Raw genomic sequence first — 57,671 nt, forward strand, 5'->3', positions numbered from 1 at the left:
CCTAACTGCTTAACAAAACTGTCTTGGTAAGCGGGGCGCATCATATCAAATGAAGCGCCGCTGTAAAGACTTGAAATGAAAAAAATAATTTGTTCGATGTTTTTTTGTTCGTGCCGCTGATTATATGGGCAAAAAATACCGGTTTATTGTGTACTTATAAAATAACGGTACGATTACCATAGACAAAAACACGTTGTGCCAAAACACGATAGAGAGCACGGCTGAGCACATTTTTCTCTACATCACGGCCCGCTCGCATCATATCTTCTGCGGTATAAGAATGATCGACATTAATCACATCCTGCATAATGATTGGGCCTTCATCCAAACTATCATTGACGTAGTGAGCGGTAGCTCCAATGATTTTAACCCCACGTTCATAAGCCTGGTGATAAGGTCTGGCACCAATAAATGCGGGCAAGAATGAATGGTGGATATTAATAATCTGATAGGGGAAACGTTGCACAAAGGCCGGTGTCAGAACGCGCATATATTTTGCCAACACCACATAATCTGGTTGGTATTGCTCAATTTGTTCAACTAAACGTTGATCATGTTGTTCGCGGGTCAGACCTTCATGACTAATTAGATGGAATGGGATATCAAAGCGCTCAACCAAATTCTGTAGCGCATCGTGATTACCAATAACCGCCGCAATTTCGACATCCAAGCCGCCATATGCGCTTTTCATTAATAAATCACCCAGACAATGGGCTTCTTTAGTTACCATAATAACAATACGACGACGCCCCGCGGTATGTAATTCCCGATGGGTTCCTTCAGGTAACGCATCGTCCAAATCCGCTAACAGGGTGGTATCGTTAAAAATCCCTTCCAGTTCTGTACGCATAAAAAAGCGGCCAGTCAGATGGTCAACAAATTCGTTATTTTGCACAATATTCAATTGGTGCTTGTAACAAATATTGGTGATTTTAGCGATTAAGCCTTTGGCATCAGGGCAAATAGTCCGTAGAACTTTTTTTTGTACATTCTGGTGTGGCATAAGATGGAAAATCCTGTCTTAACATGACTCGATGTTATGTAAATGTCTGATGCTAGGGTCAGTAATAGAACGATTTTACTGTTAATGTCCGCAGCATTTCTTATATTTTTTCCCCGAACCACAAGGGCATATTTCATTTCTACCGATGGTTGGCCGGACTCCATCAATATAGTACCAGTGTTCATTTAGACGAAGGAAGCGTGAACGTTCATGCATTGCGCTTATTTGAGCATTATTGGTATCAGCAAAACGGGCAATGAACTCAACAAAGGCTTCATTATTATGGGCACCCGTAGTCTCGGCAATAACGGTTAATCCCAACCAGTTGGTATGAGTAAAACTCTGAACTATCCCCTCACGCCATTCCTGTGCATTACAGTCGGGATGCCAAGTTTTAATGAGATAATCAGCATCTTTTTTTACGTAGGCGCTATAGCGAGAACGCATCAATATTGCTGGTTTAGACGCAATTTTAGCACCCAAGATGTAAGGTTCACAGCATGCCGGGTATTCAAGTAGGCTGCCGCATGGACACTGTTCTGACAAAATTTCTCCGAAACTACAAATAATGCCGTGAATTCTGCGCATGGACGTTAGCGGTAGATCAAGGCGGGTAAAATAGAATTGTAACGGCTAGGGTTACTATCTTACCTAATGATGTGCTGAGGTTCAAAGTTGATCATCTCGCAAAAGATTAATGGCAGTAAAAAGATTTGTGATGTTCGTCACAAAAAAACTTGACCACCGTTTCATTCTAGCGTAACTTTGCAACTGTGATGTGTGTCACATAAAAATAAAGATATTTACAGGAGCAACCCATGAAACTGATCAATAAAGTTATCGCAATGTTCGAAAAAATGAGTGTCTCATTTGGCACCATCAACGGCTAATTGTTTTACCGTTAACCCTAAAGCTTTCATAATATTCTGGTCTAAATTGTATTTATAGGTAATGGCACTGCGCGCTAAAGAAGACGACAGTAAGGCAAATGCATAATATACTATTCGTGATAGATCGAATTTGTTATTATAAGAAGACATTTTGTCTTTAAATTTTACTTAATCCAGAATATTTACTTTGAGTAGCCGCCCATTAAGGTGGCTATTTTGCATTTAATCTGCAGTGGAAATATTGAAATTGAGCAGCAGTGATAATAAATCAATTGCCTATTTATTATATATATTGTCACTGAATCTGGGCTAGGGCTTTAACAATTTCATCATATAGACACTCAGTGGGTCATATTGATAATGGCCATATTCAGATATGAAATCAAAACCCAACCGCTGATACAGCTTTATTGCTTCAGGTTGGTAAATTCCCGTTTCAAGATAAATATGCTTTAAATTTAAAGCTTTGGCTTTTTCTAATAGCGCCATCATCAGTAATGTTGCAATCCCTCGTCCGCGGTAATCTGCACAGACAAAGACGCGTTTGACTTCTGGAAAGGGGGTTTCAGGTAGCGCCAGAATCGCGCATCCGACAATATTGCTCTCCAGTTTCGCAATATAAATATATGTTGTTATTTGTTTCAATTTATCAATAGATTCTGCATGATTGCTCTGTGTTGGGTACAGTGCTGCTTGGTACGCATCTAATTGAGTAATTAATGTAATAAGTTCAGGAAGAAACCGATCCGTTTGGCATATTTCAATATTCATTGTATATCCTTCTCTGCTCAAGCTATATCTTAGTCATGAATTGTAAAATCTTTGTATCAATTTGCCAGAAGAGCAAATATTCACTATAGTTATAAAAGTAAACCTGCGAAGTAAAAGGATAAATATAGGTTTTACTCCTGAGTTGCAGGACAATGGGTACCAGTTAAATTAAATATCAATACGTTGCCTATGTAACATGGCCCTTGTTCAATAAGTTATAAAAAGTGCCAAATCAGTTGAAAATGGATGAAATACAATGAGACAGGTCAAAGTTGGATTGGCACTGGGGGCTGGTGCGGCGAAGGGATGGGCCCATATTGGTGTTATTAATGCATTAAAAAATATGGGTGTGAAGATTGATGTGGTTGCGGGATGTTCGGTGGGTTCATTGGTCGGTGCAGCTTACGCCAGTGATCACTTAGAGGCAATGGAGCGCTGGGTTCGATCATTTACCTACTGGGATGTGATTCGGTTGATGGATTTTTCCTGGCGTCGTGGTGGATTACTCCGTGGGGAACGGGTATTTACTGCGGTGAATAACCTTATAGAAGTGAAAGATATCGCAGAATGTACGCTACCTTTCGGCTCAGTCGTGACAAACTTAACCACTGGACGCGAGTTATGGCTAACAGAGGGGGATATAAAGCAGGCTATTAGGGCATCATGCAGCATGCCTGGGTTATTTTCGCCGGTGTGGTTTGGTGGTTCTTGGCTGGTTGATGGTGCTGTTGTTAATCCGGTTCCCGTCTCTCTGGCCAGGGCTATGGGGGCTGATATTGTTATTGCTGTTGATTTGCAACATGACGCACATCTGATTCGGCAAGATATGTTGTCCGCGCAAATGCCTGTTGCAGACACTACCACTGAACTTCCTGATAGTTGGTCTCACCGCTTAAAGGCACGAATAGCAAATATGTCGACCAATCCTGCCAAAAAAGTCCCCAGCGCAATGGAAATAATGTCTACGTCAATACAAGTCTTAGAGAACCGCTTAAAACGTAATCGGATGGCGGGTGATCCTCCTGATGTGCTGATTCAACCTTATTGTCCGCAAATATCCATGTTGGATTTTCATCGCGCAGATGAGGCCATTGCTGCCGGGCTGTTGGCCGTAGAGAAAAATACCGAACAATTACGCCATCTGTTAAAGCCTTGATAAGGTGTATACAGGTGTATCTAAAATAGCGAATGACAATTTCTGACAAGCAGAAATAATCATTTTGGGCCACTATTATCGTTAAGGTGAGCAAGAGAAGCAGTACATGGAAAAACCACTAGCAGGTAAAAGTATTTTAGTTATTGAGGACGAAACTGTTTTTCGCTCAGTAATCACGGGATTCTTAGAATCGCTCGGCGCTGCGGTTTACCAGGCCGGTAATGGGCTGGAGGCGTTAGCCCAGCTGAAAATTCAGACTCCGGATCTGATTCTTTGCGATCTTGCCATGCCGAAAATGGGCGGAATTGAGTTCGTTGAGCATTTACTCATTCAAGGGGTGAAAATCCCAGTTTTAGTGATATCTGGCACAGACAAAATGGCTGATATTGCGAAAGTTTTGCGTCTGGGGGTTAAGGACGTATTGCTAAAACCGATTGTGGATTTAAATCGCTTACGTGAAGCGGTGCTTGCTTGTCTCTATCCTGTGCTATTTACCTCTCATGCTATTGAAGAGACAGAGCTTATACAGGATTGGGATGCTCTACGTAAAAATCCTTATGAGGCAGCCAAATTGCTAAAACAGCTGCAACCGCCCGCACAACAAACCATTGCTCACTGTCGAGTCAATTACCGGCAATTAACCATGGTTGAGAAGCCGGGACTGGTGCTTGATATTGCCGCATTATCAGATAAAGATTTGGCATTTTACTGTTTAGATGTGACGCGAGCTGGGGATAATGGTGTTTTAGCGGCCTTACTATTGCGCGTGTTATTTAACGGGATTCTACAAGAGCATTTAGCTCATCAGAAACACCGCTTGCCGCAAATGTCATCTTTGCTCGAACAGGTAAATAAGCTATTGAGGCGAACTCACCTTGATGGCCAGTTTCCGTTACTGGTTGGTTACTATCACGTGGAGTATCAGAATTTAATTTTGGTTTCTGCTGGTTTGCATGCGAACGTAAATGCCGGTAAGAACCAAATTCAGCTCAGTAATGGTGTACCTTTAGGAACATTAAAAACAACGCATTTAAATCAAATTAGCCAACGCTGCGAAGCATGGCAGTGCCAGGTATGGGGGGGAGGGAGCCGTTTACGTTTGATGCTTTCAGCTGATGAGTAGCTCAATACAAAGTCAATCAGAGCATAAATAGTGCAAATCATTAATTTCTACTCTCTATTATTTACTGCCTCTTTCACTTCAACATAAATTTCTTGTTAACGAGCTTGCCATATAGAACTGATTCTTATCACCTTAAGTGTACGAGAAGCTAATATATAGCCTCGGTTGATATACTTTTCGTTATATCTGAAAATCATAGGGTTATCATTTGCCGTCAGTGAGATAAAGCTAATCAGTATTAGCTAATGTTAACCCTTGATAATGGGCCTGTGCCCTTTATCGGGCTTAGCCGGGGATATGAGTGAATGAAGGCAACAAGTACTCAGTATGGGTTATGAGGTGTTATATAAGCTGAATTTAATTCGTACCGCCGAGAGCGATAGCTATCATCTCCCATTGATGCTGATAGTCGAGCAAATCAATAATTATCAGAGGCATAAATTGGTCTAATTTATTCAAGATCATTTTTCTAATAACTTGCGGAAAATGTTTATTCTGAAGAGGCAGTTAAATCTAATTTAGATGGCAGAGAAGAGGTCGTCCGTCGGATCCTGGTGAGGTTACTGTGAAGAACAGGATCCAATACATACTTATTTTCAGAGGGAATGGATGAGACTTGATGAATGCATGGGGTAGGAATGCTCTAAGATTAACGGGACGAAAAACATCAGTATTACTTGGTTCTGATGTCTTAGTTATTTACGATGAATCGCAGACTGTAGAGCTTCTGATTTTGACAGCAACATGTCTTGGCTAAAACTCGATTATTTTTGATGGGGGTAATGTTTACTATCACGAAGGTCTAAATAGCGAGGATACAATTATTACAAAACAGGCGGTGGTGTTCGATGAGTCAGATGTGATAAGTGATGAAAATGGTTTTATCTGCCGATTGCAGCAGTAAATTAGTTTCTACTTAGTGCCCAACTCTCACCAGGAAAGGATTTCGCACCTGAAGTTTATTGTCAAAATTTCACTTATATCACAAAAAAATGTGTTGATTCCACCACGGGAATTATACCGATTATTGTGCTGTTATAAATAAGCAGAGTATTCTTATATATTTACAATCAGTGCTATTACAGAGAGTTATTTATAGAAAATGATATGTTCAAGTTGACTCGTGTTCATCAACTGTTGGTCGTTGATTGAGCATGGTAATTCTTCGTGATGTGCCACAAATTCTAACGATGATTAGCTATCTGGAGAGACATAAAAAAATACCCCCCATATAATAGGAGGGTATTCTTATCAAAATAGTAAATTAACTATTTTGATTACAGCAGGAAATCATCCAGTGATTTACCTTGCTCTTCAATGGCTTTCTTAATCACTGCTGGAGTACGGCCTTGGCCTGTCCAGGTTTTCACATCGCCATTTTCGTCTGTGTACTGATATTTAGCAGGGCGCGCAGCACGTTTTGATTTACCAGTAGCAGCTTTAGCAGCCGCCATAGTATTCAACAGTTCATTTGGGTCAATACCGTCGGCAATAAGCATTTCACGGTATTGCTGTAATTTACGTGTGCGTTCTTCAATTTCTGCTTGTGCTTGGGAGTCTTCTTCGCGGCGTTCGTTAACGACCACTTCAAGTTTCTCAAGCATCTCTTCTAATGTTTCAAGAGTGCATTCACGCGCTTGTGCACGCAGAGTACGGATGTTGTTCAGAATTTTTAACGCTTCGCTCATTGTCCTGGTCTCAAATTATAATTAGTGGGGGGGCGTCTGGATAATAATAGAGTGCTATTTTAATTTCTGCAATAGCCAATTTGATTAGTATACTCGAATTTACGTATTTTATTCGCTAAAAATTGCTGCTTGATACTAATAAGCGATGAGCAGTTGTTATTATCTGAGCTGTTTTTAACAAGGATGTTCATTTTGCTCCCTAATGCATCCTGTACGCAGGCATGATTTTCTGGCTAAGTTATAAGTTTGCTTTATATCAATAAAGCAAAAATAGGTTACTTATGCTGTAGTGATGTGCAATAACTGATCGCATAACACATTACATATTGATATAGCAGTAACGAAATATTGAGTAAGAAAAAAGCATACCACTTCAGATTTGGCAGTTTATGGCAATATTTGTTATCACTATTTTACCAATTAATCGTGATAACACATTAGTAGTATCATTAATGAACCAATAGTGCGGTGCTCATATCGAACACAATTGCTTTTTCATCTCCTTGGCTTGGTTAATGTACAAAAAAAACACCGTCTTTGTACCAATATTGTGAAATTGGTCATGTAATGTCCCTTATAATAGCGAAATGTTTGACATGAAAATTCTATCAATTTCATTAGCTATATCATTACTTAATATAAAAAACAGTAATATAGCGGAAAGGCTCGGCTCCCCGTAAAGCGTTAGTTTATGATAAACTGTGGATTCATTGTCACTATGACCATTTATTATACCATTGGAGTTACCGGCCCATGGCTCAACTTTATTTTTATTACTCAGCTATGAATGCGGGTAAGTCTACAGCGCTGTTGCAGTCATCTTATAACTACCAAGAGCGTGGCATGCGCACTTTGGTGTTTACCGCCGAGATTGATAATCGCTTTGCCGTCGGAACTGTCAGTTCACGGATAGGACTGTCTTCAGAAGCTCTTCTATACAATAGTGGCACATCATTATTCTCTATTATCAGCACAGAGCATCAGGAAAAACCCGTCCATTGTATTTTACTTGATGAATGCCAATTTTTGACCAAAGAACAAGTGCTGGAATTGTGCCAGGTGGTCGATGAATTGCATATTCCTGTTCTCTGTTATGGCTTGCGTACTGATTTTCTTGGTGAGTTATTTCCCGGCAGTAAATATTTATTATCCTGGGCTGACAAGTTGGTCGAACTAAAAACGATTTGCCATTGCGGCCGCAAAGCAAATATGGTGCTGCGTTTAGATGCGCAGGGCCTTGCCATGCACGATGGTGAACAGGTGGTGATTGGCGGCAATGAAAGCTATGTCTCTGTTTGTCGACGTCACTATAAAGAAGCTATTAAAGCAGCTTGTCTTCAGCGGCAGCCATAAGCCCCACTATTTTCGGTTAACTACCTCACGAGCTTTATTATTGCAGTCGTGAGGTAGCTAGCGCCTTATTGTATTGACTCAATATTGTCACCTACCACGTCATTTGTTTCGTTCCTCGGTAATATCCGCTTTCCTTGACGCCATATTCCAAATTAAACACACCAGCGCCTTATCAGACTGCAGATAAAGTTGATTAGAGGGACAATGGGCCGAAATAGGGTTGTAACCACGTAAGCGGCTGGAGCGGTTATAGGTGCCGTAACCTCAGTTGAGTCGAAACTGAAAATATCGGTTTATCTTCAATCTCACAAATACTTTGTCTAGTTTATTGTCGGCCACGGCTGTGTTGTTCTTATTTATTCCAGTACAAAAGCGATTGAAGCCCGTTTATGTGCATGCCTCGATCCGCCAAATTTTAGCTGATGGCGTCATGTACGGAGTGTGGCACGTTTATTTAGCTAAAGGAGTGCAGTTGCAAGGGGGATAATTACCGCGCTATCTGAAGGGGCAGGGGAGGGATGACGGCGGCGATGCACAAATAACGGCGTTCAATGCAGCAATCGGATAAAAGAAACCCCCGAACAGCGGTTGCCATTCGGGGGTGATATACAGAATCAGCGAGAAATTACTTTTTAGCTTTTTTCTCAGCTTTAGCTGCTGGCGCTGCTACTGCTACAGTCGCTTCTTGTTCCAGTTCTTCACTAAATTCACGGCCGTAGTAAGTATCCATCAGGATCTGTTTCAGCTCAGAGATCAGTGGGTAACGTGGGTTAGCACCGGTACACTGGTCATCAAATGCATCTTCAGACAGTTTGTCTACTTTCGCCAAGAAATCAGCTTCTTGAACGCCAGCTTCGCGGATAGACGCCGGGATGCCCAATTCAGCTTTGATTTCATCTAACCAAGTCAGCAGTTTTTGGATTTTCTGTGCTGTACGGTCGCCCGGAGCACTCAGACCCAGATGATCTGCAACTTCAGCATAACGACGACGCGCTTGTGGGCGGTCATACTGGCTGAAAGCAGTTTGCTTAGTTGGGTTGTCATTCGCGTTATAACGAATAACGTTTGAAATCAACATGGCGTTTGCCAGGCCGTGTGGGATGTGGAACTCAGAACCCAGTTTGTGGGCCATTGAGTGGCAGACACCCAAGAAGGCGTTAGCAAAAGCAATACCCGCGATAGTTGCTGCGTTGTGAACACGCTCACGTGCCACTGGGTTTTTAGCCCCTTCATTGTAGCTGGCTGGCAGGAATTCTTTCAGCAGTTTCAGCGCTTGCAACGCCTGGCCGTCAGAGTATTCATTCGCCAATACAGAAACATAGGCTTCCAGAGCATGGGTAACTGCGTCCAAACCACCGAAGGCACACAGAGACTTAGGCATATTCATAACCAGGTTGGCATCAACGATTGCCATATCTGGAGTCAATGCATAGTCAGCCAATGGATATTTTTGACCTGTCGCATCGTCGGTCACTACCGCAAATGGTGTAACTTCTGAACCTGTACCTGAAGTGGTTGTTACGGCGATCATTTTCGCTTTCACACCCATTTTCGGGAACTTGTAAATACGTTTACGGATATCCATAAAGCGCAATGCGAGTTCTTCGAAGTGGGTTTCAGGGTGTTCGTACATTACCCACATGATTTTGGCCGCATCCATCGGTGAACCACCACCCAGCGCGATAATCACGTCTGGTTTGAAGGAGTTCATCTGCTCTGCACCTTTACGCACGATACTCAAAGTTGGATCTGCTTCTACTTCGAAGAAGACTTCGGTCTCGATACCGTGAGATTTCAGTACGCTAGTGATTTGATCTGCATAGCCATTGTTGAACAGGTAGCGGTCAGTCACGATGAAGGCACGTTTTGCACCGTCAGTTGCCACTTCTTCCAACGCGATAGGCAGGGAGCCACGGCGGAAGTAAATAGATTTCGGGAGTTTATGCCACAACATGTTTTCTGCTCGCTTAGCCACAGTTTTCTTGTTGATCAAGTGTTTCGGACCGACGTTTTCAGAGATGGAGTTACCACCCCAAGAACCACAACCCAGCGTCAGTGAAGGCGCTACTTTGAAGTTATACAGGTCACCGATACCACCATGAGAGGCAGGGGTGTTGATCAGGATTCGGGCGGTTTTCATTTTATCGCCGAAATACTTAACGCGTGCAGGTTGGTTATCCTGGTCTGTATACAGGCAAGATGTATGGCCAATACCGCCCATTTCTACCAGTTTTTCTGCTTTCTCAACTGCGTCTTCGAAGCTCTTCGCACGATACATTGCTAAAGTAGGAGACAGTTTTTCATGAGCAAATGGCTCTGAATCATCAACAACTTTAACTTCGCCGATAAGGATCTTGGTATTAGCAGGCACTTTGATGCCGGCCATTTCAGCAATTTTCGTTGCTGGCTGACCAACGATTGCCGCATTCAGGCCACCGTTTTTCAGGATAATGTCTTGAACTGCTTTCAGTTCTTTACCTTGCAGCAGGTAACCGCCGTGACTAGCAAAACGCTCGCGCACTGCATCGTACACAGAATCGACCACAATGATGGACTGTTCTGATGCACAAATTACACCGTTATCAAAGGTTTTAGACATCAAGATAGAGGCAACAACACGTTTGATATCAGCAGTTTCATCAACGACAACTGGGGTGTTCCCCGCGCCAACGCCGATAGCCGGTTTACCTGAGCTGTAAGCCGCTTTAACCATGCCTGGGCCGCCGGTTGCCAGGATCAAGTTAATGTCTGGGTGGTGCATCAGTTGGTTAGATAACTCAACTGTTGGCGCATCAATCCAACCAATAATATCTGCTGGTGCACCTGCTGCAATAGCGGCTTGAAGCACGATATCTGCGGCTTTATTGGTTGCATCTTTAGCGCGTGGGTGTGGAGAGAATACGATGCCGTTACGGGTCTTCAAGCTAATTAATGCTTTGAAGATAGCGGTAGAAGTTGGGTTAGTGGTGGGTACAATACCGCAGATTAAACCGATAGGTTCAGCGATAGTAATAGTACCAAAGGTTTTATCTTCTTCCAGAATGCCACAAGTCTTTTCATCTTTGTAAGCATTATAAATATATTCAGAAGCAAAGTGGTTCTTGATAACCTTGTCTTCCACAATACCCATGCCAGATTCTTCGACAGCCAGTTTGGCTAAAGGAATACGGGCATCAGCAGCAGCCAGAGCTGCGGCACGGAAGATCTTATCAACCTGCTCTTGAGTGAAGTTGGCATACTCGCGCTGGGCTTTCTTGACGCGTGCTACTAGCTCGTTAAGTTCAGCGACATTCGTTACAGCCATAATGCTCTCCTGATAATGTTAAACTCTTTTAGTAAATGAGCTGTTGAAGCCATTAGTATAGACAGGCTCTGACATGCTGTGCTGTCGAATAGAGATAGTTTTTGTATCTTACTATCTCATTTTCACCGCTGATTTACTGAAAGAGCTTTGGGGTCACTAGGAATAAATTGAGATAAAAAGACTATTTTCAACCTTTATACTCTATTTTCCTGCCGCTTACTCTCTACCACTGACTAGAGCTTAACTATTCTTAGGTATGCTTTTTGTGATTTAAATCACAAAAACTGCAAGCTGACACCATTCAGCTATTATTTGTTGAGAGTAATTATCATCTGAAGAAATAAAGTGATAATTCATGACGTTAAACCATCATTACCGCCACAGAATATTAACAATAATTACAATTTTAGTTGGCGAGGATTTACCAAGTATAAATGCGGGTTTATTCCGTGGATTCCTGCGACTAATTCTATTACATTGTGCGCGCACATCAGCATGAGGATGTCTTTAGGAATATTTTTAGTGAAAAGCACTGTAATGAGATATTGATAGCATGCAGAACGATGTCTGCAAGTGGGTTACATTATTAGTGTTACAAATTTTCCTGCTGCGGGTTATTGGGTGTGTTGTCTGGGGCATTGGGTATAATGACCCGTTATTTATGGATGTATTTATCAGCAATTTCGCGGAGTGATGTGTGAGTCAATCACTGTTAGACCTTTCAGGTTACATCAAGTTTTTTGTTGGCTTATTTGCGCTGGTTAATCCGGTAGGTATATTGCCGGTATTTATCAGTATGACCAGCTACCAGGCTGCGGCAGGGCGGGATAAAACCAACCTGACAGCTAACCTGTCGGTGGCCATTATTTTGTGGATCTCCTTGTTCTTGGGGGATGCCATCCTGAAAATATTTGGCATTTCTATTGATTCATTCCGTATTGCCGGTGGGATCTTGGTGGTCAGTATTGCGATGTCGATGATCAGCGGCAAACTGGGTGAAGACAAGCAGAACAAACAGGAAAAAACAGAAACAGCGGTAAGAGAAAGTATTGGTGTGGTTCCATTGGCATTGCCATTAATGGCTGGGCCGGGCGCAATCAGTTCAACTATTGTTTGGAGTTCTCGCTACCACAGTTGGCAAAACCTGTTGGGATTAACTGCGGCGATTGCCCTATTTGCATTCTGCTGTTGGTTATTGTTCCGCGCCGCACCGCTATTAGTTAGGCTGTTAGGGCAAACCGGTATTAACGTGATAACGCGTATTATGGGTTTATTGCTGATGGCATTGGGTATCGAATTCATTGTGACAGGTATCAAGGCTATTTTCCCCGGGTTACTTTGACCCACTGAAACTCATTAGAGTGACTCTTCATCATCAAAGAATGGCCACCAGCATATTATTGGTGGCTTTTTTCTTTCCGCAAGTCTGATATTTAAAGCATTTAGGCATTAATTTGGTGCAAATAATGTATGAAGTTTAATCTGTTGCACTCAAATGCTGCAATAATAGTTCTTCCGCATACATAATTTGGCTTAAGGTTTATTTTCCTCTCTTTACTAAGTACTTAATCTCCCCTCTGAGTAAATTAATTAGGCTATTTGTTGTTAAAATGCTCACATCATTCCGTAGGGCTTGTGTTGAATTTATCTAGATGTTATTAGTGATTACATCCCAATGAGCAGGGGTTTATTCTGATAATGTCTGGAATGTTAACTTTATGTTTCTTGGTGTTGTTCTTAAACATAATTTTTGATGTGAAATTAACATTTCTGTTTTTTATCTTCAAATAATTCAGTGGGTTATAGGTTTTTTTGATTGTAAGTACAGTAAGTTACCTTGATTGCTTACTCATTGAAAAAGAGAATTGCGTAACATTTCTGTAAAAATTATTAGCGTCAGATTTGGTGTTCTGTTAGCTTTCGGACAATTCCCTGACGAGAGATTTCTTGTTTTTCAGTGAAACTGAGCCGTAATTTTAATTTTGGAATAGTTATTGCTAGTCGTTGTTAGCAGGATATTGATGCAAATCTAGAAAAAACATCACCGGTTTCGTGACAAGGTGGCTAGAAATGCAAATAAAGAACCGCTGCTACCACCGGTAATAATGAGTACGAGTTCCGAGTCTTTAGGATGTTTAACATCGGCGATTTTTCGTCTGGTGCTAATAAATATGGGGATCTTGCATTGGCGGATTCGTTCCCCGAACAATGCAAAGGATGAATGCCTTTTAAAGGTGAAGCTTGCCCAGTTACTGGGTGATGCAATAATAAAAACTGGAGTGGATATAAGCATGACCAACATCACAAAGAAAAGTCTTCTGGCTGCGGGTATTGTGGCTGCCTTAAGTATGATGGCTGTAGGGAATACATTTGCGGCTAATGTGCCAGCAGGGGTACAACTGGCTGAAAAACAAGTTTTAGTCCGTAATAATGGTTCAGAGCCTCAGTCTCTTGACCCACATAAAATTGAAGGTGTCCCTGAGTCAAATATCTCCCGTGATTTGTTAGAAGGATTGGTTATTAACGATCCCAACGGCAAAATTATGCCGGGCGTGGCAGAAAGTTGGGATAATAAAGACTTTAAAGTCTGGACTTTCCATCTGCGTAAAGATGCTAAATGGTCAAATGGTGACCCTGTAACGGCACAGGATTTTGTTTATAGCTGGCAACGTTTGGCCGACCCTAAAACAGTTTCTCCTTATGCCAGCTATGTGCAATATGCCCATATTGCTAATATCGACGATATTATCGCCGGTAAAAAAGCACCAGATACCTTGGGTGTTAAAGCCTTGGATGACCATACTCTGGAAGTTACGCTGACCGAACCCGTTCCTTATCTGGATAAATTGTTAGCTCACCCATCCATGTCTCCAGTTAATAAAACGGTGATTGATAAATTTGGTGAGAAATGGACTCAGCCACAAAACTTTGTCGGCAATGGCGCCTATAAGTTGAAAGACTGGACTGTTAACGAACGTATTGTATTAGAACGTAGCCCGACCTATTGGGATAATGCGAAGACTGTGATTAATCAGGTAACTTACCTGCCAATCTCTTCCGAAGTAACTGATGTTAACCGCTATCGTAGCGGTGAAATCGACATGACTTATAACAACATGCCGATTGAGTTATTCCAGAAACTGAAAAAAGAGATCCCACAAGAAGTCCATGTTGACCCGTATCTTTGCACCTATTATTACGAAATCAACAATCAAAAAGCACCATTTACGGATGCTCGGGTACGTGAAGCCCTGAAATTGGGTATGGATCGCGATATCATTGTGAATAAAGTGAAAAACCAAGGTGATTTGCCGGCCTATGGTTTTACCCCGCCGTACACCAGTGGTGCTGAATTAACTCCACCAGAATGGTTTAGCTGGACACAAGAAAAACGCAATGAAGTGGCTAAGAAATTGCTGGCAGAAGCGGGCTACACTAAAGATAAGCCACTGACTTTCAACCTATTATATAACACTTCAGATTTGCATAAAAAGCTGGCTATTGCGGCGGCTTCTATCTGGAAGAAAAACCTGGGTGTTGACGTTAAGCTGGAAAACCAAGAGTGGAAAACCTTCCTTGATACTCGTCATCAAGGGACTTTCGATGTTGCTCGTGCCGGCTGGTGTGCTGACTATAACGAACCTTCTTCCTTCCTGAATATGATGCTCTCTGACAGCAGTAATAACACTGTGCATTATAAGAGCCCAGCATTTGATAAGCTGATGGCAGATACCTTGAAGGTAAAATCTGAGAAAGAACGCGCTGGGTTGTATCAACAGGCTGAAATACTGTTGGATAAAGACTCCGCTATCGTACCTTTGTTCTATTACGTGAATGCCCGTTTAGTGAAACCTTATGTCGGTGGTTATACCGGTAAAGATCCACTGGATAATATGCACGTTAAAGATCTCTATATTATCAAGCAATAATCTATTAAGGGCAGCCGCAGAGTTTGCGTGCTGCCCTTATTGCTTGATGATAAGTACCCCAATAGCCTTGACGTCGCGGCGTAATAGCATGCAAACGAATCCCAATGAGCAGACCTAAAGTCAGTGAATTAGGTGAGAAAGAGCAGCTAACACCGAGGCAATATCAAGTGCGAAGGGTATAAGTTGCAGTAAGAGGCTAAAGGTACAGGCAATGTTAAAATTTATTCTACGCCGCTGTTTGGAAGCGATCCCGACACTTTTTATTTTGATCACTATTTCATTCTTTATGATGCGTCTCGCCCCAGGAAGCCCATTTACTGGCGAACGTAATCTTCCACCGGAAGTTATGGCAAACATTGAGGCGAAATATCATCTCAATGACCCTGTTTATAAACAATATTTCAATTACTTAGGTCAATTGGCGCATGGCGACCTTGGGCCTTCATTCAAATATAAAGATTACACGGTAAATGAGTTGGTTTCGGCCTCGTTTCCGGTGTCGGCAAAACTCGGATTAGCTGCATTTATACTGGCAGTGGTATTAGGGGTGAGTGCTGGCGTTATTGCCGCATTAAATCAAAATACTAAGTGGGATTATACCGTCATGGGGTTTGCCATGACCGGGGTGGTTATCCCCAGTTTTGTGGTGGCACCGTTATTAGTGCTGGTTTTTGCCATTACATTAAAATGGCTACCCGGCGGAGGATGGAATGGTGGGGCACCGCAGTATATTATTTTGCCAATGGTAGCATTGTCATTGGCCTATATCGCCAGTATCGCGCGAATTACCCGCGGTTCAATGATTGAAGTTCTCCATTCTAATTTCATCCGTACTGCGCGTGCAAAAGGTTTGCCATTGCGCATCATTGTATTACGTCATGCATTGAAACCTGCTTTGCTGCCGGTGTTGTCCTATATGGGGCCGGCATTTGTCGGTATTATCACCGGCTCTATGGTGATTGAAACTATTTTTGGCCTGCCGGGTATTGGTCAGTTGTTTGTCAACGGAGCGTTAAATCGCGATTACTCTTTGGTCTTGAGTTTGACCATTTTAGTGGGCGCGTTAACCATTTTATTCAATGCGATTGTTGACGTGCTGTATGCCGTTATTGATCCGAAAATCCGTTACTAACTCTGGAGCACGCCAATTATGTTGAACAAGAAAAATAGCGAAGCTCTGGAAGTTTTCAGTGAAAAACTGGAAGTGGAAGGGCGTAGCCTTTGGCAGGATGCCCGCCGTCGCTTTATTCATAACCGCGCGGCGATCACCAGTTTGGTGATCCTAATGTTAATTACCTTATTTGTTATTCTCGCCCCGATGCTAGCGCAATTTACTTATTCGGATACCGACTGGGGCATGATGTCTGCGGCACCTGATTTTGAATCCGGGCACTATTTTGGTACTGATTCTTCGGGCCGTGACTTATTGGTTCGTGTCGCCATTGGTGGCCGGATTTCATTGATGGTGGGTGTGGCTGCTGCATTAGTTGCGGTGGTGGTGGGTACATTATATGGATCTTTATCGGGCTATCTTGGTGGGAAAATTGACTCATTAATGATGCGTTTGTTGGAAATCCTTAATTCATTCCCCTTCATGTTTTTCGTTATTTTGTTAGTGACTTTCTTTGGTCAGAATATCTTGCTGATATTTGTGGCTATCGGGATGGTGTCTTGGTTGGACATGGCGCGTATTGTGCGCGGACAAACGTTAAGCCTAAAACGAAAAGAATTTATTGAAGCTGCGCTGGTGGGCGGTGTTTCCACACGCAATATTGTCTTGCGCCATATTGTCCCGAACGTATTAGGTGTGGTGGTGGTATATGCTTCTCTTTTAGTTCCCAGCATGATTTTATTTGAATCATTCTTGAGTTTCCTGGGGTTAGGGACACAAGAACCCCTGAGCAGTTGGGGGGCATTACTGAGTGATGGTGCCAACTCAATGGAAGTTTCTCCGTGGCTATTGATGTTCCCAGCCGGTTTTTTGGTAGTGACTTTGTTCTGCTTTAACTTTATCGGCGATGGCTTGCGTGATGCCCTCGACCCGAAAGATCGCTGAGGAGTAGCACCATGACGACGATAAATAATCAGTCTGCTGTTCAGCAATCTGCTTTGTTGGACGTAAAAGATCTCACCGTCACCTTCAAAACACCCGATGGTGATGTTACCGCAGTTAATGCGCTCAATTTTGATCTGCGTGCCGGTGAAACATTAGGGATTGTTGGCGAGTCCGGTTCCGGTAAATCGCAAACGGCATTTGCTTTGATGGGGTTGCTGGCCAGTAATGGCCGGATAGGCGGCTCAGCAAAGTTTAATGGCCGTGAAATTCTGAATTTACCTGAGAAACAATTGAACCGTTTACGGGCTGAAGAAATCTCGATGATTTTTCAAGACCCGATGACCTCGCTAAACCCGTATATGCGTGTGGGCGAGCAGTTGATGGAAGTGCTGCAATTACATAAGAAAATGAGCAAAAGTGAAGCATTCGAAGAGTCAATCCGTATGCTTGATGCAGTGAAAATGCCCGAGGCCCGCAAGCGCATGCGCATGTATCCTCATGAATTTTCAGGTGGTATGCGCCAGCGAGTTATGATTGCGATGGCATTACTTTGTCGCCCTAAGCTGTTGATCGCGGATGAACCTACTACTGCACTGGATGTGACTGTACAGGCTCAAATCATGACGTTGCTGAATGAACTTAAGACTGAGTTTAATACTGCAATTATCATGATCACCCATGATTTAGGGGTGGTTGCCGGTATATGTAATAAAGTTCTGGTGATGTATGCAGGTCGAACTATGGAATATGGACAGGCCCGTGATGTTTTTTATCATCCAAGCCACCCTTATTCTATTGGTTTGCTGAATGCTGTTCCTCGTCTTGACTCTGAAGGCGAATCTCTCATGACCATTCCGGGTAATCCACCCAATTTGCTGCGCTTACCAAAAGGGTGCCCGTTCCAGCCACGTTGCCAATATGCCATGGAGCGCTGCTCTACAGCGCCGGAACTTGAGCATTTTGGTGAAGGCCGTTTACGTGCTTGTTATAAGCCAGTAGGGGAATTGGTATGAATGCCATGACAGAGAAAAAAGTATTATTGGAAGTGGCTGACCTGAAAGTTCATTTTGATATTGAAGATGGTAAGCAATGGTTCTGGCAGCCAAGTAAAACCCTCAAAGCCGTTGATGGTGTAACCCTGCGATTGTACGAAGGTGAAACTTTAGGGGTGGTGGGTGAGTCAGGCTGTGGAAAATCCACTTTTGCTCGCGCCATTATTGGTTTGGTAAAGGCGACCGGTGGCAGTGTGGCCTGGTTAGGGAAAGATTTACTGAATATGAGTGATGCCGAATGGCGCAAAACTCGTAGTGATATTCAGATGATATTCCAAGATCCGCTGGCATCATTAAACCCGCGAATGACTATCGGCGAAATTATTGCTGAGCCATTGCGGACTTATCATCCCAAAATGCCACGCCAAGAAATTAAAGACAAAGTTAAAGCCATGATGTTGAAGGTGGGGTTGCTACCTAACCTAATCAACCGCTATCCCCATGAGTTTTCGGGCGGGCAGTGTCAACGAATTGGTATTGCTCGTGCATTGATTCTTGAACCGAAATTGGTGATTTGTGATGAACCGGTCTCGGCGCTGGATGTATCAATCCAAGCCCAAGTGGTGAATTTGTTGCAGCAACTGCAACGTGAAATGGGGCTGTCGCTGATATTTATCGCCCACGATTTAGCGGTGGTAAAACATATTTCCGATCGTGTGTTGGTGATGTATTTGGGCCATGCGGTAGAGCTTGGGACTTATGATGAGGTTTACCATAATCCGCAGCATCCCTACACCAAAGCCTTGATGTCGGCAGTGCCTATTCCAGATCCGGATAAGGAAAGAGCCAAAGTTATTCAGTTGCTGGAAGGGGAATTACCTTCTCCAATAAACCCACCTTCAGGTTGTGTGTTCCGCACTCGCTGCCCGATTGCGGGGCCGGAGTGTGCAAAAACTCGCCCATTACTGGAAGGGAGTTTCCGCCATGCGGTGTCTTGCTTGAAAGTGGACCCTTTATGATGTTGCCATCATGCCGCTATTGATAGATTAATAAATTTACTCCCGCCAAATAAGCGGGAGTTTTTTTATCCGAGCGGGGATGAATTGCTGTAGCGGCGTCTTCTACCCGTATCGTTTCTCGGTGCCGGAATTAACGGGCTGATTATTGCTTATTCTTTCCACAAGATGTGGCAAAGTTTATGGTCTTTTTCACGACATAAAAGCACTCGCGCAAATATATCGTTTATCTCCTCGCCATCATTGTCGGCAAGACCAATAACTACTTCGGCGAAAAAGTCCGGGTTGACATCAAAATCGACATGTTCGTGCCAGTCTTCAGCGGGATCAAATAACTCAGCACCGCCGCGTTCTTCAAACTGAAGGTTAAACAATAAAATATCTGCTGGGTCGAGATTATCACCCGCCAGTTCCAGAAAAATATCGTAAGCCTGCTCCAGTGTTTCATCTTCAGTCAGGCGATTATTCAGGTCCATTAAGCTTGACTCTGGTGCATTCTGATCCATTTGTAGATTCCCATTTATCATTTGCAGAATGAGCTCATTAAAACATTCTCTATCTTACTTTTACAATTATTATGCTGTGAAAAGCGAATAACTCAGAGAATCTACAATTGGATGTTTGCCGTTCTCCCATTTATTACAAGAATGGGCTGAAAAAGTAGAATAATCTTTCAGTTACCCGATGCCAGACAGGGCGCTTGCTCCAAAGCTCGGCATCTAATAACACCGAGCGAGCAATATAATCATCTTGAACTTGCGCCAAATCTGCACCAAAACCATCGTCATCAATAACCAGTGTGATTTCAAAGTTCAGCCATAAGCTGCGCATATCCAGATTCACAGTGCCGACTAAACTGAGCTGACCGTCGACCAGCACACTCTTACTGTGTAGCAGGCCGCCTTCAAACTGGTAAATTTTAACCCCAGCTTCCAGTAATTCTGAGAAGAAACTACGGCTGGCCCAGCGAACCATCATTGAATCGTTATCGCGCGGTAGGATAATACTGACATCAACACCGCGCTGTGCTGCGGTACAAATGGCATGTAGCAAATCATCGCTCGGTACTAAATAAGGCGTGGTCATGGTTAACTGTTTACGTGCAGAATACACCGCCGTTAATAACGCCTGATGAATCATTTCTTCAGGGAATCCAGGGCCAGAGGCTATAACCTGAATGGTATGACCGCTCTCTTCTTCAAACGGCATAATATGGGAGTCTGGCGGCGGCGGTAGGATGCGTTTTCCTGTTTCTATCTCCCAGTCACAGGCATAGACAATCCCCATAGTGGTCGCCACCGGGCCTTCCATGCGCGCCATCATATCAATCCATTGCCCCACGCCAGCATCTTGTTTGAAGAAGCGCGGATCAACCATATTCATACTGCCGGTGTAGGCAATATAGTTATCAATCAAGACTATTTTGCGGTGTTGGCGCAAATCCATCCGGCGGAAAAATACCCGGAAGACATTTACTTTTAGCGATTCAACCACTTCAATACCGGCATTGCGCATCATCGCAGGGTATGGGGTGCGGAAAAATTGCTGACTGCCTGCCGAATCCAGCATCAGCCGGCAATGGACACCACGCCGCGCCGCTGCCATAAGAGATTCCGCCACTTGGTCAACCAGGCCTCCGGATTGCCAGATATAAAACACCATTTCTATATTATGGCGAGCCAGCTCAATGTCGCGTACCAGTGCTTTTAGCGTGTCATCGGTGGTGGTTAACAATTGTAATTGATTACCTTTGACTCCACTGATGCCTTGACGGCGCTCGCATAATTGAAACAGGGGTTTTGCCACTTCGCTATTTGAATTGGCAAAAATGTGTTGGCATTCTTTCAGTTCACTGAGCCAGCGAGCAGTAGAGGGCCACATAGCTTTAGCCCGCTCAGCGCGGCGTTTACCAAGATGCAGCTCACCAAATGAGAGATAAGCGATTATTCCCACTAAAGGCAGGATATAAATCACTAGCAGCCAGGCCATGGCAGAAGGAACAGCTCTGCGTTTCATCAGAATACGCAGTGTTACCCCGGCAATAAGCAACCAATAGCCAAAAACCGAGAGCCAACTGATTACAGTATAAAATGTTGTCATAAGGGCGGAAATCCTGTTCACAAAGGTCGCTAAAGAGTGTACGCACAGTAAGGCGAAGGTGAAACCTTTAATCAGATATATTGCTGGATAAAATCTTTTAAGCTAAAGGACTTGCAAGATTAAATATAGCAGGCGTTTGTCAATCTTCCTGCCCGCAGGGGCCAGGATTTAGGGTCTAACTGATTTTTTGCTTTGCTGTGACTTGGATCAAAGGATGAAAGGTTTATAATAGCTGGGTTCTCAGCTTTGGAAAAATATCGTCATGAGACGAAGTAAGAATGAGGTAGGCCGTTGGCGAATGCTGCGGCAAAATCAGCGTCGCAAAACGCGTTGGCTTGAGGGCCAATCACGGCGTTACCGGCATATCTATTGTGTTCGCAAGCTCCACGAACATCAGCATCGCAGAGCGCTATTGTTCACGGTAGCTTATGAGTGGTGAGCTGCTGTAGCTGTTGATAAAACAGTCTCTTTATGAGGCTGTTTTTGTTTCAGCTAAAGTGAGTCACCGCAGAAAATTAAATTGTCTCTCTCTATTTCCCCACACAAATTGATCTCTAGCGGTGGTGCCCCATGTCATTCTTCTAAAATGGCGGGCAGACCTTAAATTTACCCAAGGTTTTTTTCACTTTGAATTTAACTTTATTCGCAGAAAATACACCCCTATCCTAAATTAAAAAAATACGATAATTCCGATATTATTTTTAATAACAAACAGTGCAAAATAATAACTTATAAGTTTATTTCACATCAGAATGTTTTCTCGCTACCCTATATATTAGGCCACTTCGTTCTAATCGTTCAGTTTCAGGGGTGTTACTGTTGGGTTGTTCGAGGTGGCCCTCCTTAGGTTAACAAAATGAGTATGAAATAATAATTCAGCTAATTATCATGTTCAGCTAATACTTGCTTATCTATCAATTGGTTGCTTTGTTTTACCTCTTTTTTGCTTGATTTTTATATCGTTAAAACCGATCAATAATTAAAAATTGATCAAATTTATCAATTGATCAATACTGACTTTTTAATCAAAAAAAGGATTTTACCGTGAATAGCAGGCTAAACATTGCAGTCGATTGCACTTTTATCTGTGAGCCGGTTTACCAGCATAATGGGAAATTGCTCGCTGTAGAACTATTGAGCCGCTTCACAACCGACTCTTTTAAAACGCCTATTTATACTGAACGATTCTTGCACCTTCTTAATGCTCAGATGAAGAGTCAGTTGCTGTATGAGCAATTAAGTTCGGTCAGAAATCATCATCAATGGTTTATTGAAAAAAATTAATACTCTCGATAAATATAGATTTTGATATGGCGCAGGCGGTGCTGTATGACGAGAAAGTCATCGCATTGTTGGATTCAATGCCTTTTATCCGGTTGGAGATCATGGAGAGCTTTCCTAATCTCAGTGAGGGTGCGAAGAATCCGCTATTAAGTAAACTGGCTAAACGATACTCGCTGTGGTTGGATGATTTTGGTAGTGGGAATACAAACATTGCAGCAGCAGCCAGTGGGTTCTTTGAATGTATCAAAATTGATAAAAATTTTTACTGGCAATGGGAAGGAAGTGTCACATTTAATAACCTGGTGATGCGTTTACGTGATCACTGCCAGAATGTGGTGGTTGAGGGGGTTGAAACTCATCAGCAATTTAGCCAACTTGCCGACATGGGCGTTGATGCGATGCAAGGTTACTTATTTAGCGCCTTCCCATTGGATGAAGTCAGCCAACTTACCCTGCAATATGACCATTTCAATATCAGGTGAATTTATTGCTGTGACTTGCCAGATGCACCTATCCCAAATTCCAACTTAAGGTTGAAAAATTGTCGACAGGACATCAACTTAGGGTGCTTTTGCTGTGAATATCACAGATATATTCCGCTGTTCAGTGGATGATGTAATCCCAATTACAGCAAAGGCTAACCTTCATGTCTCAATATAAATTAGCTAAAACAGTCTTTTTCGGGGATTTAAAAACCAGCACGGCACTGTATAAATATGAAATTTATTGTGAAGAAGCTGAGCTGATATACCACGCTGCTGTTTATTCTGAGCAAGTCATTGCGGCTGGCAAACATACTTATCCTGTTTGGGTAAGAAAAGACCATATGATATTGAAAGCACCCGCTCATATGCTGGATAAAGCGGTTGATGCTTGTGAAGAGCATTGGCTGAAGCATTACAAAGTCTAGTACTGAGTCGAATAGTGGGGCGGCCGCCCGTACTTAAGTACCCAAGATAAAATACAAAACGCCTTAATTGAGGCGTTTTGTTTTGATGTATCGACGTCGCTTATCCGATTATTCAAAATACGCGTTTATAGGGTTTTACAATCACCGATTGATAAACCCCAGCAGCAACATAGGGGTCTTGTTCTGCCCACGCCTGGGCGGCCTGTTGTGAGTCAAACTCGGCAATTACCGTTGAGCCAGTGAATCCGGCAGCACCGGGGTCGGCACTGTCAATGGCTGGGTTAGGGCCTGCGGTCAATAAGCGCCCTTGATCCTGTAATGCCTGTAAACGAGCTAAATGTGCTGGGCGCACGGATAAGCGCTTATCAAGAGAATCCGGGACGTCGGTTGCAAAGATTACATACAGCATGTTTCACCTTTAAAATCATTGTCATTATATAAAGTGACCGTGGTATCCCATCACAACATGTTCCCCAGATAAATTCAATCCGGTACGTTAGTGGCGTTAATCCCATGAAGGGTTAATACACGGGTAATTAATAATGAAATAAAATGATAATTAACCGTAAATGGAAAGTGTTTTTTGGTTGATATTGCCGTTTAAAGCATCATTTAAGGCTTATCAATAAGATTGTTGGCAGAAGCTTATTGAATATGATTGCTATTTGCATTTAAACTTAGCTGCATTAGAGGACACTGAATTATTATGCAGCTAAATAAATTTTTTCTGGGTCGACGGCTTACGTGGCCATTGGCATTCTCGGTTGGGATACATGGCAGTGTAATTGCAGCATTGCTCTATGTTTCTGTCGAGCAAATGCAGCCACAGCCTGAAATAGAAGATGCGCCATTAGCGGTCACTATGGTCAATATCGCGACTTTTGCCGCGCCACAACCGGCGGCGGCAGAGCCACAATCTGAGCCAGAACCGGCTGAAGAGGTTCCGCCAGAACCTGAGGTGTTGCCAGAGCCCGTCCCGGTGGCAATTCCTGAACCCGTGAAGCCAAAACCTAAACCGGTTAAAAAACCAGAAATTAAAAAATCAGAAGTTAAAAAAGAAGTTAAAAAAACGGAAGTCAAAAAACCTGATGTGAAGAAAACAGTTGCTCCGCCGGATGACAACGTCTTCAAATCGGATGAGCCAGCGTTGGTTTCCACCAATGCGCCGGTGAAATCAGCACCTTCGGCATCAGTTCCCGGAGCATCAACCACTTCAGGGCCCAAAGCACTGAGTAAGGCGAAACCAACCTATCCGGCTCGCGCGTTGGCTTTAGGGATTGAAGGGCAGGTTAAAGTGCAATTCGACATTGATGAAGGGGGCCGTGTTACCAATGTGCGAATCTTGGAGGCCACTCCGCGTAATATCTTTGAACGCGAGGTCAAGCAAGTGATGCGCAAGTGGCGCTATGAAGCCGTTGCCGCCAAAAATTATGTCACCACCGTGGTGTTCAAGATTGATGGCAATATGGAAATGGACTAAAGCGCTGCTGCCGCTGAATTCAGATGTTAGCTTGGCATTTTGCCACAAAAAAAGGGTCGCTCAATCGCGGCCCTTTTTGTTTTTATCAAATGGGAACCACCGTTACTGTGTGGCTCCAACCTCAAAATTCCCTCGGCCATCAGGTAAGGCACGGGATTTACCCGCATCATCAACTGCCACATAGGTGAATACCGCCTCTGTGGCACGATAGCGCTGACCGATAGGTTCAGAAGAGACTTTTTTCACCCAGACTTCAATATTGATGGTAATAGAGCTGCGGCCAGTTTTAATGCATCTGGCATAGCAACAGACGACATCACCGACAGCCACCGGCTTGAGGAAGGTCATGCCATCAACACGCACAGTGACAACCCGGCCCTGCGCTATTTCTTTCGCCTGAATGGCACCGCCAATATCCATTTGTGACATTAACCAGCCACCGAAAATATCGCCGTTGGCGTTGGTATCTGCGGGCATTGCCAGGGTACGAAGGACTAATTCACCGTTAGGTAATGCTTGCTCACCGCGAGGTGATAATTGTTCCGGGTTCATCTCTGCCTGCTTTTAAATCGAGGTATGTAACGGCGTAGGACTCGGTGAGCTACGCCGTCAATGACGTTGATAATCAGTGAATTAAATTATGACTTTTTCTGTTCTTCCGGCATATGGCGGTAAATATAAACACCGCTGATCAGTGTGAATACCAACGTCAGAGCGGTTAAGCCGAAGACTTTAAAATTCACCCAGATATCTTGAGGTAACCAGAAGGCGACATAGATATTCAGCAGGCCGCAGGCCAGGAAAAATACGGCCCAAGACAGATTCAATGTTGACCACACGGCGTCCGGCAGAGTCAATTCTTTGCCAAGCATCCGTTGGATTAATGGTTTTTTCATAAACCACTGGCTAACTAATAACGCGGCGGCGAACAGAACATACAGCACCGTAACTTTCCATTTAATGAATAAGTCACTGTGGAAGGCCAGTGTCAAAGTACCGAAGACCAACACCATAATCGCGGTGATTAATGTCATCTTTTCTACTTTGCGGTATTTGAACCAGGTAAAGGCCAACGCCAGTAATGTGGCGACAATCAGTGCCCCTGAGGCGACAAAAATGTCATAGGTTTTGTAGAAAACAAAAAATACGACCAGTGGAAGAAAATCTAAAAGTTGCTTCATGAATCAATCCATCATTTGTACACCGCCCGACTATACCGGATTCAGTGAGGAGAGGGTATAAGCGCTAAAGGACTATTATCCTCAATTATCTGCCGGAATGCGCGCTCTGCCAGTAGAATTTGCAGAAACTTACGATAAACAAGTAACAGATTTTGTCTGTGTATTGCCAGTCGGGTGTTAACCCAGCATGATAAGCAACCCTATTGGGTTAAAGCTTGGTGGCATTTTTATGCAGAAAAAATCACTCCGGTATTGGATGCCGGGTTTGACCCAATTACTGGCTTATGAGCGAGACTGGCTTAAATCTGATATGAGAGCCGGGTTATCTGTCGCCGCAGTGGCATTGCCCATTGCCATCGCCTATGCCGAATTGACCGGGGTGAGCGCCGCAGTCGGGTTGTATTCCTGTATTTTACCGATGATTGCGTATGCGTTTTTTGGCTCTTCGCGGCAATTGATTGTGGGGCCAGATGCGGCAACCTGTGCGGTGATTGCCGCCGTGGTGGCACCGCTGGCAGCGGGTAACACTGAAGTTCATTGGCAACTGACCATCATGATGACATTAATGATGGGCACATGGTGCCTGGTTGCCAGCCGCTTCAAGCTGGGCGCATTGGCAGATTTGTTATCACGCCCGATACTGACAGGGTTGTTAAATGGGGTGGCGATCACCATTATCGTCGACCAGTTAGGCAAAGTTTTTGGTTTTATGACCCGCCCGCCACAGTTAATTGAGCGGGTGCTGGCGCTGCCACATAATTTAATTAATACCCATTTGCCGACACTGGCCATCTCGTTACTGACCTTTGTGGTGCTGTATGGTGTCAAGTGGTTGCGACCCAATTGGCCCGCACCTTTGTTGGCCATTGTGATGGCAACTTTTGTCTCTTGGGCAGCTAACCTGCAACAATTTGGTGTCTTGATAGTCGGGGGCTTTGACGGTGGGCTGCCAATAGTGAGTTGGCCGGATTTCCAGCCAGGTTTGCTACGTGACATGGTTATCCCGGCACTCAACCTGGCGGTAGTGAGTTTTGTCAGTATGATGCTGACGGCCCGCAGTTTTGCAGCCAAAAATGGTTATGAAGTTGATGCCGATGTTGAGCTGCGCGCCTTAGGTATCACCAATATCGTCTCTGCACTGTCCCAAGGTTTTGCTATCAGTGGGGCCAGCACCCGCACCGCAGTTAATGACGCCAATAATGGTAAAAGCCAGTTGGTTTCTATTATTGCCGCCTTGGTTATTGCGCTGGTGTTGTTATTTCTAACTCGTCCATTGCAATTTATTCCCATCGCGGCACTGGGCGTTGTGCTTATCTATGCGGCCTGGTCACTGCTCGGGTTCAGGAGCCTGTGGCAACTGCGAAAACGTAATGCCCAAGCTTTCTATCTGGCGCTTTTTACCTTTGCCAGTGTGGTCTTAGTTGGGGTTATTAGTGGTATTGGTTTAGCTGTATTGTTGGGGTTATTACAATTCTTGCGCACGGTATTTCGCCCAACAGAGCAGTTATTAGGGGTCAATGCGGATGGTATGATCCATTCGATGCGCAGCGGTAATGGGATTAAACCTGTGCCCGGCGTTATGATTTACCGCTTTAACTCACCACTGACCTACTTTAATGTGGCGTATTTTAAGCGGCGAATTTTGAATTTGGTCGATAGCACGCCTCATCCGGCGGATTGGGTGGTTATTGATGCGGTGGCCAGTTTTACCTATGCCGATATTAGTGTGTTAGCCGCCATTGACGAGCTTAAGCGCGATCTAAAACAACGAAAAATCAAACTGATATTAGCCGGAAGGCGCACTGAACTGACTCGCTGGTTCCGCATTAATCGGCTAAAAAGCCATGATGAGGATCTGATTCTGGTACCTGACTTATATTTGGCTTTGAAGCTGATTCAAAGTAAACAGTTGGTCGCGGAGAAACAAGCGTCAGAGGCGGGAGTGGCGCCGCAACCCCAGGGTTTATAAATAGCAAAAGGGCCGTTATGGCCCTTTTAGGTTTTTATCTGAGCCGAGAGTTAAGCGGTGGTGCCCGTAGGGCGCACTAACATATATAAGCGGAACAGATACACCAGCAATAATGCAGAAACCAGATTGCTCAGCGCACTTAAAACGGTACTGGCAATTGGCGTTGGCAATGCGGTTAAGTGATTGACTAAGTACAGCAAAATCAATTTAGCCGCAATCCACAGCATCATCGCCGGAACAATTAACCGGATGTTGGCAAAGGCAAGTTTAGCACTGGCTTTAATGGCGGCAAAAACGCCTATTTTCTCGGTGGTCACGATGATCGGTGACAGCGAAAGCGCAATTGCAATGATGATACCCGGCAGGATGAAGAGCATTAATCCCAATTGAATTAACAACGTCCCGATAAACATCAATAGCAGTAAGCGCGGCAAAATGGGCACTGAAATCCCAATGGCCTGCAATGCACTCACACGACGCCCAGTCGAGATCATCGAGATCAAGGTGAGCATCCCTCCGACTAATAACACGTTGCCGACTAATGCAGAAAACGTTGCAACAGCAGAGACTTTGAGCAGCACAATTTGTTGCTCTGGAGTGAGCTGCGCCACCATATCTCTGATGCTGATATCTCCTGACGAGGAAAAATCACTTTCGCTAGCGCTTAAAGTACTCAGTTGTTCAGCATCAGGAATAAAGGCCTGATTCAGCATGACGGTAATGAACGCAGTCAGCAAAGCCAATAGCACAATGGCGACCAGCTGATTGCGTAAAAAGTTAAAACTGTCACGGTATAAAGTGTTAGCCGTGATAGGCATGAAAACTCCTTGAAATCGAAGAAAAAGCGCGTAGTCGGTGATTATACCTTGTTATGGCGCGCAGTGGGATCCTGTGATTGACCAATGGTTGATTTCTTCTCTTCTCATTACCTGGATGTTATCAACAGGTAAAGGTAGCAAGCCGTAATGGCTGCGGGCGCGATCGCAATAGGGATTACTCACGCCAGCCTCTCCTGAAGGTTCAAATTCATGGCACGGGGAGGGGCGGTCACGATAAATTGAACAGGAAACAGACTGACCGACTTCGCCCTGAAGGGCGGTACAGTGGGGCGATTTGCGATTAGTTCCAGCCATACAGCTTATAAAAGGAGTGACTTGTTCAGTGATGGCATTAGGTACTGTGCCGCCGCCTGCTTTGGCTTCTGCCCAGTAGAAAGATACCCGGAAATAGGCGCAACAAGCGCCACAATTCACACAGGGATTAATTTCAGCGCTCATCTTTAAGCTACTGCTCCTTATTCAGTCAACAGCTAACCTGTCACGATTTCACACGGAAGACATCTGAGCATGGCGGCTGTTCTCTTTTTCAGCAATGTCCGAGAGCACAATTTGATGCCAAAGCGTGATTTATGATCCAGATCAATTTCAATGTTATTAGCAATTTAAATAACCCTACTTAAAATAGGATTTATTTAAATTGTTACTAAAGATGTGATCTCGATTGGATCACGAATACGCATTTGTAGGTATATTCTGTTCGCGAATATACCTACAAATGGAATGGATAATGAAAAAAGTCACTCTGGCATTGTTAGCCGTAGCAACTCTGGCATCGACTGCGGTAAGTGCGCACCAAGCAGGCGATTATATTTTCCGGGCAGGGACGGCAACTGTCAGACCTAATGCGGGGTCTGATGATGTACTAGGTTATGGTTCTTTCAAGGTGGATAACAATACTCAGTTGGGCCTGACCTTTAGCTATCTGATTACCGATAATATCGGGGTAGAATTGCTGGCGGCTACGCCATTCCGCCATCGCGTTGGCCTTGGGCCGACTGGCGACATTGCCGAAGTTAAGCAATTACCGCCAACCTTAATGGCGCAATATTATTTCCGTGATAAACAAGACAAACTGCGCCCTTATTTGGGTATTGGTCTGAACTACACCACTTTCTTTGATGAGAAGTTCAACAATACCGGCACTGCTGCTGGGTTGTCGGATTTGAGTGTTAAAGATTCTTGGGGCGTGGCGGGTCAGGCGGGTTTGGATTACATGGTGAGTGAGAACTGGATGCTGAATATGTCGGTCTGGTGGATGAATATCGAAACCGACGTCAAATTCAAGGCGGGTGGCGAAGAGCAGAGTATTCATACTCGTCTCGACCCGTGGGTATTTATGTTCGGAGCCGGTTACCGCTTCTAATTGCTGTGCTTCATTGACGTTACCGGGGGCATTACCAACCAGTAACGCCAATGATGTTGAGCAATCATGACGGTGGTCGTCGAAAAGGGGGCGCAGTAATGCGCCGCCAAAAGATAATTACCTGATCAACATTTGGTCACTGACAGATTTCACCCCAGGTACAGTGCGGGTTATCTGTACTGCACGGTTTGCATCATGACGAGAGCTAACAAAACCACTTAGTTGAACCCGCCCTTTAAATGTCTCAACACTGATTTCAGTTGATTTTATATCTTTCGCAGCCAACAGCGCTGCTTTCACTTTGGTGGTGATAACGGTGTCATCCAAATACCCACCGGTTCCTTCTGTCGTTGGTGTCGGCGCACAAGCCGAGATAGCCATTGCCATCATCAGGGCAACACATACAGCTGCAACGGTCTTGAAAATCTTCATAAATGACTCTCCATGTTTAATAACGCCATAGGGCATAAGGTTTGCATAAGTAGTATTGATTATGAATGGTATTTATTCAAATCTACAATGAATAAGTCGTAAGCGAAGATATTGAAAAGCAGGGAATAAAGCGCCCGACTTATTAGGCGCTCAGATGGCGGATAACATTGTTATGTTCGTCACATAATGAGATGGGATATATCTAAACCTTACCGCCCGGTTACTCCAGCGCGCGACAGCAGATAAGTGTAACCACGGCCGTGAGAGGCAATTTCTCGTAATAAATCATCATCGGCATTCGGTGGGCAGATAAAGATAGGCGCAATGCTGCAGCACGGAAAGAGGCGGATTCTTCAAATGGCACAGTTTTTATTAAATCTGTTATATTTTATTATGGGAAAGCAAAAATCCTAATTGTAAGTTACCTGGTTGCTTGTGGTCATTAAAATAAGTTACCATATAATAATATATGCAATATGGATGAAGGATTATTATGGACGATAAAAGTATTGAGCTGCGATTAGCAGAGAAAAAATTTATATCAAAAAGAGATATTGAAGCTATTCGCAAACACGCCATAGGCAATAATATTTCATTTGAGATGGCAATAGCACAACTCAAACGTGTTTCTTTAGGGACTGTTATTTTACACTTTTTACTAATAATAATTGGTGTGTTTATCTTTTTTTCAGACGATTCATCAGACTTTGAATCATATGTTTTTGCAGCAGGCTTGAGTATAGTATTAATGAACATAGTCGCTCCTGTTATATTAGGAGCGAAGTTATTTTTTGTACCATTACAAGATTAGATAAGTTATTTGTTATCGTTGATTACCTTGATAGATAAAGCATTGCCAGTGCTTTCTATGGCTAAATTACCATATCCTAAAGTTTTAATATTTCTGATATAGTCAGATGAAATATATCTAAACAGTCTCCATGAATCAGGTTTCAGAACCATTCTTGCCATTCCATACCCTGATAACCCAATACTCATAAAATTATATACTAATACGCCAGCTTTTTTATCAAAGCCTAAAAACTCAGCGGTGGCTACATAACGGTTAAGCATAAAACCGTACTGTCTGTATTTGGTGCTTTATATATAATATTAGAACTTAATTTCAAGGTTGAAGTGGTTGCTTTACTAACCTCATTATATATTGAGTGGGTATTTTTAATCACACCATTAAGAATAAAAGCCTTTTTTCATACTGATCCAGTATCACTCATTACAGCCATTATTTTTACCCATTTATTTTGAAATTGGCTGGTGAATTATTGTTTATAGCATAATAAATGGCATTGTGAGGTTTGCAGGAGGGTGTTTTTGTTGTGTATTTTTAATACTAATGGTGTGTTTTATAGCTGATATTTATTTTGATGTATTATTGTTATTTGTCGTGATAATAAATAGCCGTGCGCGGAGATATTGAAAAGAAGGGAATAAAGCGCCCGATTTATCAGGCGCTTAGTGCTTAGCTAAGGGTCGCGGCTTTCATTGCAGCCACGAAACGGGCCAATTCAGCCAGCATCTCTGCGGGGTAAGAGACATTATTTTCAATGATTTTTACAATCGCAGAGCCGGAAATGGCCCCAGCGGCACCCGCAGCTAAACTGGTTTTTATCTGTTCAGGTTCTGAAATACCAAAACCTTGCAGAGCTGGCGCGGCATTGTATTCACGCAGCTTATCTATCAGATGATTTAACGGCAGCTGACCATGATTCTCAGCCCCGGTGACTCCAGCGCGCGACAACAGATAAGTGTAACCACGGCCGTGAGAGGCAATTTCTCGTAATAAATCATCATCGGCATTCGGTGGGCAGATGAAGATAGGCGCAATGCCGTGGCGCATTGCTGCAGCACGGAAAGGGGCTGATTCTTCAAATGGCACATCAGCAATCAGCACCGAGTCGACACCCACATCAGCACAGCGCTGATAGAAAGTATCAATCCCGTTATGGAATACCAAGTTTGCATACATCAGTAAACCAATAGGGATGGTCGGGTATTTTTTGCGGATTTCTGCCAGCATTTCAAAGCAGATATCTGGCGTCACGCCAGCGGCGAAAGCGCGCAGTGCCGCATTTTGGATGGTCGGGCCATCAGCCAGTGGATCAGAGAATGGGATGCCCAGCTCTAATGCATCGGCACCGGCGGCAATTAAAGTATCAATAATGTCTAAAGACAGGGCCGGTGACGGGTCGCCAAGTTGTACGAAAGGAACAAATGCGCCTTCTTTTTTGTCCGCCAAGTGTTTGAAAAGCTTTTGATAACGCTCCATTAAATCTCTCCCCGTGCTTTCAGAATATCATGGACGGTGAAAATATCTTTATCACCACGCCCAGACAGATTGACCACCAGTAATTGTTCTTTCTCCGGATCAGCTTTAATCATTTTCAATGCATGTGCCAAGGCGTGGGAGGATTCCAATGCCGGGATAATCCCTTCCTGGCACGACAACGCTTTAAAGGCATCCAGTGCTTCATCATCAGTGACGGACACATAATCAGCTCGGCCAATACTGTTTAAATAGGCATGCTGTGGCCCAACAGAAGGGAAGTCCAAACCGGCAGAAATTGAGTAAGATTCTTCGATTTGACCATCACTGGTTTGCATCATCGGCGATTTCATACCGAAGTAGATGCCCACTTTACCGTGTTTAAGTGGCGCGCCATGTTGACCGGTTTCGATTCCCAGACCCGCCGGTTCAACACCAATCAAGCCCACATTGGGTTCATCGATAAAATCGGCAAACATCCCAATGGCATTCGAGCCACCGCCGATGCAGGCCAACACGGCGTCAGGTAAGCGGCCTTCTTTGGCTAAAATCTGCACTTTGGTTTCTTCGCCGATCATCCGTTGGAATTCTCTCACAATGGTCGGGTAAGGGTGCGGGCCTGCGGCGGTTCCCAACATATAGTGGGCGGTTTCATAGCTGCCAGACCAGTCGCGCAGGGCTTCATTACAGGCATCTTTCAAGGTTGATGAGCCACTGTGTACGGGAATAACTTCAGCCCCCATCAGCCGCATGCGGAACACGTTCGGCGACTGGCGTTCAATGTCTTTCGCGCCCATGTAAATACGGCACTTTAAGCCCAGCAGGGCACAGGCCAATGCAGACGCCACCCCATGTTGTCCCGCACCGGTTTCCGCGATGATTTCTGTCTTACCCATACGCTTGGCTAATAAAGCCTGACCCAGCACTTGGTTAGTTTTATGTGCGCCGCCGTGCAGCAAATCTTCACGTTTTAGATAGAGTTTAGTTTTCGTGCCCTTGGTCAAATTCTGACACAAGGTCAGGGCGGTTGGTCGCCCGGCGTAGTTCTTTAATAAATCCTGAAATGCCGCCTGAAACTCAGGATCCAGTTGAGCACTGACAAATGCCTCTTCCAGCTGCTTCAAGGCTGGCATCAAAATCTGGGGCACATACATGCCACCGAACTCGCCAAAATAAGGATTTAATGTGGTCATTTTTCTGTCCATTAATCTTGTTAGATATAAATTAATAAGCCCGAAGTGTTTGAAACACGGCGGCGATCAATTGGGGGTCTTTGACGCCGGGGGCGCTTTCTACACCGGAGTTAATATCCATACCGGCACAACCCAGTTGTGCTGCTGCTCCGCAGTTATCAGGGCTAATTCCGCCCGCCAGCAGGACATTATCCAGAGATTGACCGGCTAATAATGACCAGTCAAAGCTTTTTCCGGTGCCGCCATGGCCATTATCCAAAACATAACGGTCGACATGCTGTAAATCACGAGCAGGTAAGGAATCACTGACGGTTAATGCCCGCCAAATCTGGCAGCTGGCGGGCAATACCTCGCGCAATTGGTTGATATACTGTTGGTCTTCTTGTCCGTGTAATTGCACTGCCGCCAGTGATAAATGTGCGACCTGCTGTTGGATGGTGTCGATGTTGGCATCACGGAACACCCCGACGTACTTCAGCGGCGCGCCACTGATAACTGCCCGCGCCTGTGCAAGGGTCAGATTGCGCGGCGAGCTATCGACGAAAATCAACCCGCCATACACCGCACCCGCTTGATAAGCCACGGCAGCATCTTGGGCGCGAGTCAAACCACAGACTTTATTTTCACCCAGTAGCACCCGGCGTACTGCCGCATTCAAAGATGGTTCGGACATCAGTGCGCTGCCAATCAGGAAACCATTGGCAAAGTGGCTCAGTTCGCGCACTTGGCGGTAGTTATTAATCCCAGACTCGCTGATGACAGTGACGCCGGCCGGCAATCTTGGTGCCAGTTCGCGGGTACGATTAAGGTCGATTGATAAATCGCGCAAGTCTCGGTTATTAATCCCCACCACTTTAGCGCCTAAGGCACTGGCGCGATCCAGCTCTTCAGCATTACTGGCTTCGGTCAGTACGCCCATATTCAGGCTGTGCGCGACGGCCGCCAACTGGCGATAGGTTTCATCGTCCAGTACCGAAAGCATCAGCAAAATAGCATCAGCCTGATAAAAACGAGCGAGCTGAATTTGATAGGCATCAATAATAAAATCTTTGCATAAAACCGGCTGAGTGACGGCGGCACTGACTTGTGGCAAGAAATCAAAACTGCCCTGGAAGTATTTCTCGTCAGTTAATACCGAAATCGCCGAAGCGTAATTTTTATATACAGCGGCAATCTCTACTGGATTAAAATTGTCACGTATAACCCCTTTCGACGGAGAGGCTTTTTTGCATTCCAGAATAAAAACCGTCTTATTGCCTTGTAGCGCGTGATAAAAATCGCGCTGGCTCAGAGTGATATCAGGTTGAAAGCTGGCGAGAGGCTGTTGTAATTTGCGCGCGGCAAGCCAGATTTCCTTATCGCGCACGATGCGGTGAAGTACAGTTTCCTGCATGATTTATCCTCTTGCTGCCAGAGCGGTCACTCGTGAGAAAGCCTGACCGCTGTGAATCATTTCCAATGCTTGTTGCGCGTTATGGCGCAGGTTTTCCTGGCCGTGCAACTTCAATAATAACGCGACGTTAGCTGCAACGGCGGCGGCAGGTGCCGCTTCACCTTTACCTTGTAACAACCGTGCTAAAATGTCACGATTTTCTTGTGGTGCGCCACCTTGTAATGCACTGAGTGGGTAGCGGTTTAACCCAAAATCTTCCGGTGTCAGTTCATAACTGTCAATATTGCCGTTATTCAATTCAGCGACTTGAGTGGGGGCGTGAATAGCAACTTCATCCATGCCACCGCCATGCACTACAGCGGCGCGTTGGTAACCCAGCACTTTCAAGGTTTGGGCAATAGGTAATACCAACTCAGGGCTATACACACCAATCAGTGCCAATGGTGGGCGAGCGGGGTTAATCAATGGCCCCAATACATTAAATAAGGTGCGGGTCTTTAACTGTTGGCGAACCGGCATGGCATGGCGAAAACCGGTGTGATATTGCGGCGCAAACAGAAAACAAACACCTAACTCATCCAAGGCTTGCCGGGATTGCTCGGCACTCATATCCAGACGAATACCAAAGGCGGCCAACAAATCTGACGAACCGGAGCGGCTGGATACACTGCGATTGCCGTGTTTGGCCACTTTTACCCCACAGCTGGCAGCAACAAAGGCGCTGGCGGTAGAAATATTAATGCTGTTGGTGCCGTCTCCGCCGGTGCCGACAATATCGGCGAACAGGTAATCCGGGCGCGGGAAGGGCTGTGCATCGGCCAATAACGCTTGTGCGGCACCGGCAATTTCTGCGGGTGTTTCACCGCGCACTTTCATGCTGATTAAAGCGGCTGCCAGTTGGCTGGCTTCCAGTTCGCCGCGCACAATAGCAGCAAACAACTGTTGGCTTTCTTGCTGGGTCAATGACTCGGCGCGGAACAGTTTTTCTAATAATAATTCTTTGGGTAATAGATTTTTCATCTCATATTCCTTAATTACACCTGCTGCATAAAATCTGGCGTTGCAGGTAAGCAGCAAGTGAACTTATCCCGATGAGCAGGCTCTGTGATGTGGCTAAAGCAGAGCCGCTAACATCCCTATAGCTTTAGGTGCGAGGGGATAATGCCCAGGCCAATGTTTGTTCAAGCAAGCGCGCACCTTGGGTGGTTAAAATCGATTCCGGATGGAATTGGTAGCCACAAACCCGATGTGCATCATGACGAACCGCCATCACCATTTCGCCAAAACGGGCATTAACAGTTAATTCGGTTGGGATATTACTGCCGACTAATGAGTGATAGCGGGCAACCGGTAATGGGTTAGGTAAACCTGCAAACATTCCGTGTCCATCGTGTTCAATGGCAGAGGCTTTGCCATGCAGTATCTCACCGGCCTGACCCACGTGGCCGCCATAAGCTTCAACAATGGCTTGATGACCCAGACAGATACCGATAATAGGTAACTGACCGCGCAAACGTTGCAATAATTCTGGCATGCAACCGGCTTGTGCTGGCGTGCCAGGGCCGGGGGAGAGCATCAGCACCGGTTTTTCAAGCTGCTGTAAACGCTCAATAATCGTGGAGGCGGCAATCTGGTTGCGGTAAATCACCACGCGATGACCACTGGAGCGCAGTTGGTCAACCAGGTTGTAAGTAAAGGAGTCGATATTATCGAGCAGCAAGATATCGGCCATGAGGTTATTTTCCATTAGAACAGCTCCCTGGCATGGTGTGCGGTGGCAATCGCCCGCAACACCGCGCGCGCTTTATTGCGGGTTTCATCGGCTTCTGCTTGTGGGATTGAATCAAGCACCACTCCGGCACCGGCTTGTACTGTCGCCACACCGTCCTCGACATAAGCTGAGCGAATAACAATGCAGGTGTCTAAATCACCGTGAGCAGTAAAATAACCCACGGCACCGCCGTAACTGCCACGACGTACCGCTTCACTGCCCGCAATCAATTGCATGGCGCGAACTTTTGGTGCGCCGCTCAAGGTGCCCATGTTCATGCAGGCCTGATACGCATGCAGGACATCCAGATCCTGGCGCAAAGTTCCTACCACGCGGGAAACCAGATGCATGACAAAGGAATAGCGGTCGACTTTGGTGAGGTCAGCCACGTAACGGCTACCCGGCTCACAGATGCGCGCCAAATCATTGCGGGCCAAATCCACCAGCATCAGGTGCTCGGCGAGCTCTTTATGGTCGGTGCGCATTTCCAGCTCAATGCGGCTGTCTAAATCACGGTCTAATTCGCCATTGGCACGACGACCACGTGGGCGAGTACCGGCAATAGGGTAAATCTCAATCTGACGATTGGTGGCATCGTATTTCAGCGCACTTTCAGGCGAGGCACCGAACAGAGCAAATTCGTTATCCTGCATAAAGAACATATATGGGCTTGGATTATGGTCTTTCAGGGTTTGATAAGCCGCTAACGGTGACGGGCATGGCAGAGAGAATCGACGCGAAGGCACCACCTGGAAGATTTCCCCTTCACGAATAGCCTGCTGCAATTGGCTGACCACGGCACCGTATTCTTCATCTGATTGGTTACACTGTAACGCCATTTCGGGTATTGACTGCGCCGGGATGGGCTGTGGTGCTTGCTGTAACTGGTGTGCCAGTTGTTCTAAGCGGCTGGTCAGACGTTGCTGTTCATTGCAATCAGGGGTGAACAAGCTGGCTTGCAAATGAGTGGTGCGATGTTGGTGATCCAAAATCAACAAGGTTTCCGCCAAATAGAAGCAGAAATCCGGGCAGCGATTTTCATGGCGCAGCGGCGGCAAGTTTTCAAAACCAGCGACCAAATCGTAGGCAAATAGGCCCCCGAGGAACATGGCTTCGCGCTCGGCCACTGGGGCTTCAACCAAGGTTAACAGCAGACGCAAAGCATCAAATACGGACAGCGCCTGTAAGCGGGAGTCTTCATCCTGCACTTCATTAATGACCGGGAAAGTTAATTCACGGCCATTGGGGCGAACCTGAATATCAACCTCGGCAGGTAATGCGGCATCCAACAGCGGCAATAAAGCGGCGCCATTGCGTGTAAGGGCTTCAAGAGTGACTGTTTGCCCCAGCGCGGTGATGCGCAGTGCGCTGTCAATAATAAGCAGACTTTTCAGATTCTGTTTGCTGGTCACCTCGGCGGATTCCAGCAGTAAGGTTGCAGGTCTTGCGCCACAAAGCTGGTGGAACAGTGCGGTAGGGTCGTCGCGGTAACATGCCGTGGCGGTTAGTAGCTGTAAAGTAGGGCGCGAAGTTTGCATCATTTACTGAGTCTCTAAAAAGTGATTACGCCAAAATTTGTCCATAAAAAAACCCGCTATTCGCGGGCTGAAGCAATCTGCATTGTCTGGTGACGGATATGCGTGATTACATCGCCCGAGTGAGGGAGACGTGCCACCAACCTAGTAAAGAAATTTTGCAGTTTCCCAGGATTGTGAAACTGGCCTAAACGTATCTGTACGCTTTGAACCCGGTAACAATACGATACTGGATAATAAATATCTGGATATGGGGAACGGATTACAAACGTTATTGAGTAATGCCAACGGCGATATCAATTACAATGAATCCTATCCAGCAGGTAGCTTGCTTCCTGGCAAGCCTTTGGATCTCCCTTATACGGCAACGTTGTCGAAAATCCCAGGCAGTAATGTGATATCAGGGCCTTTTTCGAAAACAATCAGAGTCGTTGTCTCCTATTGAATAAATGAGCAAAATGCCCCTTGGTATAGAAGAAATTGGACATTTTTATACGTCACCAATGCCTCCTGCTTTTCCTAGGGTAAAACTACCAGCTCCAGTATCTGAGGCAGATGATGGGTGATATTTGAGAAAGATCGGAGCTAGGTTTTGTATCCTATGAAAATGACTAAGCAGCACTGAATAACTATCGAAAAGCCACTGTGAGTAGCAGTGGCTATCGTTGAGTGCTTAAGAGATTATCTGAGAGAAGTGCGTTTCAATTGGGCTTTTTCAAGCACAGCGCTTCACTCGTGACATACTTAGTTGCCATTCCCGGCATCCAGCCTGATGGTATGCCTTTGCATTTTATATACCCTTTCTCGCTCAACGTAGTTACATACCAATATGAGAGTGAGATAGAAAAAACAATGGCGAGAATACAAATAATTTTAAACAAAGGAATTACTGGCGAGATGATGATTATAGCAGGATTATACCCCTTAAATAGCAAAGCAAAAAACCATGAAAGAGGGAATATAAGTAATATAGGAATGAAAATTAAAAATGGTGCCATCCAAGAAAAAACGATCACATTATCATATTCAAAATACTCATAAATTTCACTAAATCCTAAATACCAAGAAAGAGCGGACAAAGACATAAGAATGAAAATGGATAGTAAAGCTCTTAATTTCTCTGCCATAATCAATATTTCCTTGTGGGAATATCATTTAATGATTTTCGTATGTATTTCCTTATTTCATATTCTATAACTTTTTTCCCTTTCTCAAGCATCCGGTCAGTATACATAGCTCCTAAATCCCAAAGTCCCTGTTCCATCTCACGAGCTTTTTCTACAAACTCTTGCTGTGCGGCCTCGATATATGCAACTACTTTATCCGTCACTCCAAATTTATCATCTAGCTTAGTTAGCCCCCAAACAGCAACAAAACCAACAGCAACAACTATAACTAAGTTAAGTGCAACAAATGGAGTGACGACAAGAGCAGCTATCCCCCAACTAACAGCCGACGCCACACCTATTTTCACCACATCCGTTGCCAAGGAACCGATAAACTCAGCCAGTGAGGTGGCATCATTCAATATAAAATCAAGCGTTCGGTAAGCCGCTGCCACATAAAACGTTAACCGTGCACCGCTGACTATTGAGTTTTTAAGCCCATATTTACCAATACCTAAATCAACTACCTTCGGATTTTTTAATGCAAATACCGGCGCGGTTAATACTTTCCTGATACCCGCATAGCCCGTCAGCTTGATTAACTCAGTGCCTTTATGATTGACGTAGACCGTGGCTCTAATACCGAAGTCACCTAATCGAGAAATAATCATCGAGGTGGTGACAACATCCTTTCCATTCACACCGTAATTAACCATCACTTGCCCGACACCGGACTGAGTGGTTTCCACCCAAGCTGTTTTCGTGTCTTTCCAACCCCATGATTGGAGCACTTCCAAACTTTCCGAGAGTGTCAGTAGCATCACATCTTGATTGGTTCGTGCCAACATAGCGCGTAAAGCATCATCTGGCAGAGTATGGGTATTACGTAAGGCTGGATAATCAGGTACAAACTCAGAGGGGGGCTTTTCACCGGTAAGATAAGGAGGTGGATTGGCTCTTTTAGCTGACTGCGCGAACTGCTGTGGTTCAGCCATCGCAGGGCGTGCCATTGTGACCGTTTGTGGCTGTCGCTCTACCATCGGGTCAACCACTTGCCTCGCCATGCCGATAACAACATGATTTGGGCACTTGCACATCACACGATCACCCGTTGCTACAAACGGTCGGTCTTCCGCCCAGTCTGACACCGTGCCTATAATTTGAAACGTACCCTTACACACCTCACACCACGCAAGATCGCCGGACTGTGCAACCGCTTTCAGACCTTCGAACCACGTTGATGACGCCGACCGAATCTCTCCGTGAGTCGTCTTGTCACCCAAACAAGCTAGCGAACGAGCCATATCATCCCTTATTTATCCATTTGCCAATATCAATTTGGCAATCTACCCAAAAGGTAAGGGATAATGATGGTTCAGGCAATTAAAAACTGAAATTGTGTTTTATGTGTAGAACGTGAAATAGATGTTGGGGAATATGATTATAATTCCCTTTTATCCTCGAATTTGGGGTCTACCCCAACCAATCCTACTTTATTAGCGTAGCGCTCAGTCTTCATATCTAATTTTATCAGTTTCTTAAATATTGCCTTAATTTCACTACGGCGTATTCCGGTATAGGCTACAGGCAGAAAATATGTTTTTCGCCAATCACTTTGAGGTAATTTATCAAGGTAGGATTTGAGTGTTTCCATCTCTTCAGGACTAGAGTGTTCCCCAAGGTCTGTTTTAGTCAGTTTATTAATGCCCTTAACATGGTCGGTGAACTCCTCCACATCCATAACATCGGATTGGACAAGCGGTATATATGGCATCAAACGCGCCATCGTAACCTCACATTGGCGTAAAGAGTCGGTATTTAAACTCATACGAAAAATTGTGCTAGTGGAGCGTCTGAAATTAATATAAAAAATTCTATGGCGCTCTGTGGTAAACTTAACAATGTTGTTCACCAATTTGGTGCCCATATTGTGTGCCTTAATGTTGTAACTCATTGATAGATAATGAAACATTAAGCTAACGTATTGATTCTATAGTTAAAACTGACGCCTGTGAAGGCGACATTAGAGGTTGCTCAATGAGCGAGAAGTCAAGCGAGAAGTTAGAAGACCAAAAATCACCAGAAGCAACGCCACCAAGCCCTAAGTCACAGGGCGATAAAATTGTGGGTGAAAAATTACAGAAAATCTTGGCACGAGCCGGTCATGGCTCTCGTCGGGAAATCGAAACAATCATTCAGCAGGGGCGCGTCAGCGTTGATGGTAAAATATCAAAGCTGGGTGATCGTGTTGAAGTGACTCAGGCGACAAAAATTCGTCTGGATGGTCATCTGCTTTCTATTAAAGAATCTGAAGAAACTGTGTGTCGTGTTCTGGCGTATTACAAGCCAGAAGGTGAGCTTTGTACCCGTAATGACCCTGAAGGCCGCCCAACGGTATTTGATCGTTTACCTAAATTGCGTGGTTCGCGTTGGGTTGCAGTCGGCCGTTTGGACGTCAATACCTCTGGGTTATTGCTGTTCACCACTGATGGTGAGCTTGCCAACCGCCTGATGCATCCAAGCCGTGAAGTTGAACGTGAATATGCCGTGCGTGTATTTGGTCAAATTGATGATGAAAAAATCAAGCAACTCAGCCGTGGTGTGCAATTGGAAGATGGCCCAGCGGCATTTCGCACCATTAAGTTCCAAGGCGGCGAAGGGATTAACCAGTGGTATAATGTCACCTTGACCGAAGGGCGTAATCGCGAAGTTCGTCGTCTATGGGAAGCTGTTGGCGTGCAAGTTAGCCGCCTGATCCGCGTGCGTTACGGTGATATCAATCTGCCAAAAGGCCTGCCACGTGGTGGCTGGACTGAGTTAGATCTGAAAGCCACCAACTATTTACGTGAACTGGTTGAGCTAGATTCTGAAACGGTCAGTAAAATGCCGGTTGAGAAAGATCGCCGCCGGGTTAAAGCGAATCAAATTCGCCGTGCAGTTAAACGCCATAGCGAAGTGGCTGGCCGTCAGGTTGCTGGTCGCCAAGGTTCTGCCCGTAAAAGTTCTACCCGTCAAAATGTGAGCAACGCAACTCCGACAGCAACTGCTGGGCGTCGTGGCTCCAATAAACGCGGCTAAGCTAAAAGATGGGAAGGAGTTTTTTTCTTCCCATCATCCATTCTCTTCTCTGCATCATCCCATCTGACATCAACATAATCCGCATTTATTAACGATTTCAATTTCTAACTCATAGTATAAAAAACTGTCACTGATTATTTAGAAAACATTAAATTTCTATCAGAAAAGATTTAATAGCATAAACCAAGGGTCAACCACCTTCAGATACCACTGGCTGCAAACTATTCAATCTGGCTACATTGCTCTTGGGGATTCCCCATCAGATTTAAAATCTAAGGAGCATTAACATGAAAAAATCTCTGTTAACTACCAGCGCAGCTATTTTATTTGTTGTCGGCACCGGATTTTCCTCTCTGACATATGCTTGCAGCGGCCCTCACTCTCATTATGGTGATATTTGCGAACAGACCTGTGGCAAACTCTCTCAGCCATGGAAAACATTCTGCTACTTTGGTGGCACACAACAGAAGACCGAGCCCGCGAGTCAAGTAACGCCAGGAATGGGCACATTGACGCCAGCTATGGGTATATTGACGCCCTCAAAAATTCCAATGATCCCGCTAGAAAAGTAACCTTAAGTCCGTTCTGGTAATAATGCAGGGAAACCTCTATTACCAGTAACAATAAATGCCGCGGTGTTTTCTACTGCGGCATTATTAATTATATTCAGTGGTTGCCGATAATTACCAGTCAATACCCTGTTGTGCTTTAATTCCAGCATCAAAAGCATGTTTAACTGGGCGTAATTCACTGACCGTATCCGCCATTTCTAATAAGTCGCGGTGGCAACCACGACCGGTAATAATAACGGTTTGATGGGCAGGGCGCTGTCGTAGCGCGTTAATAACTTCGTCCAGTGGCAGATAATCATAAGCCACCATATACGTCAGCTCATCCAGCACCACTAAGTCCAGAGTTGGATCCGCTAACATCCGTAATGCATGCTGCCAAACGCCCAGACAGGCGGTGGTATCAGCTTCTCTGTCCTGCGTATTCCAGGTAAAACCGGTTGCCATTACCTGAAACTCAACGCCATGTTGTTGCAGTAAATTTTTCTCGCCGTTTGGCCATTCCCCTTTAATAAACTGAATCACTCCGGCGCGTAAACCATGACCGACGGCGCGGGTTACAGTACCAAATGCGGCGGTAGTTTTCCCTTTACCATTGCCGGTAAAAACGATCAAAATACCGCGAACTTCCTGTGCGGCAGCAACCCGTGATTCAACTTTTTCTTTTATTTTTTGTTGGCGTTGCTGGTGGCGTTCTTCAGACATAACGGGTTCCTTTATTCGGCGGGGCCGGCTTTGCGGCCGGGTTGTGCATCAAAACTGATACCGGTCTTTCTTCGGCTATCATCACCCATGAGGTAAAGATACAGCGGCATAATTTCAGCAGGCGTTTTTAATTTATTGGCGTCTTCGTCTGGGAAGGCACTGGCCCGCATTGGGGTGCGGGTGCCACCCGGATTAATGCAATTAACCCGCAAAGTGCTGTGTTTATATTCTTCCGCTAACACTTGCATCATGCCCTCAGTGGCAAATTTTGACACGGCGTAAGCTCCCCATCCGGCGCGACCTTGTCGGCCAACACTGGAACTGGTGAAGATCAACGAGCCACAAGGTGCGTTAAGCAGCAATGGCAGGAGTGCTTGAGTTAGCATAAAAGTTGCATTGACATTCACTTGCATAACATCTTGCCAGAGCGCGATATCTTGCTCGGCCATCGGCGCTATTTCACCCAATAATCCGGCATTGTGCAGCACACCGTCTAAATGAGGAATTGTGCGGCTTAGCGTTTCGGCTAGGTGTTGGCAATCTTGGGTTGTTGCATGCAGCAGATCGAGCTCCAGAGCCAATGCTGGCTGGCCCTTAGCGTCAGAAATTTGCTGTTGCACGGCGATTAACTTGCCCATAGTACGGCCCACGAGAACCAATTTTGCCCCAAAACGGGCGTAAGTCAGTGCTGCTTCACGACCAATACCATCACCGGCACCCGTCACCAAAATAGTGCGGTTTTCGAGTAGGTCGTGCTTAGGCTGATAATGCATAATTATTCCTCTTGCTGGCGGCGGTTTTTTAACTGTTGCATACCGCGATATCTCTTACATTCTTATATTTAAGCGAAACCAATGCAATTCTTCATTTGCGCAAGACGGCAGCTTACGGGTTCGCTAGAATGCAGGTATCTCTTTAATGGCAGATGAATAAAGGCGGTATTTGTGGAGTTATTTTCTCTGTACGGATTGTTTCTCGCCAAGGTGGTGACCATTGTGGTTGCGATTGGCGCGGTAGTATTACTGATTGTCAGCCAAGGGATGAGGAAGCAAGGGCAGCGGGGCGAACTTAATTTGGTTGACCTGGGCGAGCAATATAAGGAAATGCAGCGCGAAATGCGGCTAGCGCGCATGAGTCATGCGGAACAAAAAGCCTGGAATAAAGAATTTAAAAAGCAGCAAAAATCCGATCAAAAATTGAAAAAGCAGCGGGCGAAAGCCGGCGCGGTGGCCACACTCAAACCTTGTCTATATGTTATTGATTTCAAAGGTAGCATTGATGCGCATGAAGTCACTTCATTGCGTGAGGAAATTTCTGCGGTGTTGGCGGTTGCCACCGCGCAAGATGAGGTGCTACTGAGACTAGAAAGCCCCGGTGGTGTGGTTCATGGCTATGGTTTGGCGGCATCGCAGTTAGAACGTTTGCGTCATAAAGGTATTCGTCTGACGGTTGCGGTGGATAAAGTTGCTGCGAGTGGCGGATATATGATGGCTTGTGTGGCAGACCGTATAATCAGTGCGCCTTTTGCCATTATTGGTTCTATTGGTGTTGTCGCCCAAATACCTAACTTCCACCGTCTGCTGAAAAAGAATGATATTGATGTGGAGCTGCATACCGCCGGTGAATTTAAGCGAACCCTGACACTGTTTGGTGAGAATACGGAACAAGGGCGTGAGAAATTCCGCGAAGATCTGAATGAAACCCATGTGCTGTTCAAACAGTTCGTACAACAACAGCGCCCCTCTTTAGATATCGATGCGGTAGCCACGGGTGAACATTGGTTTGGTACCCAGGCTAAAGAAAAAGGGCTGGTTGATGCTATTGGTACCAGTGATGATTTACTGATTGCTGAAATGGATAACCACGAAGTTATCGGCGTACGTTATTCACGTCGTAAACGTCTGATGGACCGTTTTACCGGTAGCGCTGCTGAAAGTGCTGATCGCCTATTATTACGCTGGTGGCAGCGCGGCGAAAAGCCACTGTTATAAGCGAGGGTGATTTACGTTTTACAAAATAAAAATACGGGGTTTATCCCCTTATTTTATGGGTTTGCTAGATTATCGCTTAGTGTCTGTCGGGGCAGTAGCACCGATGGGCGCTTTGGCGGTTTACGCCCCATTAGGCACATATCCCCGACGATTAACTTGTTTCCCTGACTGTTAACTTGGTTATCAATGTCCGCGGCTGATGGTCAGTCATGGTCTACTACGGTGCTATATGGGCAGTAACAACCCGCAGAGTAATTTGCCATTAATCGATTAAATGATATTTTGCAGACAAAACGTGCGCCAGATGTTTAAACATATTAAATACCGCGGTGGTTTTTGTCGTCGGTAAACCGTCTGGGTCAAGGAAAAACTCCCCACGAAATACCAATACTGAACCTTTTTGCTCGACGTCAGTGGCCTCCATTCCCGGCAAATAATCCCCATGTTGACGAATAATCTCATTTGCTTCTGCCAACAATTTATTACGCTCGATAGGTGCTGTGTTTCCAGTCATTATATTTCCTCACAATAATTATATTGTTCTCAGAACCAGGTAATTTATCTCACTATTGTACTGTGGGTTAGCATTTGTGCGCAAACCGACTAAGGTTTATTCGAGCCATTGATGGCTTTGTCACCATAATTGGATAAATTCAGATTCCGAGCTAATTAGGTTGCGCAGCGCTTTTTATCAGGTACAGTGTGGGATTTTATACTACTAGGTGGAAGGTTTTGTTGACGCCATAGAGCAGATTGCACAGCGGTTGCACTGGGCGCAGGCAAAGATTTTGCAAGACTGGCCGATATGTTTCGGATAACTCTTTTGTAGCTCCGATCAAAAAAACAGGTTGATCTCCTGAAAAAGTACCGCAATATAAAAAAGAGATACAGAATGCCGCGGTACGGCAAGATAAAAACCTTCTTTTAGAAGAAATAATTTAGGTAAAGGTAATTATGGGTAAAGGTAATTATGGGTAAAGCTCTTGTAATAGTTGAGTCCCCGGCAAAAGCCAAAACTATTAATAAATACTTAGGGAATAACTACGTGGTTAAGTCCAGTGTCGGTCACATTCGTGATTTGCCGACCAGTGGCTCAGCCAGTAAAAAGAGCGCTAACTCCACTGAAGATAAAGCGAAGAAAGCCGACAAGCCCAAGACTAAAGTAAAGAAAGACGAAAAAGTTGCGTTAGTTAACCGGATGGGCGTCGATCCCTATCATGGCTGGAAAGCGCAGTATGAAATTTTGCCCGGCAAAGAGAAAGTGGTTGCCGAGCTTAAAGCATTAGCGGAAAACGCTGACCATATCTATCTCGCAACCGACCTTGACCGCGAAGGAGAGGCTATTGCCTGGCACTTGCGGGAAGTGATTGGTGGTGACGATGCGCGTTTTAGCCGAGTGGTGTTTAACGAAATCACTAAAAATGCTATCCAGCAGGCATTTAATCAACCTGGTGAATTGAATATCAACCGGGTTAATGCCCAGCAAGCCCGTCGTTTTATGGACCGGGTTGTGGGTTATATGGTGTCTCCACTGTTGTGGAAAAAGATTGCTCGTGGCCTGTCAGCAGGTCGTGTGCAGTCGGTTGCGGTGCGTTTAGTTGTTGAACGCGAACGGGATATTAAAGCATTCGTTCCTGAAGAGTATTGGGAATTGCATGCCGACTTGTTGGCAAAAGGTGAAGTTCCAATCCAAATGGAAGTCACCCATGCCCATAACAAGCCATTTAAACCAGTCAATCGCGAGCAGACGCATGCCGCGCTTAAATTGCTGGAAAATGCCCGCTATAAGGTGCTGGATCGTGAAGATAAGCCAACCAGCAGTAAACCGAGCGCGCCTTATATTACTTCCACCTTACAACAGGCTGCCAGTACCCGCCTGAGCTTTGGTGTGAAGAAAACCATGATGATGGCGCAGCGCTTGTATGAAGCCGGTCATATTACCTATATGCGTACTGACTCCACCAATTTAAGTCAGGATGCGCTGACGATGGTACGTGATTATATTGGTGATAATTTTGGCGATAAATATTTGCCATCTGCACCGAACCAATACAGCAGCAAAGAGAATTCGCAAGAAGCACATGAAGCTATTCGTCCTTCTGATGTGAATGTTCTGGCTGAGCAGTTAAAAGATATGGAAGCCGACGCCCAGAAGCTGTATCAGCTGATTTGGCGTCAGTTCGTGGCCTGTCAAATGACACCGGCCAAGTATGATTCCACAACATTGACAGTGCAGGCAGATGATTTCCAACTGCGTGCCAAAGGCCGTACCTTACGATTTGATGGTTGGACTAAGGTCATGCCAGCCTTGCGCAAAGGTGATGAAGATCGCACCTTGCCAGTGATTGAGGTCGGCAGTGAGTTGGATTTACAAAAGCTTATCCCAAGCCAGCACTTCACCAAGCCACCGGCACGTTACAGTGAAGCATCACTGGTCAAAGAGCTGGAAAAACGGGGTATTGGCCGTCCATCCACTTATGCGTCGATTATTTCGACCATTCAGGATCGCGGTTATGTGCGGGTTGAAAACCGTCGTTTCTATGCAGAGAAAATGGGTGAAATCGTTACCGACCGCTTGGAAGAAAACTTCCGCGAGTTGATGAATTATGATTTTACTGCGCGCATGGAAAGTGGTTTAGATCAGGTCGCCAACAACCAAGCTGAATGGAAAGCGGTGCTGGATGGTTTCTTTGCCGAATTCAGTGAGCAGCTTGAAAAGGCCGAGAAAGATCCTGAAGAGGGCGGTATGCGCCCGAATCAAATGGTCATGACCAGCATCGAGTGCCCAACTTGTAGTCGCCAGATGGGGATCCGTACCGCCAGTACCGGGGTGTTCTTGGGCTGTTCTGGTTATGCTTTGCCACCGAAAGAGCGCTGCAAAACCACCATTAATTTGGTGCCAGATGCTGAAATTCTGAATATCCTGGAAGGTGATGATGCGGAAACAAACGCATTACGCGCCCGCCGCCGCTGCCAGAAATGCGGCACCGCAATGGATAGCTATCTGATTGATAACCAACGTAAATTACATGTTTGCGGGAATAACCCCGCCTGTGATGGTTATGAGATAGAAGCCGGTGAGTTCCGCATCAAAGGGTATGAAGGCCCGATTGTTGAGTGCGAAAAATGTGGTTCTGAAATGCACCTAAAAATGGGGCGTTTTGGTAAATACATGGGTTGTACCAATGATGAGTGCAAAAATACCCGTAAAATCTTGCGCAGTGGTGAAGTTGCTCCGCCGAAAGAAGATCCGGTTCCTTTGCCAGAACTGCCTTGTGAGAAGTCCGATGCCTATTTCGTGCTAAGAGATGGTGCTGCGGGTGTATTCTTGGCGGCCAATACCTTCCCTAAATCGCGCGAAACCCGTGCGCCTTTGGTTGAAGAGTTGGTGCGCTTTAAGGATCGTTTACCTGAAAAATTACGTTATTTGGCCGATGCGCCAGTGACGGATAAAGAAGGTAATAAAACCCTGGTACGCTTTAGCCGTAAAACCAAGCAACAGTACGTTTCTTCCGAGAAAGACGGCAAAGCCACAGGTTGGTCTGCTTTCTATATCGATGGTAAATGGGTTGAAGCTAAGAAATAAGTGTTTCACTGATCGGGTGAAATCGCTTTAGCCGCAAAGTAACTTTAGTGGTGAAGTAAATAGTGCATCACATATTGAAACCAGCCTTAATGGCTGGTTTTTTATTGGGCTAATCTATCCAAGTGCTTTATAGTCTTGGTTAATCTGTTGATGTTATCAATTTTTAGCGGTTGTCTGCATTTATCAAAAATACCTTTATTTTTAGGCTAATTTTCGATGACTGAGGTCGTTAATTACCGCAGTATAGCCGCAGCTTTAAATCAGTGTTCTAGGCGAAAAAAACGCCCAATATTGCTGCAATGTAAAGTAATAATGGTGTATACAGTTGCCGATGAAATGATATAGTGGTTATATAAAATACATTCTTATTACCTAATATTATTATAAGTCACGACTGACTACGTTGGCATTATGCAGTTATGGGTTCCAGTTAATAACTTCGCGGCATAGCGGGTGATACCGATATACCAAACTGTGGGTTTCCCCGCAGTGTTTAACCTAGGATGGTATAAATATGAAATTGCAGCAGCTCCGTTATATTGTTGAGGTGGTTAATCATAACCTTAACGTATCATCTACCGCTGAAGGGCTTTACACCTCACAACCAGGTATCAGTAAACAGGTTAGGATGCTGGAAGATGAGCTGGGTATCCAGATTTTTGCTCGTAGTGGTAAACACCTCACTCAGGTGACGCCCGCCGGACAGGAAATCATCCGTATAGCTCGTGAAGTCTTATCAAAAGTAGATGCAATCAAAGCTGTTGCCGGTGAACATACCTATCCAGATAAAGGGTCTTTGTATGTGGCTACCACCCATACTCAGGCGCGCTATGCTTTACCCAATGTTATTAAAGGTTTTATTGAACGCTATCCTCGCGTGTCATTGCATATGCATCAAGGGTCACCAACACAAATTGCTGAAGCCGTTTCCAAAGGAAGTGCCGATTTCGCTATTGCGACGGAAGCGCTGCATTTGTACGATGACCTGATTATGCTGCCATGCTATCACTGGAACCGCGCAGTGGTGGTTAAACCCGACCATCCTTTAGCCGGCAAAACCCATGTCAGTATTGAAGAGTTGGCCGCCTATCCGATAGTGACTTATACCTTTGGTTTTACTGGGCGTTCCGAGCTAGACACTGCGTTTAATCGTGCGGGTCTGACACCCAAAATTGTTTTTACCGCGACCGATGCTGATGTGATTAAAACCTACGTCAGATTGGGATTAGGGGTGGGCGTTATTGCCAGTATGGCGGTTGACCCAATTCAAGACCCTGATTTGGTGACTGTGGATGCACGCGATATCTTTACTTACAGCACCACCAAAATTGGTTTCCGTCGCAGTACTTTCCTGCGCAGCTATATGTATGACTTTATTTTACGGTTTGCCCCGCATTTGACGCGCGATGTTGTTGATAAGGCTGTTGCTCTGCGTTCGAATGAAGATATAGAGGCGATGTTTAAAGATATTAAGCTGCCGACCAAGTAATTTTCCGCAGTCATCTGTATTTTCTTTTTTAACTTAAACCACCTTAAATTAGGTGGTTTTTGTGTTTTCCTATTTAATTAGTCAAAAAATTAAAAGCCAATGAGTTCTGTCTTATTTATAGTTGCATTCAGTGTTATCAGAGACAACTGTATTCAAGACAAATAGGAAAATAAATATGTCGATAAATATGACAACCATAACCACAAGGATACCAAATGTCTATCCTCAAGATATCCAGGAGGTGCAAGAAACCAAAATGGACTCAATTAAATCTGATCCAATAGAAAAAATAATAACTAAAGTTGAACAAAGGGAGTTTATTGGTGTTGATAACATTATTAGTGAACTATATTCACTTTATCCTAAGTCAATGCCTAAGAGATATGAAGAAAATATCTTCGAAAAAGAAAGCAATAGAGTGTATTACTTAGTCAATGTAGGGTTTGTTTTAAATAAAGAAACTGCTGCAGCGCAGGCTATGAGAAAAATAATTGATGGGCAAATAAATAATCCCGCCATTGATGAAATAGTAAATAAGCGAATTGATAATTTTGTAAGAAAAGAAAACTTACATGTTAACGCAGTAAGGAGCAGTGCGGTAAAGATTGATTTCTATCTTGACAACAAGAACAATCTTACTATTCATCAATCCGTAAAATACAATGAGTGTATTGCTAATCAAGCAAAAGATTTTGTCAGTGAAACCCATGATGCAATTATTGGTAACACACCATGTGTGAAGTTAGATCTGCTCATGAAGGTGATTCCGGATGGTAATGTATTAACGCTAAAAGAAAATGCGCTCCGTATTGAGTTTAATGGTGAGAGTAATGAGCTCCGCTCTATTTTTAATAAGCAGAGTTTATGGGAAATAATATGTGACTATTTCATGAGGTTATTTTCCGTGCACCCGGGGAATATAGTCGTGGATCTCGATGACCCACTATATTCTGAGTGCCATGAAGATATAGTGGAGGATCCCGTCGTCCCTATCACCAAAAAAAGTACTATTGAAGAGCATAAACCCTATATACCTAATAGCCATTATTATACCGATCAGGATATTCTGCTTAAAGAAACACAGGAAGATATATATAGAAAATATATGGATGTAATAAATAAACCATGAATTAAGTTTAAATAGAAAAGAAAAATGAAAAATAACAAGGGGCTTAAAGGTCGTTTTGATGAAATGAAAAAAAGGGGCCAATAAAATGACATTATCACGGGGGAGAAAACCCCAATTAAGGGGCTTTCTCGAGTTAGAGGGTTAACGTTTTTTATTGGCTTGAGCAAGCACAGAACCTGCAAGCGTCTTGGTTTTTTCACTGTAATTAGGGCTGGCCAGAACTTGTGAAGCGACATCCTCCATATGTGCACCTGTCTGATTATTGGTACTGGATTGAGAGAGTGCAGACCCCGCAAGGCTTTTTTCGATGGCGGAAGCATTAGGGTCTTTTAGTATGAGTGCGGCTTGTGACGCGACTGAAGCTGACGTTTTTTTAGTGTTTTTCATGGTTTCCATCTTATTGTGTGTATAAGGTTGGTGACTATGTAGTGCTTTTGTTTACTTAACCACGCTACATATTGCTTTTAATCTATTTTCAAACTGCGAAATGGGGTAGTTATAATCCATTAAAATTAATTTTAATAACTTAAGTTGAGTAAATAGCTAACTTATTAGATTCTATTATTTATGCGGATTTATAGATGGTATGTTAAGTTTAAAATAAAACATCCATAATCATAATTTTAAGTAAAAGGTAATGTGAGTATTGAAATCTTATGCAATAAATATCTTTAAGGTTGAATATGAATGTAATGTCTTCTCACTTAGCCAGTAATTTAGTTGATCATTGTTTGTTGAAAAACAGCGATGAAGCCAGTTCAAATAACAATGTTGAAATAAAAATAAAGGGTGATTTGTTCTCTTTTGATAAAGATAAGGGGCCGGATGAGATTTTAACTGCACTCGGGAAAAATAAGTTGATAGATTTAGTGGGTGATTTTAAGCATAGTCATCTATTCAACTTACTTAATAGTCTGCTGGGTAAATCTTTACCAGAATCCATGATGGATTTTGAACAAGTGATAACAAGTGGTTTACCGGCAAGTTATAATATGAAAGTTGATTTTGAACCTCATGACCCATCCGGTGTAGAAATGTATTATTCTGTCACTCATAATGAAAATGGGTGTAATTTATTTAAAATGAGTTGTGAGTTTATATTTGCTAGTGATTGTCAATTTGACAATAAAAAACCAGCTGCAATGGTTGAATATTACCCACAATGCTCTGAAGAATTAAAACAATACCTGGATAATAGAACGCTAATGCAAAAGATATTTGACTGGCTGAAGTCTGTCTTTATAATTGATATTAATCCTAGCTTGCCGAATAAGGAGGCGAATAAGATCATTAATTTTACTCTCTCTGATAGTATTAAGGATAGAGTTTGCTTATTACATGTATCCCCTAATGGTGATGACACGGCAGACGATAATGAAGGAATTACGGTTAATTATAAAGATAATAGCGGGATAGAAAATAATGTGAAATATGCCATTGAAAATGTATTAGAGATTGAATTCGAGGCGTATAAATTGATTGATGATGATTTATACGCTGATTCTCCCTCTGTATAAATATCTTTCATCGTTTATACCTATTACTGTCAGTAAACGTCATTGTTGCCAGAATGTTAATGTTTCTTTGTGTTATATTTAATCTAGTCCACATAATCTCAATGGGATAGGCTCTTGAGGTCATTGCTGATATAGAACACTTATAAGAAACATGGGAGGCGCTATGTCGTTGGATCTGAGAAAAACGAGTATGGCCAGGTTGGTCGCCCTTAATCACGAGTATCACTATTACAGCCTGCCGCAACTGGCGGCAGAGCTTGGAGATATCGACCGATTACCTAAATCATTGAAAGTCTTGTTAGAAAACCTGCTACGCCATCTGGATGGTGAGCAAGTTCAGGAAGCTGATCTAAAAGCTATCGTCGATTGGCAACACACCGGCCATGCTGATAAAGAAATCGCCTATCGCCCAGCACGGGTATTAATGCAAGATTTTACCGGCGTCCCGGCGGTGGTTGATTTAGCCGCGATGCGCGAGGCGGTGAAACGTCTGGGTGGCGACGTGGCGCAGGTTAACCCATTATCCCCGGTAGATTTGGTTATTGACCACTCCGTCACTGTGGATGAGTTTGGTGACAAAGCCGCATTTGGTGAAAACGTCCGATTAGAAATGGAACGTAACCACGAACGCTATATTTTCCTGCGCTGGGGGCAAAAAGCCTTTAGCCGTTTTCGTGTAGTACCGCCGGGTACCGGTATTTGCCATCAAGTTAATCTGGAATATTTAGGTCAGACCGTCTGGCATGAAGCGCAAGATGGCAAACAAATCGCCTATCCGGATACCTTGGTGGGCACCGACTCCCACACCACCATGATTAATGGCTTAGGGATACTGGGGTGGGGCGTTGGCGGGATTGAGGCCGAAGCGGCGATGCTGGGCCAACCGGTTTCCATGCTAATCCCCGATGTGGTGGGTTTTAAAATGACCGGCAAGATGCGCGAAGGGATAACCGCCACCGATTTAGTGCTGACGGTGACACAAATGCTGAGAAAGCACGGTGTGGTCGGTAAATTTGTTGAGTTTTATGGTGATGGTCTGGCGGATTTGCCCCTGGCTGATCGGGCGACTATCGCCAATATGTCACCGGAATATGGCGCGACTTGTGGTTTCTTCCCGGTAGATGACGTGACTCTGAGTTATATGCGGTTAAGTGGCCGCAGTGATGAACAAATTGCCTTGGTTGAGACTTACTGCAAAGTACAGGGATTATGGCGACATGCCGGGGATGAACCGGTATTTACCAGCCAGTTATCACTGGACCTCAGCACAGTAGAAGCCAGCTTAGCGGGGCCAAAACGCCCACAAGACCGCGTGGCACTGGCTAAAGTTCCGCTGGCGTTTAATGCATTTGACGAGCTGGAGGTTAACCGCAAAAAAGATAAAGTCAGCCAGGTGGCTTTCACTCATGAGGGGCAAACTCATCAGCTGCAACAAGGGGCGGTAGTGATCGCCGCCATCACTTCATGTACCAATACCTCGAATCCAAGTGTCTTAATGGCAGCGGGATTATTAGCTAAAAAGGCTGCCGAAAAAGGGCTTAAAACCAAACCTTGGGTCAAAACCTCATTGGCACCGGGGTCTAAAGTGGTGACTGAATACCTCAATTCGGCAGGTTTAACCCCTTATCTTGATAACTTGGGCTTTAATCTGGTGGGTTATGGCTGCACGACCTGTATAGGTAACTCTGGCCCATTACCGGACTCAATAGAAAAAGCCATCAAGGAAGGGGATTTAACCGTCGGGGCGGTGCTCTCGGGGAACCGCAACTTTGAGGGGCGCATTCATCCATTGGTAAAAACCAACTGGTTGGCATCACCACCATTGGTGGTGGCTTATGCATTGGCCGGTAATATGAATGTCAATTTGGCTCAAGACGCGCTGGGTGAAGATCCGCAGGGTAATCCGGTTTACCTGAAAGATATCTGGCCAACCGGGCTTGAAATCGCCAAAGCGGTGGAAGAGGTTAAAACCGAGATGTTCCGCAAGGAATATGCTGCGGTATTTGATGGTGACGAAGAGTGGCAGGCGATTGAGGTCGATAGCACGCCAACCTATGACTGGCAAACGGATTCCACTTATATTCGGTTACCGCCTTTCTTTAGTGATATGAAGGCGTTACCTGAGCCGGTGCAGGATATCCATCATGCGCGTATTTTGGCAATTTTGGCAGACTCTGTCACCACCGACCATATCTCTCCGGCGGGGAATATCAAGCTAGACAGCCCGGCAGGGCGCTATCTGCGCGATCGTGGTGTCGAAATTAAAGAGTTCAACTCTTATGGATCTCGCCGTGGTAACCATGAAGTTATGATGCGCGGGACATTTGCCAATATACGTATTCGTAACGAAATGGTGCCAGGGGTGGAAGGTGGCGTCACCCGTCATATTCCTTCGCAAAATGAAATGCCAATTTATGATGCCGCTATGCGCTATCAGCAGGAAAACGTGCCGCTGGCGGTGATTGCCGGGAAAGAGTATGGCTCCGGCTCCAGCCGCGACTGGGCCGCGAAAGGGCCACGATTACTGGGGGTTAGGGTGGTCATTGCTGAATCATTCGAACGTATTCACCGCTCAAACTTAATAGGTATGGGGATCTTGCCACTGGAGTTCCCCGCAGGGGTAGACCGCAAGACCTTGGGGCTGTCGGGTGATGAATCCATTAGTGTCAGTGGGTTACAAAATCTGGCACCGGGGCAAACAGTGGCGGTAGCCATCACTTATGCCGATGGGCGGCAGCAGATAGTTAATACTCGTTGCCGTATAGATACTGGTAATGAATTGGTTTATTTCGAAAATGGCGGCATTTTGCATTATGTGATCCGCAAAATGTTGTGATGTGAGCTGTAATTTGGTGACAGTGTCACTATTTGGATTGACCCGCAAAAAAGTCAGTAAAAAGGGGGCTGCGAGGCCCCCTGATATTGGCTACATCATGGCAATATTCGCGCCAGACTTCTCGACCATCTTGACTATTTGGTCAACAAATGGCCCATTTTAGCCGCTTTGGTTGCCATATATTGTTCGTTCTTCGGATTCTGCCCAACAATAAGCGGAACGCGCTCGACGATATTAATCCCAGCCTCTGAAAGGATTTCCACCTTTTTAGGGTTATTCGTCAGCAACCGCACGGCTTTGACACCGAGTAATTTGTACATATCCGCACACAAGGTGAAATCGCGTTCATCGGCGGCAAAACCCAGTTGATGGTTAGCTTCAACCGTATCCGCCCCCAAATCCTGCAAAGCATAGGCGCGAATCTTATTCAGCAAACCGATATTACGGCCTTCCTGGCGATGATAAATCAGGACACCACGGCCCGCTTCTGCAATATGCGCCAGTGCGGCTTCTAACTGAAAACCACAGTCACAGCGCAGGCTAAATAAAGCATCACCGGTCAAACATTCAGAATGAACACGAGAAAGTACCGGTTCATCGCCGCTGATATCACCAAAGATTAAGGCCAGATGGTCATGGCCGCTGGCTAA

At 44.7% G+C, this 57,671-nt stretch carries 49 protein-coding genes, 4 pseudogenes and 1 other annotated feature (1 of these 54 running past the window's edge); of the genes and pseudogenes, 24 read left to right on the forward strand and 29 right to left on the reverse strand.

Annotation, left to right across the window (positions count from 1 at the left end; genetic code table 11):
- Positions 1–154 precede the first annotated feature (154 nt).
- The 3 genes from purU to YROHD0001_RS05665 all read right to left on the reverse strand — a co-directional run bounded on the left by purU (position 155) and on the right by YROHD0001_RS05665 (position 2,664).
- Complete coding sequence (purU, locus tag YROHD0001_RS05670; RefSeq protein WP_004715529.1) at positions 155–1,003, reverse strand: formyltetrahydrofolate deformylase; 849 nt, start codon at positions 1,001–1,003, stop codon at positions 155–157.
- Between the two features lie 81 nt (positions 1,004–1,084).
- Positions 1,085–1,549 (reverse strand): YchJ family protein, encoded by a 465-nt coding sequence (locus tag YROHD0001_RS0118240; protein ID WP_032817327.1) that lies wholly within the window; start codon positions 1,547–1,549, stop codon positions 1,085–1,087.
- A 653-nt stretch (positions 1,550–2,202) separates the two neighbouring features.
- On the reverse strand, positions 2,203–2,664 hold the full coding sequence (locus YROHD0001_RS05665) for a GNAT family N-acetyltransferase (RefSeq protein ID WP_004715533.1): 462 nt from the start codon (positions 2,662–2,664) through the stop codon (positions 2,203–2,205).
- Between the two features lie 256 nt (positions 2,665–2,920).
- Between YROHD0001_RS05665 and rssA the strand changes: the two genes are divergently transcribed.
- Both rssA and rssB read left to right on the forward strand, forming a co-directional pair.
- Positions 2,921–3,820, forward strand: coding sequence for a patatin-like phospholipase RssA (rssA, locus tag YROHD0001_RS05660; RefSeq protein ID WP_004715534.1), 900 nt, complete (start codon positions 2,921–2,923; stop codon positions 3,818–3,820).
- Between the two features lie 106 nt (positions 3,821–3,926).
- Positions 3,927–4,943 (forward strand): two-component system response regulator RssB, encoded by a 1,017-nt coding sequence (gene rssB, locus YROHD0001_RS05655; protein ID WP_004715535.1) that lies wholly within the window; start codon positions 3,927–3,929, stop codon positions 4,941–4,943.
- Positions 4,944–6,220: 1,277 nt separating this feature from the next.
- On the opposite strand, the gene hns is transcribed toward rssB, so the two are convergent.
- Positions 6,221–6,631, reverse strand: coding sequence for a histone-like nucleoid-structuring protein H-NS (hns, locus tag YROHD0001_RS05650; RefSeq protein ID WP_004708400.1), 411 nt, complete (start codon positions 6,629–6,631; stop codon positions 6,221–6,223).
- Positions 6,632–7,384: 753 nt separating this feature from the next.
- Between hns and YROHD0001_RS05645 the strand changes: the two genes are divergently transcribed.
- A complete protein-coding gene (locus tag YROHD0001_RS05645) occupies positions 7,385–7,984 on the forward strand; it encodes a thymidine kinase (protein WP_004715537.1) in 600 nt (199 codons plus the stop codon).
- A gap of 625 nt (positions 7,985–8,609) precedes the next feature.
- Here YROHD0001_RS05645 and adhE read toward each other — a convergent pair.
- Positions 8,610–11,288, reverse strand: a complete 2,679-nt coding sequence (gene adhE, locus YROHD0001_RS05640; RefSeq protein ID WP_004715539.1) for a bifunctional acetaldehyde-CoA/alcohol dehydrogenase — start codon at positions 11,286–11,288, stop codon at positions 8,610–8,612.
- A 697-nt stretch (positions 11,289–11,985) separates the two neighbouring features.
- Between adhE and YROHD0001_RS05635 the strand changes: the two genes are divergently transcribed.
- The 6 genes from YROHD0001_RS05635 to oppF all read left to right on the forward strand — a co-directional run bounded on the left by YROHD0001_RS05635 (position 11,986) and on the right by oppF (position 19,284).
- Positions 11,986–12,630: a YchE family NAAT transporter gene (locus YROHD0001_RS05635; protein WP_004715541.1), complete on the forward strand. Its 645-nt coding sequence runs from the start codon at positions 11,986–11,988 to the stop codon at positions 12,628–12,630.
- A 949-nt stretch (positions 12,631–13,579) separates the two neighbouring features.
- Positions 13,580–15,217 (forward strand): oligopeptide ABC transporter substrate-binding protein OppA, encoded by a 1,638-nt coding sequence (gene oppA, locus YROHD0001_RS05630; RefSeq protein WP_032817330.1) that lies wholly within the window; start codon positions 13,580–13,582, stop codon positions 15,215–15,217.
- 211 nt (positions 15,218–15,428) lie between these two features.
- Complete coding sequence (oppB, locus tag YROHD0001_RS05625; protein WP_004715543.1) at positions 15,429–16,349, forward strand: oligopeptide ABC transporter permease OppB; 921 nt, start codon at positions 15,429–15,431, stop codon at positions 16,347–16,349.
- Positions 16,350–16,364: 15 nt separating this feature from the next.
- Positions 16,365–17,273 (forward strand): oligopeptide ABC transporter permease OppC, encoded by a 909-nt coding sequence (oppC, locus tag YROHD0001_RS05620; RefSeq protein ID WP_032817333.1) that lies wholly within the window; start codon positions 16,365–16,367, stop codon positions 17,271–17,273.
- Between the two features lie 11 nt (positions 17,274–17,284).
- Positions 17,285–18,286 carry an ABC transporter ATP-binding protein gene (gene oppD, locus YROHD0001_RS05615; protein WP_004715546.1) on the forward strand — a complete coding sequence of 334 codons (1,002 nt, stop codon included), beginning with the start codon at positions 17,285–17,287 and terminating at the stop codon, positions 18,284–18,286.
- Positions 18,283–19,284 (forward strand): murein tripeptide/oligopeptide ABC transporter ATP binding protein OppF, encoded by a 1,002-nt coding sequence (gene oppF / locus YROHD0001_RS05610; protein WP_032817335.1) that lies wholly within the window; start codon positions 18,283–18,285, stop codon positions 19,282–19,284. The genes oppD and oppF overlap by 4 nt, the downstream gene beginning before the upstream one ends.
- 149 nt (positions 19,285–19,433) lie before the next feature.
- Here the strand turns inward: oppF and YROHD0001_RS05605 are convergent, their stop codons facing one another.
- Both YROHD0001_RS05605 and cls read right to left on the reverse strand, forming a co-directional pair.
- Positions 19,434–19,757 (reverse strand): HI1450 family dsDNA-mimic protein, encoded by a 324-nt coding sequence (locus YROHD0001_RS05605; protein WP_004715548.1) that lies wholly within the window; start codon positions 19,755–19,757, stop codon positions 19,434–19,436.
- Positions 19,758–19,920: 163 nt separating this feature from the next.
- The gene (gene cls / locus YROHD0001_RS05600; protein ID WP_004715549.1) at positions 19,921–21,381 is read right to left on the reverse strand and encodes a cardiolipin synthase; all 1,461 of its coding nucleotides are present in this window, start codon (positions 21,379–21,381) and stop codon (positions 19,921–19,923) included.
- Positions 21,382–21,643: 262 nt separating this feature from the next.
- Here cls and YROHD0001_RS19740 point away from each other — a divergent pair, with 262 nt between their 5' ends.
- The 3 genes from YROHD0001_RS19740 to YROHD0001_RS05595 all read left to right on the forward strand — a co-directional run bounded on the left by YROHD0001_RS19740 (position 21,644) and on the right by YROHD0001_RS05595 (position 23,575).
- Entirely contained in the window at positions 21,644–21,820 is a 177-nt protein-coding gene (locus tag YROHD0001_RS19740; protein WP_071817897.1) for a YciY family protein, read from the forward strand.
- Between the two features lie 871 nt (positions 21,821–22,691).
- Positions 22,692–23,147: an EAL domain-containing protein gene (locus tag YROHD0001_RS20755; RefSeq protein WP_004715550.1), complete on the forward strand. Its 456-nt coding sequence runs from the start codon at positions 22,692–22,694 to the stop codon at positions 23,145–23,147.
- A gap of 164 nt (positions 23,148–23,311) precedes the next feature.
- Positions 23,312–23,575 carry a hypothetical protein gene (locus tag YROHD0001_RS05595; RefSeq protein ID WP_004715551.1) on the forward strand — a complete coding sequence of 88 codons (264 nt, stop codon included), beginning with the start codon at positions 23,312–23,314 and terminating at the stop codon, positions 23,573–23,575.
- A 112-nt stretch (positions 23,576–23,687) separates the two neighbouring features.
- Here the strand turns inward: YROHD0001_RS05595 and YROHD0001_RS05590 are convergent, their stop codons facing one another.
- The gene (locus YROHD0001_RS05590; RefSeq protein ID WP_032817337.1) at positions 23,688–23,984 is read right to left on the reverse strand and encodes a YciI family protein; all 297 of its coding nucleotides are present in this window, start codon (positions 23,982–23,984) and stop codon (positions 23,688–23,690) included.
- 297 nt (positions 23,985–24,281) lie between these two features.
- On the opposite strand from YROHD0001_RS05590, the gene YROHD0001_RS05585 reads away from it, so the two are divergent.
- Entirely contained in the window at positions 24,282–25,055 is a 774-nt protein-coding gene (locus YROHD0001_RS05585) for an energy transducer TonB (protein WP_032817339.1), read from the forward strand.
- Between the two features lie 102 nt (positions 25,056–25,157).
- On the opposite strand, the gene yciA is transcribed toward YROHD0001_RS05585, so the two are convergent.
- Both yciA and YROHD0001_RS05575 read right to left on the reverse strand, forming a co-directional pair.
- On the reverse strand, positions 25,158–25,607 hold the full coding sequence (gene yciA / locus YROHD0001_RS05580) for an acyl-CoA thioester hydrolase YciA (RefSeq protein ID WP_004715554.1): 450 nt from the start codon (positions 25,605–25,607) through the stop codon (positions 25,158–25,160).
- Between the two features lie 86 nt (positions 25,608–25,693).
- Positions 25,694–26,236 carry a septation protein A gene (locus tag YROHD0001_RS05575; protein ID WP_004715555.1) on the reverse strand — a complete coding sequence of 181 codons (543 nt, stop codon included), beginning with the start codon at positions 26,234–26,236 and terminating at the stop codon, positions 25,694–25,696.
- Between the two features lie 229 nt (positions 26,237–26,465).
- Here YROHD0001_RS05575 and YROHD0001_RS05570 point away from each other — a divergent pair, with 229 nt between their 5' ends.
- Positions 26,466–28,205, forward strand: a complete 1,740-nt coding sequence (locus YROHD0001_RS05570) for a SulP family inorganic anion transporter (RefSeq protein WP_032817367.1) — start codon at positions 26,466–26,468, stop codon at positions 28,203–28,205.
- 50 nt (positions 28,206–28,255) lie between these two features.
- Here YROHD0001_RS05570 and YROHD0001_RS05565 read toward each other — a convergent pair whose 3' ends face one another.
- Both YROHD0001_RS05565 and YROHD0001_RS19745 read right to left on the reverse strand, forming a co-directional pair.
- Complete coding sequence (locus YROHD0001_RS05565; RefSeq protein ID WP_004715558.1) at positions 28,256–29,023, reverse strand: YciC family protein; 768 nt, start codon at positions 29,021–29,023, stop codon at positions 28,256–28,258.
- Positions 29,024–29,074: 51 nt separating this feature from the next.
- Positions 29,075–29,482: a YkgJ family cysteine cluster protein gene (locus tag YROHD0001_RS19745; RefSeq protein WP_004715559.1), complete on the reverse strand. Its 408-nt coding sequence runs from the start codon at positions 29,480–29,482 to the stop codon at positions 29,075–29,077.
- 289 nt (positions 29,483–29,771) lie between these two features.
- Between YROHD0001_RS19745 and ompW the strand changes: the two genes are divergently transcribed.
- The gene (gene ompW / locus YROHD0001_RS05560; protein ID WP_032817341.1) at positions 29,772–30,407 is read left to right on the forward strand and encodes an outer membrane protein OmpW; all 636 of its coding nucleotides are present in this window, start codon (positions 29,772–29,774) and stop codon (positions 30,405–30,407) included.
- Between the two features lie 117 nt (positions 30,408–30,524).
- Here the strand turns inward: ompW and YROHD0001_RS05555 are convergent, their stop codons facing one another.
- Together YROHD0001_RS05555 and YROHD0001_RS19750 are read right to left on the reverse strand one after the other, a co-directional pair.
- Positions 30,525–30,839, reverse strand: coding sequence for a BON domain-containing protein (locus tag YROHD0001_RS05555; RefSeq protein ID WP_032817343.1), 315 nt, complete (start codon positions 30,837–30,839; stop codon positions 30,525–30,527).
- A gap of 215 nt (positions 30,840–31,054) precedes the next feature.
- Positions 31,055–31,215: pseudogene (locus YROHD0001_RS19750) on the reverse strand (tryptophan synthase subunit alpha); the annotation flags it as partial.
- A 117-nt stretch (positions 31,216–31,332) separates the two neighbouring features.
- Here YROHD0001_RS19750 and YROHD0001_RS05550 point away from each other — a divergent pair.
- Positions 31,333–31,650: a hypothetical protein gene (locus tag YROHD0001_RS05550; RefSeq protein WP_004715563.1), complete on the forward strand. Its 318-nt coding sequence runs from the start codon at positions 31,333–31,335 to the stop codon at positions 31,648–31,650.
- 5 nt (positions 31,651–31,655) lie between these two features.
- Here the strand turns inward: YROHD0001_RS05550 and YROHD0001_RS19360 are convergent.
- From YROHD0001_RS19360 to YROHD0001_RS0118275, 10 genes and pseudogenes are all read right to left on the reverse strand, one after another.
- Positions 31,656–31,916 (reverse strand): annotated as a pseudogene (locus tag YROHD0001_RS19360) (DUF4225 domain-containing protein); the annotation flags it as partial.
- Between the two features lie 403 nt (positions 31,917–32,319).
- Positions 32,320–33,126 (reverse strand): tryptophan synthase subunit alpha, encoded by an 807-nt coding sequence (gene trpA, locus YROHD0001_RS0118255; protein ID WP_032817345.1) that lies wholly within the window; start codon positions 33,124–33,126, stop codon positions 32,320–32,322.
- Positions 33,126–34,316 carry a tryptophan synthase subunit beta gene (gene trpB / locus YROHD0001_RS05540; RefSeq protein WP_032817347.1) on the reverse strand — a complete coding sequence of 397 codons (1,191 nt, stop codon included), beginning with the start codon at positions 34,314–34,316 and terminating at the stop codon, positions 33,126–33,128. Before trpB ends, trpA begins: the two co-directional genes overlap by 1 nt.
- Positions 34,317–34,347: 31 nt before the next feature.
- Positions 34,348–35,709, reverse strand: coding sequence for a bifunctional indole-3-glycerol-phosphate synthase TrpC/phosphoribosylanthranilate isomerase TrpF (gene trpCF / locus YROHD0001_RS05535; protein WP_004715567.1), 1,362 nt, complete (start codon positions 35,707–35,709; stop codon positions 34,348–34,350).
- A gap of 3 nt (positions 35,710–35,712) precedes the next feature.
- A pseudogene (gene trpD, locus YROHD0001_RS05530) lies at positions 35,713–36,702 on the reverse strand (anthranilate phosphoribosyltransferase); the annotation flags it as partial.
- Positions 36,703–36,871: 169 nt separating this feature from the next.
- Positions 36,872–37,441: pseudogene (locus YROHD0001_RS0118260) on the reverse strand (glutamine amidotransferase-related protein); the annotation flags it as partial.
- Between the two features lie 14 nt (positions 37,442–37,455).
- Positions 37,456–39,018, reverse strand: a complete 1,563-nt coding sequence (locus tag YROHD0001_RS05525; protein ID WP_032817371.1) for an anthranilate synthase component 1 — start codon at positions 39,016–39,018, stop codon at positions 37,456–37,458.
- A 43-nt stretch (positions 39,019–39,061) separates the two neighbouring features.
- Positions 39,062–39,163: a sequence feature (Trp leader region), on the reverse strand.
- A 553-nt stretch (positions 39,164–39,716) separates the two neighbouring features.
- The gene (locus YROHD0001_RS0118265; protein WP_032817349.1) at positions 39,717–40,142 is read right to left on the reverse strand and encodes a DUF1240 domain-containing protein; all 426 of its coding nucleotides are present in this window, start codon (positions 40,140–40,142) and stop codon (positions 39,717–39,719) included.
- A 2-nt stretch (positions 40,143–40,144) separates the two neighbouring features.
- A complete protein-coding gene (locus tag YROHD0001_RS0118270) occupies positions 40,145–41,425 on the reverse strand; it encodes a PAAR domain-containing protein (protein ID WP_032817351.1) in 1,281 nt (426 codons plus the stop codon).
- 137 nt (positions 41,426–41,562) lie between these two features.
- On the reverse strand, positions 41,563–42,048 hold the full coding sequence (locus YROHD0001_RS0118275; RefSeq protein WP_042542276.1) for a hypothetical protein: 486 nt from the start codon (positions 42,046–42,048) through the stop codon (positions 41,563–41,565).
- A gap of 197 nt (positions 42,049–42,245) precedes the next feature.
- On the opposite strand from YROHD0001_RS0118275, the gene rluB reads away from it, so the two are divergent.
- Positions 42,246–43,199, forward strand: coding sequence for a 23S rRNA pseudouridine(2605) synthase RluB (rluB, locus tag YROHD0001_RS05520; protein ID WP_032817373.1), 954 nt, complete (start codon positions 42,246–42,248; stop codon positions 43,197–43,199).
- A gap of 287 nt (positions 43,200–43,486) precedes the next feature.
- A complete protein-coding gene (locus YROHD0001_RS05515; RefSeq protein ID WP_004715574.1) occupies positions 43,487–43,771 on the forward strand; it encodes a hypothetical protein in 285 nt (94 codons plus the stop codon).
- Positions 43,772–43,882: 111 nt separating this feature from the next.
- On the opposite strand, the gene cobO is transcribed toward YROHD0001_RS05515, so the two are convergent.
- Together cobO and YROHD0001_RS05505 are read right to left on the reverse strand one after the other, a co-directional pair.
- Entirely contained in the window at positions 43,883–44,473 is a 591-nt protein-coding gene (gene cobO / locus YROHD0001_RS05510; protein WP_004715575.1) for a cob(I)yrinic acid a,c-diamide adenosyltransferase, read from the reverse strand.
- A gap of 11 nt (positions 44,474–44,484) precedes the next feature.
- A complete protein-coding gene (locus tag YROHD0001_RS05505; protein WP_004715576.1) occupies positions 44,485–45,246 on the reverse strand; it encodes a YciK family oxidoreductase in 762 nt (253 codons plus the stop codon).
- A gap of 171 nt (positions 45,247–45,417) precedes the next feature.
- On the opposite strand from YROHD0001_RS05505, the gene sohB reads away from it, so the two are divergent.
- Entirely contained in the window at positions 45,418–46,464 is a 1,047-nt protein-coding gene (gene sohB / locus YROHD0001_RS05500; protein WP_004715577.1) for a protease SohB, read from the forward strand.
- Positions 46,465–46,726: 262 nt separating this feature from the next.
- Here sohB and YROHD0001_RS05495 read toward each other — a convergent pair whose 3' ends face one another.
- Entirely contained in the window at positions 46,727–46,978 is a 252-nt protein-coding gene (locus YROHD0001_RS05495; RefSeq protein ID WP_004715578.1) for a YciN family protein, read from the reverse strand.
- A gap of 456 nt (positions 46,979–47,434) precedes the next feature.
- On the opposite strand from YROHD0001_RS05495, the gene topA reads away from it, so the two are divergent.
- From topA to YROHD0001_RS05480, 3 genes are all read left to right on the forward strand, one after another.
- The gene (gene topA / locus YROHD0001_RS05490; protein ID WP_004715579.1) at positions 47,435–50,050 is read left to right on the forward strand and encodes a type I DNA topoisomerase; all 2,616 of its coding nucleotides are present in this window, start codon (positions 47,435–47,437) and stop codon (positions 50,048–50,050) included.
- A gap of 514 nt (positions 50,051–50,564) precedes the next feature.
- The gene (gene cysB / locus YROHD0001_RS05485) at positions 50,565–51,539 is read left to right on the forward strand and encodes an HTH-type transcriptional regulator CysB (protein ID WP_004715580.1); all 975 of its coding nucleotides are present in this window, start codon (positions 50,565–50,567) and stop codon (positions 51,537–51,539) included.
- 175 nt (positions 51,540–51,714) lie between these two features.
- Positions 51,715–52,668 carry a hypothetical protein gene (locus YROHD0001_RS05480; RefSeq protein ID WP_032817355.1) on the forward strand — a complete coding sequence of 318 codons (954 nt, stop codon included), beginning with the start codon at positions 51,715–51,717 and terminating at the stop codon, positions 52,666–52,668.
- Positions 52,669–52,809: 141 nt separating this feature from the next.
- Here YROHD0001_RS05480 and YROHD0001_RS05475 read toward each other — a convergent pair whose 3' ends face one another.
- Complete coding sequence (locus YROHD0001_RS05475) at positions 52,810–53,055, reverse strand: hypothetical protein (protein ID WP_032817357.1); 246 nt, start codon at positions 53,053–53,055, stop codon at positions 52,810–52,812.
- A 296-nt stretch (positions 53,056–53,351) separates the two neighbouring features.
- Between YROHD0001_RS05475 and YROHD0001_RS05470 the strand changes: the two genes are divergently transcribed.
- Positions 53,352–54,185, forward strand: a complete 834-nt coding sequence (locus tag YROHD0001_RS05470; RefSeq protein ID WP_004715583.1) for a hypothetical protein — start codon at positions 53,352–53,354, stop codon at positions 54,183–54,185.
- 163 nt (positions 54,186–54,348) lie between these two features.
- Positions 54,349–57,021 carry an aconitate hydratase AcnA gene (gene acnA, locus YROHD0001_RS05465; RefSeq protein WP_032817359.1) on the forward strand — a complete coding sequence of 891 codons (2,673 nt, stop codon included), beginning with the start codon at positions 54,349–54,351 and terminating at the stop codon, positions 57,019–57,021.
- A gap of 134 nt (positions 57,022–57,155) precedes the next feature.
- Here acnA and ribA read toward each other — a convergent pair whose 3' ends face one another.
- Positions 57,156–57,671, reverse strand: the 3' portion of a protein-coding gene (gene ribA / locus YROHD0001_RS05460) for a GTP cyclohydrolase II (protein WP_004715585.1). It continues 75 nt past the right edge of the window; the window shows 516 of its 591 coding nt (coding positions 76–591); the start codon falls outside the window, past its right edge; it ends in the stop codon at positions 57,156–57,158.

It is taken from the genome of Yersinia rohdei ATCC 43380, from assembly GCF_000173775.1.
Classification (GTDB): domain Bacteria; phylum Pseudomonadota; class Gammaproteobacteria; order Enterobacterales; family Enterobacteriaceae; genus Yersinia; species Yersinia rohdei.

What these genes read in the sequence shown, in the direction of transcription:
- purU (WP_004715529.1), bottom strand. Translation starts at nt 1,003, where the DNA reads ATGCCACACCAGAATGTACAAAAAAAAGTTCTACGGACTATTTGCCCT.
- YROHD0001_RS05665 (WP_004715533.1), bottom strand. Translation starts at nt 2,664, where the DNA reads ATGAATATTGAAATATGCCAAACGGATCGGTTTCTTCCTGAACTTATT.
- rssA (WP_004715534.1), top strand. Translation starts at nt 2,921, where the DNA reads ATGAGACAGGTCAAAGTTGGATTGGCACTGGGGGCTGGTGCGGCGAAG.
- rssB (WP_004715535.1), top strand. Translation starts at nt 3,927, where the DNA reads ATGGAAAAACCACTAGCAGGTAAAAGTATTTTAGTTATTGAGGACGAA.
- hns (WP_004708400.1), bottom strand. Translation starts at nt 6,631, where the DNA reads ATGAGCGAAGCGTTAAAAATTCTGAACAACATCCGTACTCTGCGTGCA.
- YROHD0001_RS05645 (WP_004715537.1), top strand. Translation starts at nt 7,385, where the DNA reads ATGGCTCAACTTTATTTTTATTACTCAGCTATGAATGCGGGTAAGTCT.
- adhE (WP_004715539.1), bottom strand. Translation starts at nt 11,288, where the DNA reads ATGGCTGTAACGAATGTCGCTGAACTTAACGAGCTAGTAGCACGCGTC.
- oppA (WP_032817330.1), top strand. Translation starts at nt 13,580, where the DNA reads ATGACCAACATCACAAAGAAAAGTCTTCTGGCTGCGGGTATTGTGGCT.
- oppB (WP_004715543.1), top strand. Translation starts at nt 15,429, where the DNA reads ATGTTAAAATTTATTCTACGCCGCTGTTTGGAAGCGATCCCGACACTT.
- oppD (WP_004715546.1), top strand. Translation starts at nt 17,285, where the DNA reads ATGACGACGATAAATAATCAGTCTGCTGTTCAGCAATCTGCTTTGTTG.
- oppF (WP_032817335.1), top strand. Translation starts at nt 18,283, where the DNA reads ATGAATGCCATGACAGAGAAAAAAGTATTATTGGAAGTGGCTGACCTG.
- YROHD0001_RS05605 (WP_004715548.1), bottom strand. Translation starts at nt 19,757, where the DNA reads ATGGACCTGAATAATCGCCTGACTGAAGATGAAACACTGGAGCAGGCT.
- cls (WP_004715549.1), bottom strand. Translation starts at nt 21,381, where the DNA reads ATGACAACATTTTATACTGTAATCAGTTGGCTCTCGGTTTTTGGCTAT.
- YROHD0001_RS19740 (WP_071817897.1), top strand. Translation starts at nt 21,644, where the DNA reads ATGAGACGAAGTAAGAATGAGGTAGGCCGTTGGCGAATGCTGCGGCAA.
- YROHD0001_RS20755 (WP_004715550.1), top strand. Translation starts at nt 22,692, where the DNA reads ATGGCGCAGGCGGTGCTGTATGACGAGAAAGTCATCGCATTGTTGGAT.
- YROHD0001_RS05595 (WP_004715551.1), top strand. Translation starts at nt 23,312, where the DNA reads ATGTCTCAATATAAATTAGCTAAAACAGTCTTTTTCGGGGATTTAAAA.
- YROHD0001_RS05590 (WP_032817337.1), bottom strand. Translation starts at nt 23,984, where the DNA reads ATGCTGTATGTAATCTTTGCAACCGACGTCCCGGATTCTCTTGATAAG.
- YROHD0001_RS05585 (WP_032817339.1), top strand. Translation starts at nt 24,282, where the DNA reads ATGCAGCTAAATAAATTTTTTCTGGGTCGACGGCTTACGTGGCCATTG.
- yciA (WP_004715554.1), bottom strand. Translation starts at nt 25,607, where the DNA reads ATGAACCCGGAACAATTATCACCTCGCGGTGAGCAAGCATTACCTAAC.
- YROHD0001_RS05575 (WP_004715555.1), bottom strand. Translation starts at nt 26,236, where the DNA reads ATGAAGCAACTTTTAGATTTTCTTCCACTGGTCGTATTTTTTGTTTTC.
- YROHD0001_RS05570 (WP_032817367.1), top strand. Translation starts at nt 26,466, where the DNA reads ATGCAGAAAAAATCACTCCGGTATTGGATGCCGGGTTTGACCCAATTA.
- YROHD0001_RS05565 (WP_004715558.1), bottom strand. Translation starts at nt 29,023, where the DNA reads ATGCCTATCACGGCTAACACTTTATACCGTGACAGTTTTAACTTTTTA.
- YROHD0001_RS19745 (WP_004715559.1), bottom strand. Translation starts at nt 29,482, where the DNA reads ATGAGCGCTGAAATTAATCCCTGTGTGAATTGTGGCGCTTGTTGCGCC.
- ompW (WP_032817341.1), top strand. Translation starts at nt 29,772, where the DNA reads ATGAAAAAAGTCACTCTGGCATTGTTAGCCGTAGCAACTCTGGCATCG.
- YROHD0001_RS05555 (WP_032817343.1), bottom strand. Translation starts at nt 30,839, where the DNA reads ATGAAGATTTTCAAGACCGTTGCAGCTGTATGTGTTGCCCTGATGATG.
- YROHD0001_RS05550 (WP_004715563.1), top strand. Translation starts at nt 31,333, where the DNA reads ATGGACGATAAAAGTATTGAGCTGCGATTAGCAGAGAAAAAATTTATA.
- trpA (WP_032817345.1), bottom strand. Translation starts at nt 33,126, where the DNA reads ATGGAGCGTTATCAAAAGCTTTTCAAACACTTGGCGGACAAAAAAGAA.
- trpB (WP_032817347.1), bottom strand. Translation starts at nt 34,316, where the DNA reads ATGACCACATTAAATCCTTATTTTGGCGAGTTCGGTGGCATGTATGTG.
- trpCF (WP_004715567.1), bottom strand. Translation starts at nt 35,709, where the DNA reads ATGCAGGAAACTGTACTTCACCGCATCGTGCGCGATAAGGAAATCTGG.
- YROHD0001_RS05525 (WP_032817371.1), bottom strand. Translation starts at nt 39,018, where the DNA reads ATGCAAACTTCGCGCCCTACTTTACAGCTACTAACCGCCACGGCATGT.
- YROHD0001_RS0118265 (WP_032817349.1), bottom strand. Translation starts at nt 40,142, where the DNA reads ATGGCAGAGAAATTAAGAGCTTTACTATCCATTTTCATTCTTATGTCT.
- YROHD0001_RS0118270 (WP_032817351.1), bottom strand. Translation starts at nt 41,425, where the DNA reads ATGGCTCGTTCGCTAGCTTGTTTGGGTGACAAGACGACTCACGGAGAG.
- YROHD0001_RS0118275 (WP_042542276.1), bottom strand. Translation starts at nt 42,048, where the DNA reads ATGGGCACCAAATTGGTGAACAACATTGTTAAGTTTACCACAGAGCGC.
- YROHD0001_RS05515 (WP_004715574.1), top strand. Translation starts at nt 43,487, where the DNA reads ATGAAAAAATCTCTGTTAACTACCAGCGCAGCTATTTTATTTGTTGTC.
- cobO (WP_004715575.1), bottom strand. Translation starts at nt 44,473, where the DNA reads ATGTCTGAAGAACGCCACCAGCAACGCCAACAAAAAATAAAAGAAAAA.
- YROHD0001_RS05505 (WP_004715576.1), bottom strand. Translation starts at nt 45,246, where the DNA reads ATGCATTATCAGCCTAAGCACGACCTACTCGAAAACCGCACTATTTTG.
- YROHD0001_RS05495 (WP_004715578.1), bottom strand. Translation starts at nt 46,978, where the DNA reads ATGACTGGAAACACAGCACCTATCGAGCGTAATAAATTGTTGGCAGAA.
- topA (WP_004715579.1), top strand. Translation starts at nt 47,435, where the DNA reads ATGGGTAAAGCTCTTGTAATAGTTGAGTCCCCGGCAAAAGCCAAAACT.
- cysB (WP_004715580.1), top strand. Translation starts at nt 50,565, where the DNA reads ATGAAATTGCAGCAGCTCCGTTATATTGTTGAGGTGGTTAATCATAAC.
- YROHD0001_RS05480 (WP_032817355.1), top strand. Translation starts at nt 51,715, where the DNA reads ATGTCGATAAATATGACAACCATAACCACAAGGATACCAAATGTCTAT.
- YROHD0001_RS05475 (WP_032817357.1), bottom strand. Translation starts at nt 53,055, where the DNA reads ATGAAAAACACTAAAAAAACGTCAGCTTCAGTCGCGTCACAAGCCGCA.
- YROHD0001_RS05470 (WP_004715583.1), top strand. Translation starts at nt 53,352, where the DNA reads ATGAATGTAATGTCTTCTCACTTAGCCAGTAATTTAGTTGATCATTGT.
- acnA (WP_032817359.1), top strand. Translation starts at nt 54,349, where the DNA reads ATGTCGTTGGATCTGAGAAAAACGAGTATGGCCAGGTTGGTCGCCCTT.